Source organism: Streptomyces sp. NPDC017676, from assembly GCF_044329325.1.
Taxonomy (GTDB): domain Bacteria; phylum Actinomycetota; class Actinomycetes; order Streptomycetales; family Streptomycetaceae; genus Streptomyces.
The window spans coordinates 170,065-225,481 of sequence record NZ_JBIRJA010000013.1 but is presented as its reverse complement, the minus strand read 5'-3'; the positions used below and the strand labels follow the sequence as shown (position 1 = coordinate 225,481).

Here is a 55,417-nt window from a genome sequence, read left to right as displayed (position 1 = left end):
ACCTCTCGGGGCTATACAGGAAGCACGGCTCCATCCAGCCTACGCGCCATCGAGACGGGTACGCGTGGGGTACGCGTAGGGAACCAACCCGTACAAGTCCCCCTCCCCTGCGACCCATTCTGCAGACAATCCGCAAATCTCTTCGGCCAGGCCGTGTCCTGGGCACGTGTCAGACGGTTATGCCGGGTGGGGGAGCTCCGGGTCGGAGCCAAGGAAGCAGGAAATGCGATGCACGTAGGAAGTTTTGTGCTGGCGGCCCAGTTCCCGGGCCAGGGCCCCGGGGAGGCCCTGCACCGGGCCGTCCGCTCGGCGGAGGTCGCCGAGCAGTCCGGGCTGGACGCGGTCTGGCTCGCCGAGCACCACTTCGTGCCCTACGGCACATGCCCGTCCGCGGTCACCCTGGCCGCGCTGCTGCTCGGCCGCACCCGCCGCATCCGGGTCGGCACGGCGGTCAGCGTACTGCCCACGGCCCACCCGGTCGCCCTCGGCGAGCAGGCCGCGCTGCTGCACCTGACCAGTGGCGGGCGGTTCACGCTGGGCGTCGGGCGCGGTGGCCCCTGGGTGGACCTGGAGGTGTTCGGCGCGGGACTGGAGGCGTACGAACACGGGTTCCCGGAGTCGCTCGATCTGCTGCTGCGCTGGCTGGGCGAACCGTCCGTGGCGGCCTCCGGGGAGCGGTACTCCTTCCGCGAGGTGCCGGTCGTCCCCCGCCCGTCGGAAGCCCTGACGGACACGCCGGGCCCCGAGGTCGTCCTCGCCTGCACCTCACCGGCGAGCGTACGGCTGGCCGCGGAGCGCGGGCTGCCCATGCTGCTCGGCATGCACGTCGGCGACGAGGAGAAGGCCGAGATGGTCGCCCTGTGGCGGCGCTGCGCCCGCGCGGCGGGCCGGCCGGCCGAGGAGATCACGGGCGCCGCCCACGTCTCCGCCGGGGTCTGCCAGCTCGCCGACCGGCGCACGGACGCGGTGGAGACGCTGCTGAAGGCGATGCCCGGCTGGCTGCGGCAGGGCCTGGACGCCCATGTGACGGTGGACGGACGGGCGCGCGCGATGCGCGACCCGTACGCCTACACCGAACTGCTCTGCGGACTGCACCCGGTGGGCACCCCGCGGCTCGCCGCCGACCGGCTCGCGGCGACCTCGGAGCGCACCGGCATCTCCCGCTTCGCCCTCCTGGTGGAGGGCTCGGGCGACCTCGCGGCCACGGAGGAGAACCTGCGGCGCCTGGGCGCCGAGGTGCTGCCCCAGCTGCGCTGACCGGCCTCCCACGCGCAAGTCACCTGGGGGGCTTGCCGCCCCGGTCCTCAATGCACCTCCCCCGGCGGGTGGAGCGGCAAGCCGGCGGCTGTCCGTCTCGGCCGTACCGGAACCGCGCGTCAGCAGTCCCGGAGCTCCGGCGACTGGTTCAGCAACTGGCTGCGCACCGACGTGAAGCGGGCCAACGTCTCGTCCACCGAGGCGTCCAGCGGGAACACCGCCACGCGGTGGCAGTTCTGGAAGGCCAGCCGCACACCGAAGTGCCGCTGCAACGCGCCGCGTATCGCGTCACTCGCGAGCGCACGCAGCAGCTGACCGCGCGCCTGCTCGTCCGGCGGGGGCGTCTGGTTGTCGGCGAAGGGTCCGCCGTCCACCTTCAGCTGGGCCACCAGGGAGCTGATCATCTCCCATGCGTAGGGCAGGGAGGTCCGGACGCAGTCGACGAATGCTGCTTCGTCGACCTCGCCTCGCTCGGCCTGTTCGAGTAGGGCCGGTGAGACGTCGAGCGACATGGGTTCTCCTCTCGCACCCCCGAAGAGCAGGGGTTGCCGGACAGATAAGGGAGTTCGCGATTTCGAACACGCTCGGTACAGGGGCCGCAACCTCCCGTACCTACGGTAGGCAACGGTCGGTGACCACACCAGCAGAATGCGTATATGAACCGATCCCGTTACGCCCACAATCGGCCAGGGATGAACAAGAGTTTCAAGGGACAAATGGTGCGATCCACTGGGAGCTGGGCGGACGGATCGCGAGCACCGGCGGGCGTCGAGTAGCGTTGCCGACCATGCGTCTCGTCATTGCCCGCTGCTCGGTCGACTACGCCGGCCGGCTCACCGCCCACCTGCCCTCGGCCCCGCGACTGATCCTGGTCAAGGCGGACGGCAGCGTCTCCATCCACGCCGACGACCGGGCCTACAAGCCGCTCAACTGGATGTCGCCGCCCTGCACGCTGAAGGAGGGCACCGGCGAGGACGAGGGCGTGTGGACCGTCGTCAACAAGGCGGGCGAGAAACTGATCATCACGATGGAGGAGATCCTCCACGACTCCTCGCACGAACTGGGTGTGGACCCGGGTCTGATCAAGGACGGCGTGGAAGCGCACCTCCAGGAGCTGCTCGCCGACCGCATCGAGACGCTGGGCGACGGGTACACCCTCATCCGCCGCGAGTACATGACGGCGATCGGCCCCGTGGACATCCTGTGCCGGGACGCGGACGGCCAGACGGTGGCGGTCGAGATCAAGCGGCGGGGCGAGATCGACGGCGTGGAGCAACTGACGCGCTACCTCGACCTGTTGAACCGCGACCCGCACCTGGCCCCGGTCCGGGGCATCTTCGCCGCCCAGGAGATCAAGCCCCAGGCCCGCGTCCTCGCCACCGACCGCGGCATCAACTGCCACATCCTGGACTACGACGCCCTGCGCGGTATCGAGGACGACAAGCTCCGTCTGTTCTAGCGGCACGCTCCGCTCGTCCCGGCCGACGACCCGGGCCCCGTCTCCGGGCCCGCACCCCGTACCTCAGCCGCGCACCCCGCTCCACCGCCCTTCTTTCCTGCCGCCCGCTCCCTCTCCGCCGCCCACTGTCCCGCCCCGACGGCGCTCCGCCACCGCGGCGGGGACCGGCGGTGCCGAACCGGCCTGAGAGCGTCGGGCACCGCCGGTCACATCAGCGTGCCGGTCGCCCCCGGGGCCGTTTCCGATGCCGACGCGCTGCTCGACGTCCCACCGGCGGAGCCGTCCGTGCCGCCCGTCGTCGTGCCGCCGCCGGTGTCGCCGCCCGTGGTGCCCCCGGTGTCGCCGCCGGTCGAGCCGCCGCTCGTCGTGCCGTCCGTCGTGCCGCCGGTGCTCCCGGTGGTGTCGCCCGTCGTGCCGGTCGAGCCGCCGGTTCCGCTCCCACCCGTGGTCGTACCGCCGGTCGTCGTACCGCCCGTCCCGCCGCTCGTCGAGCCACCGGTCGTCGAGCCGCCGGTCGTCGAACCGCCCGTGGAGCCGCCGGTCGTACCGCCCGTCGTCCCACCGGTCGAGCCGCCGGTCGTGCCCCCCGTCGTACCGCCGCTCGACCCTCCCGGCTCCGGTGACTTGGACGGTGAGCCGGAAGAGGAGTGGGGGCCGGAGGGCTCGATGCTCTCCGACGGGCGGGACGGGGCGGCGGGCGGTGCCGGGTCGTCCGCCGTACCGTACGTGCCGTCGGGCCCCGGTGACGTGGGCCGGCTGCTGGCCGAACCGGTGTCGCCGGTGTCCGTCGGCCCCGTGCCCGGGCCGCCGTCGCCCATGTCCTGACCGGCGGACGGGTTGGCGTCGACCTTGCCGGCCGGGTTGCGGCCCGCGTCGTCGGGGGAGGTCATGCCGAGCGTGACGACCGTACCGAGCACGGCGGCGAGCAGCGCGCCGGAGCCGGCCGCCACCAGGTTGCGCCGGGCCAGGCGCCGGATGCCGCCCCTCGGCCGGGGCGCGGGGACCCGCTGGGTGACCGCGGTCTCGTACGGCGTCGGCGCCCGCTCCTCCTGCCGTACCTCCGCCGGCTCCTCCCCCACGGCCACCGGCGGGAGCCCGGGCGCCTCGCCCGAGCGGTCGGCGAGCAGGGCCAGGGCGCGCCGGCCCGCGACCGTGCCCCGCTTGTCGGCGAGGGCGCCGCGCAGCCCGCTCGACGCCTCCAGTTCGGCACGGGCCCGGTCGAGCTGGCCGGTGCAGAGCGCGAGTATGCCCAACTCGTGGTGGAAGTAGGCTTGTTCGGTCACCTCGCCGGACAGCCGGGAGGCTTCCGCGCCCGACCGCAGGGCCCGCTCCCAGGCGCTCCAGTGGAGCCCGGCGGCGAAGGCCGGCGCGGCCGTGCGGGCCAGCCGTACCGCGCCGCTCTCCTCGCCCTCGACGGGCGGCGTCGTGCGCGGTACGACGGCGGCGAGCGCGGCGAGGACCGCGCCGGCCTCCGCGCACACCCGCTCCGGGGTGACGGAGGGGTGGCCGGCCCACCAGGCGTAGTGCTGGGCGGCGGTGTCGGCGTGGCCGGGGGCGTCGTCGGCGTACCCGGCGGCCTCCAGCTGGGTCTGCACGCCGGCCGCGAGGCGGTAGCGGGAGCCGACCGGGGAGACCAGGCCGCAGCTCGCCAGCTCGCCGAGGGCGGCGTCCGCGTGGGTGTCGCCGACCAGCGCGGGCAGGTGCGCCTGGTGCGGTACCTCACCGCCGAGGGCGACGGCGAAGCGGAGGGTGGCGCGGGCGGAGGCGCTGAGCCGGGAGGCGAGCAGCGGGGCGGGGGCCGCGGCCTCGCCGAGGGAGGGCAGCGGGACCTCGTCCTCCAGGTCCAGGGGCGGATCGGCCGGCAGGCGCACGTCCTCGAAGACGCCGTACTCGTCGACCGCGCCGGTGCTGGCCCGCAGTTGGTCGCGCTGCCGGAGCAGGGCGCCGGCCTGAACGAACCGCAGGGGCAGCCCCTCGGACTCGAACCAGAGGTCGCCGGCCCAGTTGGCCTCCTCCTCGGTGAGCACCCGGCCGACGGCGCGTTCCAGGATCTCCACGCCGGCGGCGCGGTCGAGGCCGCCGAGGAAGACCTCCTCGACGTCGGACCCGGCGGAGGGCGCGGGCACGTCGGGGGTGGCGGCGAACAGGAACGCGCACTCGGGGGTGGCGTCGAGCAGTTCGTCCAGTGCGGCACCGCCGAACTCCAGGTCGTCCAGGACGACGACCGCGCCGATCTCCTGGACGCAGGCGAGGAGTGCATCCCGGTCGGGACGGTACCGGGGGGCGTCGTGGACGGCGTGGAACAGGTCGTGCAGGAGGTCGCCGGCCGTGCGGTGGAAGCCGCTGAGGCGGACCACACCGTCGGGGGCGAGGTCCAGGCAGTCCTCGGCGACCAGGTCGAGCAGGGCGGTGCGGCCGGAGCCGGCCGGGCCGGTGAGCCGGACCGAGCGCCCCCGGGCCAGGAGGCGGACCAGGCGCTCGCGTTCGTCCTGGCGTTCCAGCAGGGAGAGCTCCGGCTGGGCGGGGCCGGGCGGCACGGGCGGCAGGGCGGCGCGTTCCGTCCCGGCGCGCTCGGCGGCGGTGCGCTTGCGGGGCCTGCCGGGGAGCTCGGCCGGCGGGCAGGGCTCTATCTCGCTGCCGTCGACCGGATTGACGGTGAGCTGAAGGTCGCCGGTGACGAGCTGGGCCATGCGGGCGGGCACGGCCGGGCCCGCGGCGAAGTCGGAGCCGAGGGAGTCCCGGGGCGGGCGGCGGCCGTGCGCCTGGCCGTGTTCTTCGGAGCCCGGGTTGACCGGGTCGATCGGCTCGATCGGGTCCATGGGTTCAAGCCCCCCAAAAGCGTCGTGTGCCCGTGTTTGCGGCCCCTCCCGGCCTTGTCGCACACCGCGCTGTCGCTTCTGGTCCGGGCCCGCACGGTCGAGGGTTGCGAGGCGGCGGGCGACCGCACCCTAAACCTTTCCCCAGTGTCTCCGACAGGGCGGGGTGCCGTGCGGCCCGAGACGTCACGGTCTTGTGAGGATTGCGTATCTCGCTCCCCGTGCGTCACACCCGGGGCAGCGACTCCACCCCGATGCCGCCCTCGATGGCGAGGATGCGGTGCAGCCGGGTCGCCACCAGCAGACGCTGCATCTGCGGGGGCACGCCCCGCAGCACCAGACGGCGCCCGCAACGGCCGGCCCGCCGGTGGGCACCCATGATCACCCCGAGTCCGGTGGCGTCCCAGGAGTCCAGTTCGGACAGGTCGAGCACCAGATCGCCGACTCCGGTGTCGACGGCCGAGTGCAGGGCCGTACGGGCGTCCGCCGCGCTGCGGACGTCGAGGCGGCCCCCGACGACCAGCTCGGCGTGGTCGCCCCTGATGTGCATATGCGCTCCCCGTTGAGTGCGGTTGGCGTACTCGGTGACGATGCTGTGCAACGTCTGACTGTTCGGGTGGCGGTGCGGTTGCTGCTTGTAAGCGAACCGATACCGAATTCACCCCGGGGAGTGACACTCCCGGGGTGGTCGTGCGTGATCGGGTTGACTCAGTACCTGTAGAAGCCCTGCCCGCTCTTGCGGCCGATGTCACCGGCATCCACCATCCGGCGCATCAGCTCCGGCGGGGCGAACTTCTCGTCCTGGGACTCGGTGTAGATGTTGCTGGTGGCGTGCAGCAGGATGTCCACGCCGGTGAGGTCGGCGGTGGCGAGCGGGCCCATGGCGTGGCCGAAGCCCAGCTTGCAGGCGAGGTCGATGTCCTCGGCGGTGGCGACGCCGGACTCGTAGAGCTTGGTCGCCTCCACCACGAGGGCGGAGATGAGCCGGGTGGTGACGAAGCCGGCGACGTCCCGGTTGACGACGATGCAGGTCTTGCCGACGGACTCGGCGAACTCCCGCGCGGCGGCGAGGGTTTCGTCGCTGGTCTTGTAGCCGCGGACCAGCTCGACGAGCTGCATCATCGGCACCGGCGAGAAGAAGTGCACGCCGACGACCCGCTCGGGGCGCTCGGTGGCCGCCGCGATCTTGGTGATCGGGATGGCGGAGGTGTTGGAGGCGAGCACGGCGTCCTCGCGCACGAGCTTGTCGAGCGCGCGGAAGATCTCGTGCTTGACCTCCAGCTTCTCGAAGACCGCCTCCACCACGATGTCGGCCTCGGCGGCGGCGTCCAGGTCGGTGGTCGGGGTGATGCGCGCGAGGGCGGCCTCGGCGTCCTCGGCCGCCAGTTTGCCCTTGCCGACGAACTTGTCGTACGAGGCCTTGATGCCGTCGGTGCCGCGCTTCAGCGCCTCGTCGGTGACGTCACGCAGGACGACGTCCCAGCCCGCCTGCGCGGCGACCTGGGCGATGCCGGAACCCATGAGACCGGCCCCGATGACGGCGAGCTTCCGTGCCACTCCGACTCCCTATGAACGCGGTGAAAGGTCTGCCTCTCGGCGGACCATAGCGCTCCGGCGCCGCTGTGTGACCGGTAAGTAACGCGCGTCACGTCCCATTTGACGGAGATCACACCGGCAGGGGTACGGGGGCGGCGGCGGGTGAGTGGGCGTCAACCCGTACCGGTTCCGCGTGGCTCTTTCCGGCACCGCGGTCACCCGCGCGCCGATACGCTCCGTGTACGGACCGTCACACCGCGACCGCGAAGGGGGTGCCCCATGCCGATGCGCAGGGCGATCACCGGACGCAGCCAGGAGCCCCGCCGACGCTACGCGGAGGAACTCCGCCTGCTCCGCACCTCCAGGGGCCTGAGCCTGCGCGAACTGGCCAAGGCGGCCGGCTGGGACCCCTCGCTCTTCAGGAAGCTGGAGAGCGGGGAGACGCTGGGCGGGCCGGAGGTGGCGGAGACGCTGGACCAGTACTACGGGACGCCCGGACCGCTGCTGGCGATGTGGGAGATGGCGGTGGCGGACCCGACGCAGTTCAAGGAGCGGTACCGGCGGTACATGACGCTGGAGGCGGAGGCGGTGAGTCTCTGGCAGTACTCCGTGAGCGTCCTGCCCGGCCTGTTGCAGACGGACGCCTATGCACGCGAGGTGCTCGCACTCGGCGGCTACAAGGGCGCTCAACTGGACCAGCAGGTGACCGCGCGTATCGGTCGGCGGCTACTCCTGGAGGGCGAGGACGCCCCGCCGTTCCGCGCCCTGATCGCCGAGACGGCGCTGCGCACGCCGCTGCGCGACGAGGCGGCGTGGCGGGAGCAGTTGGACTATCTGCTGGAGGTGTCCGAGCGCCCCAACATCACTCTTCAGGCACTGCCGGACCGCTCGGGCCTGCACGGCCTGGTGAGCACCGACGTCATGTTCCTGCGGCTGACATCCGGCACTGCGGTGGCGTACACGGAGAACGCCCACCGTGGTGAACTGGTCGAGGAAAACGCCGCGGTTGAGCGACTGCAACGTGCGTACGACGCAATGCGCGACCAGGCACTCGGTCCCGCCGAGTCGCGGAAGTTCATCCTGCGAGTGTTGGAGGAAGTGCCGTGCGAGCCAGCGACATGACCGGCGTGACGTGGCGCAAGAGCAGCTACAGCAACCCCGACGACGGCGCCTGCCTCGAAGTCTCCGACGACCTCTCCCCCGCCGTCCCCGTCCGCGACAGCAAGGCCCCCGACGGTCCCGCCCTCCTCTTCGGGGCCGGGCCCTGGTCGTCGTTCGTCGCCGCCGTGCGGACGGGCACGCTCCGCTAGGGCTCGCCCCGGACGGCATAGCCGAGGACCTTGTCGCTCAACAGGTCCTCGATGTCGTCCAGCAGGACCAGGACCTCCCGTGACACTTCGGCCGGTTTGCGCCCGGCGAGCATCTCGCGGCCGATGGTGACGAAGACGGACTGGTGGATCCAGCAGATCTGACCGGCCATCAGGTCCGGCAGGGGATCGTCGGCGCCGGCGCCGGTCTCCTCGCGCAGGGCCGCCTCCAGGGTGTCGTGGATCTCCTGCTGGAGGCTCCACAGCCGGGAGCGCAGCGGCGGGGCCTCGTGGATGACGCGCATGAAGCGGTCGTAGCCCTCCATCAGGCCGACCCGGGGTGAGACGGCCTCGACCTCGCCGCGCAGTTCGCGCAGGACGGCGCGCGCGGCGGACTCCCCGGCGTCCCGGCCCCGGACCCAGCGCGCGAGCCGGTCGGCCACGCCGGCGGAGCGGTCGAAGAAGAGGTCTTCCTTGGCGGGGAAGTAGTTGTAGACCGTGTTGACGGAGACGTTCGCCGCCTCGGCGATCTCCGCGACGGTCACCGCCTCGAAGCCACGCTCCAGGAACAGTCCGGTGGCGACGTCCGAGATGTACTGCCGGGTCTGTCGTTTCTTCCGCTCCCTGAGCCCCTCTGCCATGCCCGCATCCTAACTTCGCTGCACCCCCTGAAAACTTGGAGTCGTTGCAAAATTTCAGGGACTCTGTTTTTCTGAGGGCATGCCAGCAGTCATCAGCACGGCGGGCCTGGCCCGCACCTTCCGGACGAAAGCCGGCCCCGTCGACGCCGTCCGCGGCATCGACCTCACCGTCCACGAGGGCGAGATCCTCGGCTTCCTCGGCCCCAACGGCGCCGGCAAGACCACGACTCTGCGGATGCTCACCACCCTGCTGAAGCCGACCGGCGGCGCGGCCACCGTGGCCGGCCACGACCTCGCGACCGATCCGGCCGGGGTGCGCCGGGTGAGCGGCTATGTCGCCCAGTCCGGCGGGGTCGATCCGCAGATCACCGTGCGGGAGGAACTGGTCACCCAGGGCCGGATGTACCGCCTGCCGAAGGCGGAGGCGGTCGCCCGCGCCGGGGAACTGGCCGCGGACCTGGGCCTCACCGGCCTCCTGGACCGGAAGACCGGCGCACTCTCCGGCGGTCAGCGGCGCCGCCTGGACATCGCGATGGCGCTCACCCACCGCCCGAAGGTGCTCTTCCTGGACGAGCCGACGACCGGCCTGGACCCCGCGAGCCGCGCCGACCTGTGGGACCTGGTCCGCCGGCTGCGCGACGCGCACGGTACGACCGTCTTCCTGACCACCCACCACCTGGACGAGGCCGACGCCCTCGCCGACCGCCTGGTGATCGTCGACCGGGGCACGGTCGCCGCCGAGGGCACCCCGGGCGCGCTCAAGCTCCGCTACGGCGGCTCGCTCGACGCCACCCTCCAGGACACCTTCCTCGCCGTCACCGGCCGCGGGCCCTCCCCGGCCGACACCGCCCCCGTCGCCGTCTAGGACCGGAATGCTTCTCCACGACACGGCCCTCGTCTACGGCCGCTATCTCCGTCAGTCCCTGCGCTCCCGCTTCGCCCTGCTCTTCGGCGTGCTGACGCCCCTGCTCTACCTGCTCTTCTTCGGCCCCCTGCTCACCGGTCTGCCCCTGGGCGGACAGGGCAGCTCCTGGCAGGTGCTGGTCCCCGGACTACTGCTCCAGCTCGGCCTGTTCGGCGCCCTGTTCGCCGGTTTCACGGTCATCATGGAGAAGGGGCAGGGAGTGGTGGAGCGGATGCGGGTGACACCGGTCAGCCGGCTCGCCCTGCTGCTCGGCCGGGTACTGCGGGACGCCACGGTGTTCGTCTTCCAGGCGGTGCTGCTGGTGCTGGCCGCGCTGGTGATGGGCCTGCGCGCGCCGCTGGCCGGCATCCTGATCGGTTTCGCCTTCGTCGCCCTGCTCACCGTCTCGCTCGCGTCGCTGTCGTACGCGCTCGGCATGAAGGTCCGCACCCCGCAGGAGTTCGGCCCGCTGATCAACATGGTGTCGATGCCGTCGATGCTGCTGTCCGGCCTGATGCTCCCGATGACCCTCGCGCCCGCCTGGCTGGACGTGCTGTCGCACTTCGTCCCGTTCCGCTATCTGGTGGACGCCGTCCGCGACGCGTACGTCGGCGAGTACACGAGCGCGCACATGCTCTACGGCGTCCTGGTGGCCGTCGGCTTCGCCGCAGCGGCCGTGACGGCGGGCACACGGGTGTTCCGGACGGCCGGGGCGTAACTACGCTGGCCGCATGGTCAACCTGACGCGCATCTACACGAGGACCGGCGACCGGGGCACCACCAGCCTCGGCGACATGAGCCGGGTGCCCAAGACGGACCTGAGGATCTCCGCCTACGCGGACGCCAACGAGGCCAACGCGGTGATCGGCACCGCCATCGCGCTGGGCGGCCTGGACGAGGAGATCGTCGCGGTCCTCACCCGCGTCCAGAACGACCTGTTCGACGTCGGCGCGGACCTGTCGACGCCCGTGGTGGAGAACCCTGAGTTCCCCCCGCTCAGGGTGGAGCAGTTCTACATCGACCGGCTGGAGGCGGACTGCGACCGCTTCAACGAGCGGCTGGAGAAGCTGCGCTCCTTCATTCTGCCGGGCGGCACCCCGGGCGCCGCCCTGCTGCACCAGGCGTGCACGGTCGTACGCCGGGCCGAGCGCTCCACCTGGGCGGCCCTGGAGGTGCACGGCGAGACGATGAACCCGCTCACCGCGACCTACCTGAACCGCCTCTCCGACCTGCTGTTCATCCTGGCCCGCAGCGCCAACCGGGAGACCGGAGACGTGCTGTGGGTACCGGGCGGGGAGCGCTAGCCCCGCTGGTCTAGTCGCCGGTCCGGCCGTCGATCTGCTCGCGCAGGATGTCGATGTGGCCGTTGTGCCGGGCCGTCTCCTCGATGAGGTGGAGCAGGATCCAGCGCAGGTCCACCGGATCGCCGTCGCCCCGCTTCACCTGTGCCCTGGTGTCCAGGTCGTGCGCGGCGACGAGTTCGTCGTGCCGGGCGGACTCCTCGGCGTACTCGGCGAGCAGCCGGGACAGGGGGACGTCGACGGCGATCCGCATCTCGCGGTCGGGGTCCTCGTCGGTCCAGGGACCCTCGTCCGGCTCCCCCAGGAAGACGACCCGGAACCAGTAGTACTCGACCCAGCGCAGATGGTTGATCAGCCCGCTCAGAGTCATCAGCGGTGAGCCGGGGAGGATCGCCTTCACGGCGTCCTCGTCGGAGAGTTCCTCGCACTTGGCGCGCGCGGTGGCGCGGACGTAGGTGAGGAAGGTGGTCAGCTGGGTGCGCTCGTCCCAGGCGGGAGGCGTGTCGGTGCGTGTCATCGCGGTGATGATGTCCCGGCGCCCGTCCCCGTGTCGACGGGATTTTCGGCGGCGCCGCCCTTCCGCTCCCGCTTGGGGAACAGCGTGTAGCTCGCCGCGATGACCACGTTGATGCCGATCACCCACAGCATGCGCTGCTGCCAAGCCCGCAGCGGACGGGTGTCCCCGCCGTCGCCGACGTACCAGACCGCGCCCTGGAGCAGGGCGAGGGCGACGGCCGAGGCCAGGATCCAGCGGGCGGCGACCTTCCACTCGTGGACGGTGCGGGCCGTGCCGTACCTGGGCGGCCGCACCGGGGGCGGGCCGCCGGCGAAGCGGTGGGCCGCGCGGGCGTCCGCCCACCTGATGGTGGAGTGGCCGAGGCCGACCGTGAAGCCGATGTAGACCGCGGCGAGGCCGTGCCGCCAGTCCGGTTCGGCGCCGTTCCGCAGGTCGACCGCGGTGACGGCGAAGAGCACGATCTCCAGGAGCGGCTCGGACAGCAGCAGGGCCAGACCGGTGCGCGGCATCCGGAACACGTACCGGAAGGCCAGTCCGGCCGCCAGCAGCACCCAGAACGCCACCTCGCAGGCGATGATCAGTCCGACGATCACGGTTCGCTCCCCTCGTCCACCCTTCCAGGCTCCCGGCCGGGGCCGCCGGTTTCGTCGTCGGCGCAGAGGAGACCGCGGTAAGCGAAAGTCGCACTCCAGGACCCTCCCCCGGACGCAGGCGACCCGCCCCCCGGCCGTGTTGGATGGGGGCATGCCCCTCGCCCTCCCCCGCCCGCACCGCGACGACCTGCGCATCGCCGTGGGCGGGCTGGTCGGCGGGGTGCTGCTGTGGGCGCTCGGCATTCATCCCCGTCTGGCGTCCGACGCGCTGGTGCTGTGGCACGCGCCCTGGGCACCGCTGGTGCCGCTGGCGGTGACCGCCGCGTGCGAGCCGCTGCGCCGCCTCCGCCCGCGCGTCGGGCTGCTGGTCGGTACGGCCGCGCTGGCCCTGGACACCGTGACCCTCGGCAGCATCGTCACCGTCGTGCTGTACACCGACCTGGTGTACGCGGCCGTCCTCTACGGCACCCCGGCCTCCGCCCGCCGCATCCCGTGGATCACCGGCATGCTGACGGTCGTCGGCGGGATCGTGCCGGCGGCGCTCTGGCGGGACCCGCAGGGGCTGCTGATCGGTGTGGGCGTCGGGGTGGTGGCGCTGGCCCCGGCCGCCACCGGCGCCCTGGTGCGCAACCACCGCGACGCCGCCGAGGCCGCCCGGCTGCGCGCCGAACAGACCGCACTGCTCGCCGAGGTGGACCGCACCCAGGCGGTCACCGCGGAACGGGCCCGGATGGCACGGGAGTTGCACGACATGGTCGCCAACCACCTGTCGGCCATCGCCATCCACTCGACGGCCGCGCTCTCCCTCGACGACCCGAAGACCTCCCAGGAGGCGCTGGCCGTCATCCGGGAGAACAGCGTGGAGGGGCTGGCCGAGATGCGCCGGCTGATCGGCATCCTGCGGGACAGCTCCGGGGACCGGGAGCCCGCCGCGTCCCCCACGCTGGACGGGCTCGGCGCGCTGGTCGACAGGGCTCGGGCGGGCGGCCTGGACGTCACGCTCGACGCCGGCCACGGCAAGGTGCCGGCGCCCGTGGAGCTCGCCGCCTACCGGATCGTGCAGGAGTCGCTGACCAACGCCCTGAAGCACGCGGCGAAGGGGCACGTCCGGGTCTCGCTGCGGCAGCGGGACGGGAGGCTGGACATCCGGGTGACCAGCCCCTACCGGCCGGGCGACGACCCGCGCGCACCCGGCTCCGGTTCCGGTCTGACCGGGATGCGGGAGCGGGCCGCGCTGCTCGGCGGCACGTTCGAGGCCGGACCGCAGGGCGCCCTGTGGGCCGTACGCGCCACGCTTCCGCTCACCGAAGGAGACCCCGCATGATCCGTGTCCTGGTCGCCGAGGACCAGTCCGCCGTCCGGGCCGGGCTCGTCCTGATCCTGCGCAGCGCGCCCGACATCGAGGTGGTCGGGGAGGCGGCGGACGGCGAGCAGGCGGTCGAGCTGACCCGGAGGCTGGGGCCGGATCTCGTGCTGATGGACGTGCAGATGCCCCGGCTGGACGGGGTGTCCGCGACCCGGCGGATCGTCGCCGAGCGGCTCGCGGACGTGCTCGTGCTGACCACCTTCGACCTCGACGAGTACGTCTTCGGGGCGCTGCGGGCGGGCGCTGCCGGGTTCCTGCTGAAGAACACCGAGGCGCGGGAACTGCTGGAGGCGGTACGGACGGTGGCACGCGGCGAGGGGATCGTCGCCCCGGCCGTGACCCGGCGGCTGATCGCCGAGTTCGCCGCGGCTCCGGCGCGGGAGACGGAGGCCGACCCGGCCGTGCTGGAGGGCCTGACCCGGCGGGAGCGGGAGGTGCTGGGCTGTATCGGCGAGGGCCTGTCGAACGCGGAGATCGCGGCCCGGCTGGACATGGCGGAGGGCACGGTGAAGACGCACGTCAGCCGATTGCTGGCCAAGCTGGAGCTGCGCAGCCGGGTGCAAGCGGCGGTTCTCGCCCGCGAGTTGGGCGTCTAGCTCGGCCTGCCCAGGAATGGTCCAGACCTATTGACGGGTGGTCCAGACCTTTCTACCCTCGCAGCACCGTGGGCATGAAGGCTCAGTCATGCCCCTGACACCCCCGATGACGAGGGAGGCGCAGCATGCGCTTCAGACACAGAGCCGCGGCAGGGTTCGCGACCCTGTTGCTCCCCCTGGCCGGCCTGGTCGGACTCGCGAGCCCCGCCCAGGCGGCGACGAACGCGACGGCCAGTTTCACCAAGACGAGCGACTGGGGCACCGGCTTCGGTGGTCAGTGGACCGTCAAGAACACCGGCACCAGCAGCATCAGTTCCTGGACCGTCGAGTGGGACTTCCCCTCCGGCACGTCCGTCACCTCCGCCTGGGACGCGGACGTCACCGGCTCCGGCACCCACTGGACCGCGAAGAACAAGTCCTACAACGGCACCCTCGCCCCGGGCGCCTCCGTCTCCTTCGGCTTCAACGGCGCGGGCTCCGGCTCCCCGTCCAACTGCAAGCTCAACGGCGACAGTTGCGACGGCACGACGGTCCCCGGCGACGCGGCCCCCTCCGCCCCCGGCACCCCGACCGCCTCCTCGGTCACCGACACCTCGGTGAAGCTCAGCTGGAGCGCGGCCACCGACGACAAGGGCGTCAAGAACTACGACGTCCTGCGCGACGGCACCAAGGTCGCCACGGTCACCACCACGTCGTACACCGACACGGGCCTGACCGCCGGCACCGACTACTCCTACACCGTGCAGGCCCGGGACACCGCCGACCAGACCGGCCCGGTCAGCGGCGCGGTCAAGGTGCACACCACCGGCGGCGGCACCACTCCCCCGCCCACCGGCGACAAGGTCAAGCTCGGCTACTTCACCGAGTGGGGCATCTACGGCCGCAACTACAACGTCAAGAACCTGGTGACGTCCGGCTCCGCGGCCAAGATCACGCACATCAACTACGCCTTCGGCAACGTCACCGGCGGCAAGTGCGCGATTGGCGACTCCTACGCCGACTACGACAAGGCCTTCACCGCCGACCAGTCGGTCAGCGGCGTCGCCGACACCTGGGACCAGCCGCTGCGCGGCAACTTCAACCAGCTCCGTCAGCTGAAGGCCAAGTACCCGAACATCAAGGTGCTGTGGTCCTTCGGCGGCTGGACCTGGTCCGGCGGGTTCGCGGACGCGGCCAAGAACCCGGCCGCCTTCGCCCAGTCCTGCTACGACCTGGTCGAGGACCCGCGCTGGGCCGACGTCTTCGACGGTATCGACATCGACTGGGAGTACCCGAACGCCTGCGGTCTGACCTGTGACACCAGCGGGGCCGCGGCCTTCAAGAACGTGATGTCCGCGCTGCGCGCCAAGTTCGGCTCGAACAACCTGGTCACCGCGGCCACCACCGCCGACGGCTCGGCCGGCGGCAAGATCGAGGCCGCGGACTACGCGGGCGCCGCCCAGTACGTCGACTGGTACAACGTGATGACGTACGACTTCTTCGGCGCGTGGGACGCCAAGGGCCCGACCGCCCCGCACTCCCCGCTCACCTCGTACGACGGCATCCCGAAGGCGGGCTTCACCACCGCCGACGCGATGGCCAAGTTCAAGGCGATCGGCGTGCCCGCGAAGAAGCTGCTCATCGGCATCGGCTTCTACGGCCGCGGCTGGACCGGCGTCACCCAGGACGCCCCGGGCGGCACGGCCACCGGCCCGGCGACCGGCACCTACGAGCAGGGCATCGAGGACTACAAGGTCCTCAAGACGTCCTGCCCGGCCACCGGCACCGTCGCCGGCACCGCCTACGCGCACTGCGGCAGCAACTGGTGGTCGTACGACACCCCCGCCACCATCGCGTCGAAGATGGCGTGGGCCAAGAACCAGGGCCTCGGCGGCGCGTTCTTCTGGGAGTTCAGCGGTGACACCGCGAACGGCGAACTGGTGAACGCGATCAGCAGCAACCTGTAAGAGCGAACGGCACCACACCCGCTCACCCTCCCCCGGGCTGCCGGGGGAGGGTGAGCGTGGCTACGCCACGTTCACCCTCTGTCCGGGCGGGGCTGCCTCAAGCCACGCGAGGAAACCGGTCAGCGCGTCTTCGCTCATGGCGAGTTCCAGGCGCGTGCCCCGGTGCGCACAGGCCAGCACCACCGCGTCGGACAGCAGCGCCAGCTCCTCCTCACCCTCGGGCAGCCGGCGGCCGGCCACCTCGATCTGGCCGCGCTCCAGGACGCGGCGGGGGCGGGGGGCGTAGGAGAAGACCCGGTACCACTCGATGCGGTCGCCGTTGTAGCGGGCGACGCCGTAGGACCAGCCCTTGCCACCCGTGTCCGGTTTCTCGGGCAGATCCCAGCGCAGCGAACAGTCGAAGGTGCCGCCGGAACGCTGGATCAGCCTGCGGCGCAGCCCGAACAGGAACAGTCCCACCACCACGAGCGCGACCACGATCCCGCACACAGTCAGAGCGAGGACCATCGGCACCGACCTCCTCGTCTCCTAGGTAGAACTGCTTCTACGACTGAGTAATGAAACGGAAAAAACACCCACATCTGCCTCAGCCGCGACCGGCACCGGATTGCTCCGGGCCGGCCGCGGCTGAGTGACGTCAACGTGGCGCGGCTGGTTCAGCGCGCCGTCGCAGCACGCAGTCGGACGTCCGCGCGGCGCTCGGCGACGGCGTCGCCCTCCGCCTTCGCACGCTCCAGTTCCCGCTCCGTGCGCTGGACATCGATCTCGTCCGACAGCTCGGCGATCTCGGCCAGCAGGGACAGCTTGTTGTCCGCGAACGAGATGAAACCGCCGTGCACCGCGGCGACGACCGTTCCACCTTCACTCGTACGGATGGTCACCGGGCCCGACTCCAGCACACCGAGCAGCGGCTGGTGACCGGGCATGACGCCGATGTCGCCGGACGTGGTGCGCGCGACGACCAGGGTGGCCTCGCCGGACCAGACCTGGCGGTCGGCGGCGACCAGCTCGACGTGCAGCTCAGCAGCCAAGGGTGGCTCCTCGGGTCACCACCCGGCAGGGGCGCCGGGTGTTGGGGTCAATTCTAGTGGGCGTGCGTGAGGGGGCGGGACGCACCCCGCCCCCTCACGACTCAGGCGAGTGCCTGACGTCAGGAGACGCCCAGCTCCTTCGCGTTCTTCTTGAGGTCCTCAAGACCACCGCACATGAAGAACGCCTGCTCGGGGAAGTGGTCGTACTCGCCGTCGCAGATCGCGTTGAACGCGGCGATCGACTCGTCGAGCGGCACGTCCGAGCCGTCCACGCCGGTGAACTGCTTGGCGACGTGGGTGTTCTGGGACAGGAAGCGCTCCACACGACGGGCACGGTGGACGACGAGCTTGTCCTCCTCGCCGAGCTCGTCGATACCGAGGATCGCGATGATGTCCTGGAGGTCCTTGTACTTCTGCAGGATCGTCTTCACGCGCATGGCCGCGTTGTAGTGGTCCTGCGAGATGTAGCGCGGGTCCAGGATCCGGGACGTGGAGTCCAGCGGGTCCACGGCCGGGTAGATGCCCTTCTCGGAGATCGGACGGGACAGAACCGTCGTCGCGTCGAGGTGGGCGAAGGTGGTGGCCGGGGCCGGGTCGGTCAGGTCGTCGGCGGGGACGTAGATCGCCTGCATCGAGGTGATCGAGTGACCGCGGGTCGAGGTGATGCGCTCCTGGAGGAGGCCCATCTCGTCGGCCAGGTTCGGCTGGTAACCCACCGCGGACGGCATACGGCCGAGCAGCGTGGAGACCTCGGAACCGGCCTGGGTGAAGCGGAAGATGTTGTCGATGAAGAACAGCACGTCCTGCTTCTGGACGTCACGGAAGTACTCGGCCATGGTCAGGCCGGCCAGCGCGACGCGCAGACGGGTGCCCGGCGGCTCGTCCATCTGACCGAAGACCAGCGCGGTCTTGTCGATGACGCCCGAGTCGGACATCTCCTCGATCAGGTCGTTGCCCTCACGGGTGCGCTCACCGACACCGGCGAACACGGAGACACCGTCGTGGTTGTTGGCGACACGGTAGATCATCTCCTGGATGAGCACCGTCTTGCCGACGCCGGCACCACCGAACAGACCGATCTTGCCGCCCTTGACGTACGGGGTCAGCAGGTCGATGACCTTGACGCCGGTCTCGAACATCTCGGTCTTCGACTCAAGCTCGTCGAAGTTCGGGGCCTTGCGGTGGATGGACCAGCGCTCGCCCTCGTACTGCTCGTCGACGTTCAGCACCTCACCGAGGGTGTTGAACACCTTGCCCTTGGTGAAGTCACCGACCGGAACGGTGATGCCGTCGCCGGTGTCGACGACCGGGGCCTGGCGGACCAGACCGTCGGTCGGCTGCATGGAGATGGTGCGGACCAGGCCGTCACCCAGGTGCTGGGCGACCTCCAGGGTCAGCGTCTTCTTCTCGCCCGCGTTGGCCGGGTCGGCGACCTCGACATGGAGGGCGTTGTAGATGTCCGGCATCGCGTCGACGGGGAACTCCACGTCGACGACCGGGCCGATGACCCGGGCGACGCGGCCCGTAGCCGTCGCGGTCTCAACAGTGGTGGTCATTTATCGGTCACTCCCCGCGGTCGCGTCGGCCAGGGCGCTGGCGCCACCGACGATCTCGCTGATTTCCTGGGTGATTTCGGCCTGGCGGGCCGCGTTGGCAAGACGGGACAGCGTGTTGATCAGCTCGCCCGCGTTGTCGGTGGCCGACTTCATCGCGCGCCGCGTGGCGGCGTGCTTCGAAGCGGCCGACTGGAGCAGCGCGTTGTAGATGCGGCTCTCCACGTAGCGCGGCAGCAGGGCGTCGAGGACGTCCTCCGCCGAGGGCTCGAAGTCGTACAGCGGGAGGATCTCGCCCTTCGGGTGAGCCTCCTCGGCGACCTCTTCGAGGCGCAGCGGCAGCAGCCGGGCGTCGAGCGCCGTCTGCGTCATCATCGAGACGAACTCGGTGAAGACGATGTGGAGTTCGTCCACGCCACCCTCGGCCGTCTCCTTCTCGATGGCCTCGATCAGCGGCGCCGCCACCTTCTTGGCGTCCGCGTACGTCGGCTCGTCGGTGAAGCCGCTCCACGACTCCGCGATCTTGCGCTCACGGAAGTTGTAGTGGGCCACACCGCGCCGGCCGACGATGTACGTGTCGACCTGCTTGCCCTCGCGCTCCAGGCGCTCGGTCAGCTGCTCCGCCGCCTTGATGGCGTTGGAGTTGAAGGCGCCGGCCAGACCGCGGTCGCTCGTGAGGAGCAGGACCGCGGCACGGGTCGGGTTCTCCGTCTCCGTGGTGAGCGGGTGCTTGGTGTTCGACCCCGTACCGACCGCCGTGACCGCGCGCGTGAGCTCCTGCGCGTACGGCGTGGAGGCCGCCACCTTGCGCTGCGCCTTGACGACGCGCGAGGCGGCGATCATCTCCATCGCCTTGGTGATCTTCTTGGTCGCGCTGACGGATCGGATGCGACGCTTGTAGACCCGGAGCTGGGCTCCCATGAGTCAGGTCCCTTCCTTACGTCACTTGGCGGCAGCGGCAGGAACGTCCTCGCCGAGCAGCTTGCCGTCGCTCGTCTCGAACTGCTTCTTGAACTCCGCCACGGCGTCGTCGATCGCCTGGATCGTGTCGTCCGACATCTTGGCGCCCTCGCGGATGGAGGTGAGCAGGCCCTGGTGCTTCCGGTGCAGGAAGTCCAGCAGCTCCTTCTCGAAGCGGCGGATGTCGGCGACCGGCACGTCGTCCATGCGGCCGTTGGTGCCGGCCCAGACGGAGACGACCTGGTCCTCGGTGGCCATCGGCTGGTACTGGTCCTGCTTCAGCAGCTCGACCATGCGCTGACCGCGCTCCAGCTGGGCCTTCGAGGCCGCGTCCAGGTCGGAACCGAAGGCGGCGAACGCCTCCAGCTCACGGAACTGGGCGAGGTCCACACGGAGGCGGCCGGAGACCTGGCGCATCGCCTTGTGCTGCGCGGAACCACCGACTCGGGAGACGGAGATACCGACGTTCAGCGCGGGACGCTGACCGGCGTTGAACAGGTCCGACTCCAGGAAGCACTGGCCGTCGGTGATGGAGATGACGTTGGTCGGGATGAACGCCGAGACGTCGTTGGCCTTGGTCTCGACGATCGGCAGACCGGTCATCGAACCGGCACCCATGTCGTCGGAGAGCTTGGCGCAGCGCTCCAGCAGCCGGGAGTGCAGGTAGAAGACGTCACCCGGGTAGGCCTCGCGGCCCGGCGGGCGGCGCAGCAGCAGCGACACGGCACGGTAGGCGTCGGCCTGCTTCGACAGGTCGTCGAAGATGATCAGGACGTGCTTGCCCTGGTACATCCAGTGCTGGCCGATGGCCGAACCGGTGTACGGCGCCAGGTACTTGAAGCCGGCCGGGTCGGACGCCGGGGCGGCGACGATGGTCGTGTACTCCAGCGCGCCGTTCTCCTCCAGCGCGCGGCGCACGCCGGCGATGGTGGAGCCCTTCTGGCCGATGGCGACGTAGATGCAGCGGACCTGCTTCTTCGGGTCGCCCGAGCGCCAGTTGTCGCGCTGGTTGATGATCGTGTCGACGGCCAGGGCGGTCTTGCCGGTCTGGCGGTCACCGATGATCAGCTGACGCTGACCACGGCCGATCGGGGTCATCGCGTCGACGGCCTTGTAGCCCGTCTCCATCGGCTCGTGCACCGACTTGCGCTGCATGACCGTGGGGGCCTGCAGCTCAAGGGCGCGGCGGCCGTCGGTCTCGATCTCGCCGAGGCCGTCGATCGGGTTGCCGAGCGGGTCGACGACACGGCCGAGGTAGCCCTCGCCGACCGCCACGGAGAGGACCTCACCGGTGCGCGTGACCGGCTGACCCTCCTCGATGCCGCTGAACTCACCGAGGACGATGGCACCGATCTCGCGCTCTTCCAGGTTCAGCGCGAGGCCGAGGGTGCCGTCCTCGAACTTCAGCAGTTCGTTGGCCATGGCCGAGGGCAGGCCCTCGACCTTCGCGATGCCGTCGCCGGCAAGGGTGACCGTACCGACCTCCTCGCGCGAGGCCGCGTCCGGCTTGTACGACTGGACGAAGTTCTCCAGCGCGTCCCGGATCTCCTCCGGCCGGATCGTGAGCTCCGCCATCTGGGTTCCCTGCTCTCCTTGTTGGGCCCGAAGTTTCACTTTGGGGGTCTGGGGGCGACCCCCAGGAATCCTCTGCACGGCCCAACCAGGGCCGTAAGTACGTACTGCTCTTCTCGAAATATCGAGTTGCTGCTAGCTCGCCATGCGGCGGGCGGCCTCGTCCAGCCGGTCCGCGATGGAGCCGTTGATGACCTCGTCACCGACCTGCACCCGGATCCCGCCGACGACCTCGGGGTCGACGTCGAGGTTGAGGTGCATCCGACGCCCGTAGAGCTTGGTCAGGGCGGCACCGAGGCGCTCGCGCTGTCCGTCGCTCAGCGGCACCGCCGAGGTGACGACGGCGACCACGCGGTTCCGGCGCTCGGCGGCCAGCTTGGACAGGGACTCCAGTCCCGTCTCCAGGCTACGTCCACGCGGCGCGGTCGCGAGGCGCGTCACCAGCCGCTCGGTGGCCGGCTTGGCCCGTCCGCCCAGGAGCCGGTGCAGCAGCTCGGTCTTGGCCGAGGTGCCGGCGGCACGGTCGGTGAGCGCGGCGCGCAGCTGGGTGTTGGAGGAGACGATCCGGCCGAACCGGAACAGCTCGTCCTCGACGTCGTCGAGGGTGCCGGTCTTCTCCGCGGCCGTGAGGTCGGCGATGTTCGCCAGCTCCTCCAGCGCGTCCACCAGGTCGCGGGGCTGCGACCAGCGGGACCGGGCCAGTCCGGACACCAGGTCGGCGGCGGTGCCGCTGACCTGGCCGCCGATCAGGCGCTGGACCAGCTGCGCCTTCGCCTCCCCGGGCTGCGCCGGGTCGGTGAGGACCCGGCGCAGGCCGGCCTCGCGGTCGAGCAGCGCGGTGACGGCCGCCAGCTCGTCCGCGAGCTTCGCGGCGTCGACGGACGTGGAGTCCGTCAGCGCGTCGAGACGCTCACGTGCGGCTGCCAGGGCCTCGCGGCTCGCTCCGTTCATCGCGCGGCCTCGGCCTTCTCCTCAAGCTCGTCGAGGAAGCGGTCGATCACACGGCTCTGGCGGGCGTGGTCCTCAAGGGACTCGCCGACGAGCTTGCCGGCCAGTTCGGTGGCGAGCTTGCCGACGTCCTGACGCAGCGCGGACGCGGCGGCCTTGCGGTCGGCCTCGATCTGGGCGTGGCCGGCGGTGACGATCTCCTCGCGCTGCCGCTGGCCCTCGGCCCGCATCTCGGCGATGAGCGCGGCACCCTGCTCCTGCGCCTCCTGGCGCAGGCGCGCGGCCTCGTGCCGGGCCTCGGCGAGCTGGGCCTTGTACTGCTCAAGGACGCTCTGGGCCTCGACCTTCATGGCGTCGGCCTCTTCGATGCCGCCTTCGATCGCCGCGCGACGCTCCTCCAGAACCTTGTTGATGTTCGGAAGCAGCTTCTTCCAGAAGAAGAAGAACACGATGGCGAAGGCGATGGTGCCGACGAGCAGCTCAGGACCAGCCGGGACGAGCGGGTTCTGCTCCGTCTCCTCGGCCGCCAGCTGTGCCAGGTTGGCGATCACATCAGTGCCTTTCGTCGATTCGTGTCAGGTAAGGGGTGATTACTTACCGAACACGAACGGCATAACGATGCCGATGAGGGCGAGCGCCTCACAGAAGGCGAAGCCCAGGATCTGGTTGGCGCGGATCAGACCCGCGGCCTCGGGCTGGCGGGCCAGGGCCTGGGTGCCGTTACCGAAGATGATGCCGACGCCGATGCCGGGGCCGATGGCCGCGAGGCCGTAGCCGATCGAGCCGACGGAGCCGTGGACACCAGCGGTGGCGGCGAGGGTCTCAAGAGCGGACATGCCGGATCTTCCTTCTCTTTACTGGACCGGTGGGGGTTGGCCACCGGACGTCTGGGGGTTGACGGGAGTGGTACGGCTCAGTGGTGCTCGGCGAGAGCGCCCTGAATGTAGGAGCAGGCCAGCAGTACGAAGACGTACGCCTGGACGGCCTGGACGAAGAGCTCGAAGCAGATCATGGCCATCGTCATCACGAAGGAGACGCCGGCGCCGACGACCAGCCAGCTGTTCAGCAGGTACCAGGAGGCGACGGTGAACATCACCAGCATCAGGTGGCCGGCGAACATGTTGGCGAAGAGTCGCACCGCGTGCGTGAACGGGCGGACCAGCAGGTTCGAGAAAAACTCGATGACCATGACCAGCGGCAGAACGGCACCGAGCGACTTGTCATAGCCCGTGACGTTCTTGAAGAAGCCGACGAAGCCGTGCTTCTTGAAGGTCAGCACGACCCAGGTGAGGTAGACGATCGCGGCGAGCACCGCCGGGAAGGCGATGACCGAGGACACCGGGAACTGGGCCAGCGGGATCACGGACCAGACGTTCATGATCCAGATGAAGAAGAACAGCGAGACCATGAGCGGGACGTACTTCTCGCCCGCGCGCTTGCCGAGCGTCTCGTACACGATGCCGCGGCGCACGAAGTCGTAACCGGCCTCGCCGACCATCTGGAGCTTGCCCGGGATGACCTTGGCCTTGCCGAAGGCGGCCCAGAAGAAGGCGACGATCAGCACGGTGGTGACGAGCGCGAGCAGCATCACCTTGTTGAACTCGAAGCCCCCGACCGTGACGAGCGGCTTGAACAGGAAGGACTGCAGGCCCGGGGCCGGGAAGCCGCACCCGTTGTCGGACATGACCCGACAACTCCAGTCAAAGGCGAGCTGGGTCTGGTCAGCACTCACCGCGGGCTCCTTCGGCGTGACGCATGGGTTCGGCAACCTCGTTGTGTCGGCGCGGCACACGGCCGCGGATCGGCACCGGACTGGTGTTACGGATGTGGGGGCGGCTGGGGGGCATCGAGCCTCGCGATCGAGCAGGCGTCAGCTCAGATGCCCGCGCCCGCGATGCCGCAGTTGGCACCGGACGATAGCAGGAGATCTCACAAGCCTTTATCCCGCCCCTACCCCTCACGGCTTCCGCCCTGTCTTCTCGGGCTTCTCACTCTTCGCGGAGTCCGGGTCGATGTAGAAGATCTTGGCCTTCATGTGCGCGCGTGCCTGCGCGGCCATCCACACGACGGTCGCGACGACGAGCGACACGGCGAACGTCTTCGCGTTGAAGAGTGAGGTGTCCTTGAAGACGGCGACGAAGATCAGGAGGAGCAGCAGCTGGGCGACGTAGAGCAGCAGCCCCATCGCCTGGAAGAGCTGCGGGAGCGTTTTTGCCGTCCACTGCAGCACGTAGAGGCCGATTCCCATGAACAGGATGGCCAGCACCGTGCCGACGACCGCGCCGAGCGCGCCCTTGCCCCCCGCGACCGCGGCGCTCACGGCGACGGCGATCACGCCGGCAGCCGCTGTGGGCACAGCGATCTGCGCAAGGTTCCGGACGTCATTGGACGGCATGGCGGCAACTCCGCTTTCACAGGGGGCAGGGTGTCGTCATGGACGAGCGTAGTCCCGGGCTGAGTGATCGAGACCTCACACCAATGGACCGTCGCACTCGGGTCCTTCGGTTCTATCCGGGGTTCTCGTGAACCGTATCACAAACTATTTGATGAGGTCTTTACCTGGTGGGTGTGCTCGCTGTCACACATGAGAGTGACAGTGCGCGTCTGTGCAAAAACCGCGCCCACTTGTCTGGTATTAGGGGCCTTTGCTCCCCCACGAGTTGGCAATGCTCTAGTCAGATTCTTACCTTGGCCGTCAACGGCGATCGAGGAATCGTGACCTGGCGCCGATCGCGGTAGCCCCGTTGACACCGGAGACACCGGCCGTGACCGGGGTCCGCTCCTCGCCGTCCGGAGCCTCCGCTTCCGTCGCGGTGGCGGCCTCCGCCGCCGCGGTGGCCTCGGGAGCCCGGCGCCGCCTCCGGTACCGCGGCGGCACGAACCGCTGGGCCCACACCGGCACGCGCGGGGTGAAGCGCGGGAGCAGCAGCAGGACCAGACCGACCGCGCTCAGGAAGACCACGCCCAGCACGATCCACATCGACGCCGAGTTGACCGAGTACGCCAGCGCCCCGAAGCCGATCAGCGCCGACCAGAAGTACATGATCAGCACGGCCCGGCTGTGCGAGTGGCCGATCTCCAGCAGACGGTGGTGCAGATGGCCGCGGTCGGCGGCGAACGGCGACTGGCCGCGCCAGGTGCGGCGCACGATCGCCAGCACCAGGTCGGCGGCCGGTACGGCGATGATCGTCAGCGGCAGCAGCAGCGGGATGTACACCGGGACCGTCTGGTGGACCGCCGCCTTCTCCGATCCCGCGTACAGGTTCAGCGCGTCCGGGTCCACCTGGCCGGTGATCGAGATCGCGCCGGCCGACAGCACCAGGCCGATGAGCATCGACCCCGAGTCGCCCATGAAGATCCGCGCCGGGTGCATGTTGTGCGGCAGGAAGCCCAGACACATGCCCATCAGGATCGCCGCGAACAGCGTGCCGGGGGCGGCGGCCTCGATGCCGTACGAGTACCAGATCCGGTAGGCGTACAGGAAGAACGCGCCCGCCGCGATGCACACCATGCCGGCTGCGAGACCGTCCAGGCCGTCCACGAAGTTCACCGCGTTGATCGTGATGACCACCAGGGCGACCGTCAGCAGCGTGCCCTGCCACTGGGTCAGGGCCACGTTGCCGACGCCCGGGATGGGCAGCCACAGGATCGTCAGACCCTGCATGACCATCACGCCCGCGGCGATCATCTGGCCGCCCAGCTTGATCAGCGCGTCGATCTCGAACTTGTCGTCCAGGACGCCGATCAGCCAGATCAGGGCCGCGCCGGAGAGCAGGGCCCGCGGCTCGTTGGACTTCGCGAACACCTCGTTGAGGTTGGTCAGGTGGTCGGCGACCAGCAGCCCCGCGCACAGCCCGAAGAACATCGCGATACCGCCGAGGCGCGGAGTGGGTTCCCGGTGCACGTCCCGGGCACGGATCTCCGGCATCGCCCCGGCCACGATCGCGAACTTCCGTACCGGTCCCGTCAGGAGGTACGTCACCGCAGCCGTGATGCAGAGCGTCAGGAGGTATTCACGCACGGGCTTCCCCACAGGTCTCGCTGGCCATCACAGCCCCACACCCTAGCGACGGACGCATATGGATGAGGACTTCCGGGTAGCGACGATGGTTGCACGAGTGGCTGTGCACCCCCGACGGCTACCCCGGTTCAGCCGGGATACGGCGGAAACTGGCCGGTGAGCGCGCGCGCCTCCTCCCGCGCCGCGACCGGCTCCGTCTCACCGCGCAGCACGCCCGCCAGCAGCGCCGCGATCCGCACCATCTCCGGCTCGCCCATGCCCTGGGTGGTCACCGCGGCCGTGCCCAGGCGCAGCCCGCGGCCGTCGCCGTGCGGCAGCGCGCAGCAGTCCAGCACCAGGCCGGCCGCCAGCAGCCGGCCGCGCGCGGTGCGGCCGTCCACGCCGAGCGGGGCGGTGTCGGCGGTGATCAGGTGGGTGTCCGTACCGCCGGTGGTGACGACCAGCCCCTCCGCCGCCAGGTGACCGGCCAGCACACGCGCGTTGGCGACCACCTGGTGGGCGTACACGGTGAACGCCGGGGTCGCCGCCTCGCCGAACGCCACGGCCTTGGCGGCGATGGTGTGCATCTGGGCGCCGCTCTGGGTGAAGGGGAAGACGGCCCGGTCCACGCGCTCGGCCAGCTCCGCGCCGCACAGGATCATCCCGCCGCGCGGACCGCGCAGCACCTTGTGGGTGGTCGCGCACACGATGTCCGCGTACGGCACCGGATTCGGCGCCGCTCCCCCGGCCACCAGGCCGATCGGATGCGCCGCGTCGGCGATCAGATAGGCCCCGACCTCGTCGGCGACCTCACGGAAGAAGGCGTAGTCGATGTGCCGGGGGTAGGCGATGGAACCGCACACGATCGCCTTGGGCCGGTGGTTGCGGGCGAGGTGGCGCACCTGGTCGTGATCGATCAGCCCGGTCTCGGCGTCGACGCCGTAGCCGACGAAGTCGAACCAGCGGCCCGAGAAGTTCGCCGGGGAGCCGTGGGTGAGGTGTCCGCCGTAGGGCAGGCCGAGGGCGAGGACGGTGTCACCGGGGCGCAGCAGGGCCGCGTAGGCGGCCAGGACGGCCGAGGAACCGGAGTGGGACTGGACGTTGGCGTGCTCGGCGCCGAACAGCGCCTTGGCCCGGTCGATGGCCGCGCGTTCGGCGACGTCGACGAGCTCGCAGCCGCCGTGGTGCCGGGCACCGGGGTAGCCCTCGGCGTACTTGTTGGCGAGCGCGGAGCCGAGGGCGGCGAGCACGGCCGGCGAGCAGAAGTTCTCGGCGGCGATCAGCTGGAGTGTGGTCGACTGCCGCTCCAGCTCGGCCAGGAGGATCTCGGCCATGGCGGGGTCCTGCCGGCGCAGGACGTCGGTCTCAAGGGAATGGGTGACCGACATGGCGGGCTCCCGGGCGGTCGGCGGTGACGTATCCCCAATGTAGGCCGCGCAGGTGCGGGTCGCCCGGTATTGCGGCCGCGCGCCCTACATCCGTGCCGGAACCCCGGTCAGCGCCGTCACCACCGGGTCCAGAGCGTCCCGTATCTCGTCGCCGATCGACCGGAAGAAGGTGAGCGGGGCGCCGTACGGGTCGTACACCTCGTCGGCCTCGGCGGTCGGGGCGAGCAGCCAGCCGCGCAGCGCCGCCGCCGCGCGCACCAGCGCCCGGGCCCGCATGACCACGCCGTCCTCCAGGGGCGGCAGGGTGGCCGGATCTATCGCCCGGACCAGGCGGGTGAACTCCTTCAGGGTGAAGGTGCGCAGGCCCGCCGAATGGCCCATGGAGATGACCTGGGCGCGGTGGTCGCGGGTGGCGGTCAGCACCAGGTCCGCCCTGATCACGTGCTCGTCCAGCAGCTCCCGGCCGACGAAACCGGAGGCGTCCGCCCCGAACTCGGCCAGCACGGTCTCCGCGTGGGACTCCATGGGCGCGCCCTCGTGGCCCCAGGTGCCGGCGCTCTCCACGATCAGCCCGCCGCCGAGTACGCCGAGCCGCTCCGCGACGAAGTGGCGGGTCAGCCGCTCGGTGATGGGCGAGCGGCACACGTTGCCGGTGCTGACGTGGAGGATGCGGAAGGTGTCGCGGGGGAACCCGAACGTCGTCGTCTCCTCCGCGCTGTAGCCCCCGCCGCCTATGCCGCGCCCCGCTTCAGGGGCCGTCAATTCGCCACCTCAAGGTCGGGTACGACCTTGCGCAGCTCCTCCGCGGAGAGCGCGCCCGCGCGCAGCAGCACCGGCACCTCGCGCGAGACGTCCACGATGGACGACGGCACGTTGCCCGGGGTGGGCCCGCCGTCGAGGTAGACGGAGACGGAGTCGCCGAGCATCTCCTGCGCGGCGTCGCAGTTCTCCGGCGCCGGGTGGCCGGTGAGGTTCGCCGAGGAGACGGCCATCGGGCCGACCTCGGTGAGCAGTTCGATGGCGACCGGGTGCAGCGGCATGCGGACGGCGACCGTGCCGCGGGTGTCGCCGAGGTCCCACTGGAGGGACGGCTGGTGCTTGGCGACGAGCGTGAGGGCGCCCGGCCAGAACGCGTCGACCAGCTCCCAGGCCAGCTCGGAGAAGTCCGTGACGAGGCCGTGCAGGGTGTTCGGGGAGCCGATGAGGACGGGGGTGGGCATGTTGCGGCCCCGGCCCTTGGCGGCGAGCAGGTCGGCGACGGCCTCCGAGGAGAACGCGTCGGCGCCGATGCCGTACACCGTGTCGGTCGGCAGGACCACCAGCTCGCCCCGGCGGACGGCGGACGCGGCCTCGCGCAGACCCGTCACACGGTCGGTCGCGTCGTTGGTGTCGTATCGCCGTGCCATGTCTAGCTGGCCTCCTCGTACACGTACTGCGGGGTTGAGAACTGGGGGGTGCTCACGGCAGCGCCTTGCGGGCGGTGGCGAACCGCGGGCGGTTGTTGAGGTCGGGGTGATCGGCCGCGTCGGCCCAGCCCCGCTCCTCGGTGAAGATCCACGGCACCTGCCCGCCCTGGGTGTCGGCGTGCTCGATCACGACGACGCCGCCCGGGCGCAGCAGCCGGTGCGCGGTGCGTTCGATGCCCCGGATGAGGTCCAGGCCGTCCTCGCCGGAGAACAACGCCATCTCCGGGTCGTAGTCACGGGCCTCCGGGGCGACGTACTCCCACTCGGTGAGCGGGATGTACGGCGGGTTGGAGATGACCAGGTCGACCTGGCCGTCCAGGTCCGGGAAGGCGGTCAGCGCGTCGCCCTGGCGCAGGTCGACGCGGGAGCCGGCCATGTTCTTGCGGGTCCACACCAGGGCGTCCTCGGACAGCTCCACGGCGTGCACGCGCGAGCGCGGGACCTCCTGGGCGAGGGCGAGCGCGATGGCGCCGGAGCCGGTGCACAGGTCGACGATGCACGGCTCGACCACGTCCATGGCACGCACGGCGTCTATGGCCCAGCCGACCACCGACTCGGTCTCCGGCCTGGGCACGAACACCCCGGGCCCGACCTGGAGCTCCAGGTACCGGAAGTAGGCCCGCCCGGTGATGTGCTGGAGCGGCTCGCGCTGCTCGCGCCGGGCGATGACCTCCCAGTACCGGGCGTCGAAGTCGGCGTCCTTCACGGAGTGCAGTTCGCCGCGCTTCACACCGTGCACGAACGCGGCCAGCTCCTCCGCGTCGGTGCGCGGCGAGGGCACGCCGGCGTCGGCCAGCCGCTGGGTGGCCTGGGCCACCTCCGCGAGCAGCAGGTTCACGCGAGTCCTCCGTGTCGTACTCGTGCTCGTGCGTGCGTACGGCTCTCAGGCGGCGGCGAGCTTCGCCGCCGAGTCGGCGTCGACACAGGCCTGGATGACGGCGTCGAGGTCGCCGTCCAGGACCTGGTCCAGGTTGTACGCCTTGAAGCCGACGCGGTGGTCCGAGATGCGGTTCTCCGGGAAGTTGTAGGTGCGGATCTTCTCGGAGCGGTCGACGGTGCGGACCTGGCTGCGGCGGGCGTCGGCGGCCTCCCTCTCCGCCTCCTCCTGCGCCATGGCGAGCAGCCTGGACCGCAGGATACGCATCGCCTGCTCCTTGTTCTGCAACTGGCTCTTCTCGTTCTGGCAGGAGGCGACGACTCCGGTCGGGATGTGCGTGATGCGCACGGCGGAGTCGGTGGTGTTGACGGACTGGCCGCCCGGGCCGGAGGACCGGTACACGTCGATGCGGAGGTCGTTGGGGTTGATCTCCACGTCGACCTCCTCGGCCTCGGGGGTCACGAGGACACCGGCGGCGGAGGTGTGGATACGGCCCTGGGACTCGGTGGCCGGGACCCGCTGCACGCGGTGCACCCCGCCCTCGTACTTCAGCCGGGCCCACACGCCCTGGCCGGGCTCGATCTGCCCGCGGGCCTTCACCGCGACCTGGACGTCCTTGTAGCCGCCCAGCTCGGACTCGGTGGCGTCGATGATCTCGGTCTTCCAGCCGATGCGCTCGGCGTACCGCAGGTACATGCGCAGCAGGTCGCCCGCGAACAGCGCCGACTCGTCACCGCCGGCGCCCGCCTTGATCTCCAGGATGACGTCCTTGTCGTCACTGGGGTCGCGCGGGACCAGCAGCAGGCGCAGCTTCTCGGTGAGCTCCTCGCGCTGCTTCTCCAGGTCCTTGACCTCGGCGGCGAAGTCGGGGTCGTCGGCGGCCAGCTCGCGCGCGGTCTCGATGTCGTCGCCGTTCTGCTTCCAGGAGCGGTACGTGGCGACGATCGGGGTGAGCTCGGCGTAGCGCTTGTTCAGCTTGCGCGCGTTCCCCTGGTCGGCGTGGACCGACGGATCGGCGAGCTTCTTCTCCAGCTCGGCGTGCTCGGCGACGAGTTCCTCGACGGCCTCGAACATCTTGGGCTCCTGTACTGCGGTGGTGGGAAGGGCGGGCGACCAAAAACGCCGGTCCCGGGCACACCCCCGCGAGGGCGTGACCGTGGACCGGCGAAATGGGGCTCGCTACTTCTTGGAGCCGGCGGCAGCCTTGCCGAAGCGGGCCTCGAAGCGGGCCACACGGCCACCGGTGTCGAGGATCTTCTGCTTGCCCGTGTAGAACGGGTGGCACTCGGAGCAGACCTCGGCCCGGATGGTGCCGGACTCGATGGTGCTGCGGGTGGTGAACGACGCGCCGCAGGTGCAGCTGACCTGCGTCTCGACGTACGCGGGGTGGATGTCGCGCTTCAAGGTGTCTCCTAGGTTTCGGGAGGGCGCCGGGTCGCTGCCGCGGGATGCGGAGGCGTGAACCGGAGCCGACGTACCAGTCTGCCAGGACTGGGGCCATCCCCCAAAACCGGGGGTGCGGTTGTTCTATTCCGGCTCGGGTGAGCGGTGGGTCCGCCCCAGGGAGGAGCCGCTCGGCCACCGTGTGCGGCCGCGGGTCGTCGTGGGTCGTCCGCGCGGTTCCCCGTGTCCCTAACCGGCGCTGACGACGCCCTTGGCCTCACCCGTTGCCGTGCCCTCCGTGGCCGACTTCGGGATCGGTCTGTCGTTCTTCAGGGCGTTCCAGACCAGTTGGGCCTTGGTCTTGGCCAGGAGGACGCGGTTGGGGTTGGCCGGGTCGTACTGGACCGGCATCGTCACCATCTTCATGTGGGACGAGCTGATGCCCTTCAGGCCGTCGGCGAAGTCGATCAGGGAGTTCACCGAGCCGAGGTCGGAGTCGGTGGTGACGGCCTTGGTGGCGGTGTCGGCGAGGTCGTACAGCTTCTTCGGGTTCGTGAGGACGCCGACGTGCTTGACCTGGTCGATCAGGGCCTTGATGAACGCCTGCTGGAGCTGGATGCGGCCCAGGTCGGAGCCGTCGCCCACGCCGTGCCGGGTGCGGACCAGGCCGAGGGCCTGCTCACCGTTCAGGGTGTGGGTGCCGGCCTTGAGTCTCAGGTGGCTCTGCTGGTCGTCGATGTCCTTGGTGGTGGTGACCCGGACCCCGCCGAGGTCGTCGATGAGCTTCTGGAAGCCCTCGAAGTCGACTTCCAGGTAGTGGTCCATGCGGATGCCGGTGATGGACTCGACGGTCTTGACCGCGCAGGCCGCGCCGCCGGTGGAGTACGCCTCGTTGAACATCACGCCGGACGCGGCGGGGTGGGTGGTGCCCTTGGTGTCGGTGCACCGGGGGCGGTCCACCAGGGTGTCCCGGGGGATGGAGACCACGCTGGCCTTCTTGTGGCCCTCGTACACGTGGATGATCATCGCCGTGTCGGAGCGGGCGCTGCCGTCGTCCGTGCCGCCGCCGAGCTTCTTGTTCTTGCCGGAGCGGGTGTCCGAGCCGAGGACCAGGATGTTCTCGGAGCCGTTGTCGACCTTCGAGGGCCGGTCGGTGCCGAGGGCCTGGTTGATGTCGACGCTGTGGAGGTTGCCGTTGAGCTTGAAGTACACGTAGGCGGCGCCGGTCCCGCCCAGCACCACCACGCCGGCCGCCGTCCAGGCGGTCGCGCGCAGGGCCTTGCGTCCCGCGCTGGGCGCCTTGCGGCGGCGGCCCTTGCCCCGGCGGCGCGAGGTCGTGCCCGGCTCGGATATGGCGGGCTGAGGCGTACTCTCGGCGGCCACTTCGCTCCTAGGTCTCGTGTGGTCGGTTACCCCCTGCGGTCAGGGTCAGGCGCGGTCGTCACCGCTCCATCGTCGCTCCGCCCGGTCAGACGGAGAAACTCGGGAAAGGGTTGCACGACGCACAGTGCCCACCGCGTACGGCGATGAGCACGCTGTGTAGTCATTCGGTGCGGGAGCACTGCGCTCACCTGCGCATTCAGGCCAGAAGGTCATCCGCCCGGAATCCGGTGCCCACCGGGGCCCCTGTGGCAAAGATCTCCCTTGCGTCCCTTTGTGCCGGAAGTCCGAACGGCAGAAGCCCGCCCCGTCACCGTGGACGGGGCGGGCTTGTGTTCTGTTGCCTGGGACGGACCGTCAGTCGCCGTTGCCGGGCGCCGGCGTCGTCTTCTGGATCTGCATCAGGAACTCGACGTTCGACTTGGTCTGCTTCATCTTGTCGAGAAGCAGCTCGATCGCCTGCTGCTGGTCCAGCGCGTGCAGGACGCGGCGGAGCTTCCAGACGATGGCCAGCTCCTCGTTGCCGAGCAGGATCTCTTCCTTGCGGGTACCGGACGCGTCCACGTCCACCGCCGGGAAGATGCGCTTGTCGGCGAGCTTCCGGTCGAGCTTCAGCTCCATGTTGCCGGTGCCCTTGAACTCCTCGAAGATCACCTCGTCCATGCGGGAGCCGGTGTCCACGAGGGCCGTGGCCAGGATGGTCAGCGAGCCGCCGTCCTCGATGTTGCGCGCCGCACCGAAGAACCGCTTCGGCGGGTAGAGCGCGGTCGAGTCGACACCACCGGACAGGATGCGGCCGGAGGCGGGCGCCGCCAGGTTGTAGGCGCGGCCCAGACGCGTGATCGAGTCGAGCAGCACGACCACGTCGTGGCCCAGCTCGACCAGGCGCTTGGCGCGCTCGATGGCCAGCTCGGCAACCGTGGTGTGGTCCTCGGCCGGACGGTCGAAGGTCGAGGAGATGACCTCGCCCTTGACCGACCGCTGCATGTCGGTGACCTCTTCCGGACGCTCATCGACGAGGACGACCATCAGGTGGCACTCGGGGTTGTTGTGCGTGATCGCGTTGGCGATCGCCTGCATGATCATGGTCTTGCCGGTCTTCGGCGGGGCCACGATCAGACCGCGCTGGCCCTTACCGATCGGCGAGACCAGGTCGATGATGCGGGTGGTGAGCACACCCGGATCGGTCTCCAGGCGGAGCCGGTCCTGCGGGTAGAGCGGGGTCAGCTTGTTGAACTCCGGGCGGCCACGGCCGTGTTCGGGCGCCATGCCGTTGACGGAGTCCAGCCGGACCAGCGCGTTGAACTTCTCGCGGCGCTCGCCCTCCTTCGGCTGGCGGACGGCACCGGTGATGTGGTCACCCTTGCGCAGGCCGTTCTTGCGGACCTGGGCGAGGGAGACGTACACGTCGTTCGGGCCGGGCAGGTAGCCGGAGGTCCGGATGAAGGCGTAGTTGTCGAGGATGTCCAGGATGCCCGCGACGGGGATCAGGACGTCGTCCTCGGCGACCTGCGGCTCGGCGATCTCGTCGCGGCCACGGCGGCCCCGGCGGTCGCGGTAGCGGCCACGACGGCCGCGACGGCCGCCCTCGAAGTCGTCGTCGTCCTGCGGACCGGTGTTGCGGTCCTGCCGGCCGCCGCCCTGATGCTGGCCCTGCTGCTGCCGGTCCTGGCGGCCGCCGCCCTGGCCCTGCTGGTCGTCGCCCTTGTTGCGGCGGTCGCGGTCCCGGCCGCGCTCGCGGCGGTCCCGGCGGCCACGGCCGTCGCCGTCGGCGTCGCCCTTGGCCTCGCCCTGCGGCTGCGACTGCTGCTGCGCGGGCGTCTCGGCCCTGGACTCGCTCCTGGCCTCGGCGGCTACGGCCTCGGCGCCGCCCGCGGCCGGGCTGCCCGTCTCTGCGGTGGCGCGGCGGCGACGGCGCTCTGCCGGGGCGTCGTCGGAGGCCGGCTGGCCGGGGATCTCGATCTGCTGCTGGGCCACGGCCTTCTCGGCGGGGACCTCGCTCTTGGCCTCGGCCTTCTTCGCCGTGCTCTCGCCGTTCTCGGCGGACTCGCCGGTGCGGGCCTTGGAGGTGGCCCGGCGCTTCGGCTTGGTCTCGGCGGCGGTGTCGGCCTTGGCGGCGGGGGCACCCCCGGCGGCCTGCGCCTCCTTGATGACCTCGATCAGCTGGCTCTTGCGCATCCGCGCGGTGCCCCTGATCCCGAGGCCCGAGGCGACCTGCTGCAGCTCGGCCAGCACCATGCCCTCAAGGCCGGTACCGCGGCGCCGCCGGGAGCCGGCACCGGTGGCAGGCGCGGAGGCGTCCGTGGCGGGCGCGGCAGCGGTCTCCTCGACACGTGCGCCCATCAGATCGGTGGTGTCGCTCACGAAGGGTCCTTCCCTGGAGCGGACGTCGGCCTGTCTGGCTCGGCGACCGGTTGTGCTGTCCGGCTACGGTCCTGTCTTCTGTGAACCGTGCCGGGGCGGTGGTCCGCCAAAGCGGCGGAAGAAATGTGCGGTGATGGCGCTTCCGCGAGCCGTGGCACCCAGTGTCACGTGGCGTGGTAGCACCGATTCCGAAGCGTGCCCGGCGGCCCGCTCAGTGCTCGCATACGACGTACTGCCCAGGTACGACGCAAGGAACACGGAGTGGCGCGGGAGGCTCCCGGAAGAATGTCTGTCCCGGACGGGGACACGAGGCACCTCGCCATGGTGGGGTCGGGTGCAGACTTGAGGTTAACACTACCGGATCCAACAAACATTCCCCCTCTCCAAATCCGGCAACCGTGTGTCAGGTCGCAAGCGGCAGCACGCTCGCTCCCTGGACGTCCAGGTCCAGCCGGTTGGCGGCCCATCCCTCACCCGCGAGGTGAGAGACCTTGTCGGCGCTCTCGGCGTCGGCCAGCGCCATGACGGTGGGCCCGGCGCCCGAGATGACGGCCGGGATGCCGTCGGCCCGCAGCCGCTCCACCAGCGCGGCGCTCTCCGGCATGGCCGGCGCGCGGTACTCCTGGTGCAGACGGTCCTCGGTGGCGGGCAGCAGCAGCTCGGGGCGCCTGGTCAGGGCCTCGACGAGCAGGGCGGCGCGGCCCGCGTTGGCGGCGGCGTCGACGTGCGGTACGGAGCGCGGGAGCAGGCCGCGCGCGGTCTCGGTCAGGACCGGCTTCCCTGGCACGAAAACCACCGGAACGATGGAACGGTGCGGCTCCATCCTGATGGCCCGGGCGGCGCCGGCCTCCATCCAGGACAGGGTGAAGCCGCCGAGCAGACAGGCGGCCACGTTGTCCGGGTGGCCCTCCATCTCGGTGGCCAGCTCCAGCAGCGCCGCGTCGTCCAGGCGGGCCTCGCCGCCTATGGTCACCGCGCGGGCCGCGACGATTCCGGCGCAGATGGCGGCGGAGGAGGAGCCGAGGCCCCGGCCGTGCGGGATGCGGTTGGCGCAGACGATCTCCAGGCCCCGGGGCTGCCCGCCCAGCAGGTCGAAGGCGGTACGCAGGGAACGGACGAGGAGGTGGCTCTCGTCCCGCGGCAGGGTCTCGCTGCCCTCTCCCGCGATGTCGATGTGCAGCCCGGAGTCGGCCACCCGGACGACGACGTCGTCGTACAGCCCCAGCGCGAGGCCCAGGGCGTCGAAGCCCGGACCGAGGTTGGCGCTGGTGGCGGGAACGCGCACCCGGACGGCGGCGGCGCGGAACGCTGGACCGGCCATCGCTCGTTGACTCTCCTTGAGCTGCGTGACTGTCGAAGACATTCGATACGTACGGGAGACCCTCAGGCCGCGCGGCCGGCGCGGCATCGCCCATGTGCGAGGGCATGTGCCACGGGCGGGGTTCACTACAGCCTATCGAAGGAAGGTTCTGTGGCGACATAGGGCGCACAGGAGGCGCACGATGCGTGTCGTAAGCCCCCTGTGCCCCCTGTCAGGGAGGTCCCGGACCGCCCCGGACCCGGAGCGCCCGGAGTCGGCACCCGGGCTCGGGCGCCGGCGCTCGGGCCGGTGCGGTGCGGTGCGGTGCGGTGCGGCTGGAGCCTAGGCGCCGGTGCTCGGGCTCGGGCGCCGGCGCGCTGGGCCCGGGCGCCTGTGCAACTGGGGCTCAGGAGCCTCGGCGCCCGGGCTCAGCTGCCTTCGCGCTCGGCTCGCGCACCCGAGCCCGCGAGCCCCGGCCCCGGTCCGGGTTCCGGCTCCGGTCAGGGATCCGGCTCCCGGCGCTCAGGCCAGACCGACTCAGACCAGACCCACTCAGGCCAGACCGACTCAGGCCAGGCCGAGGCGCTCGGCCGCGGTGGCCGCGTCGACCGGGACGGTGACCGGCTGCGGGGCGCCGGCGACGGCCCAGTCGGGGTCCTTCAGGCCGTTGCCGGTGACGGTGCACACGATGCGCTGGCCCGGGTCCACCTTGCCCTGCTCGGCGGCCTTGAGCAGACCGGCCACGGAGGCGGCGGAGGCGGGCTCCACGAAGACGCCCTCCTGCGCGGCCAACAGGCGGTAGGCGCGCAGGATCTCACGGTCCGTCACCTCGTCGATGGCACCGCCGGACTCGTCCCGCGCGGCCAGCGCGTAACTCCACGACGCGGGGTTGCCGATGCGGATGGCGGTGGCGATGGTCGACGGGTCCTTGACGACCTCGCCCCGCACGATCGGGGCACTGCCGGACGCCTGGAAACCCCACATACGGGGGGTCCTGCCGGAGATGCCGTCGGCGGCGTACTCCTTGTAACCCTTCCAGTAGGCCGTGATGTTGCCCGCGTTGCCGACCGGCAGGACGTGGATGTCGGGCGCGTCGCCGAGCATGTCCACGATCTCGAAGGCAGCCGTCTTCTGGCCCTCGATACGCACCGGGTTGACCGAATTCACCAGCGCCACGGGGTAGTTCTCGCTCAGTGCGCGCGCCAGGGTGAGGCAGTCGTCGAAGTTGCCGTCGACCTGGAGGATCTTCGCGCCGTGCACGAGGGCCTGGCCCATCTTGCCGAGGGCGATCTTCCCCTGCGGCACGAGCACGGCGGAGACCATCCCGGCCCGCACGGCGTACGCGGCGGCGGAGGCGGACGTGTTGCCCGTGGAGGCGCAGATGACGGCCTTCGCCCCCTCCTCCTTCGCCTTGCTGATGGCCATGGTCATACCGCGGTCCTTGAAGGACCCGGTGGGGTTGGCCCCCTCCACCTTCAGGTGGACCTCACAGCCCGTGCGCTCGGAGAGCACCTGCGCGGGCACGAGGGGCGTGCCGCCCTCACGGAGCGTCACGACCGGCGTGGTGTCGGATACCGGCAGCCTGTCCCGGTACTCCTCGATGATTCCGCGCCACTGGTGGGTCATTGCTGGTTACTCTCCTTCAACCCGCATGATGCTGGCGACACCCCGCACGGTGTCGAGCTTGCGCAGTGCCTCGACGGTCCCGGAGAGGGAGGCGTCGGAGGCCCGGTGGGTGACGACGACGAGGGAGGCCTCGCCGTCCTTGCCCTGCTGCCGAACCGTGTCGATCGACACGCCGTGCTCGGCGAAGACGGTGGCGACCTGGGCGAGCACGCCCGGTTTGTCGGCCACGTCGAGGCTGATGTGGTACCGGGTGACGACGTCCCCCATCGGGGAGACGGTCAGGTCGGCGTACGCCGACTCGCCCGGCCCGGTGGCGCCGTTCAGCCGGTTGCGGCAGACGGCGACCAGGTCGCCGAGCACGGCCGAGGCGGTGGGCGAACCGCCGGCGCCCGGGCCGTAGAACATCAGCTGCCCAGCGGCGTCGCTCTCCACGAAGACGGCGTTGTACGCGCCGCGCACCGAGGCGAGCGGGTGGCTGAGCGGGATCATCGCGGGGTGCACGCGCGCGGTGACGGCCGTACCGTCCGCGGACCGCTCGCAGATGGCGAGCAGCTTGATCGTGCAGCCCATCTCCTTGGCGGAGCGGAAGTCGGCGGCGGTGACCTCGGTCATGCCCTCGCGGTAGACGTCGTCGAGGCGCACGCGCGTGTGGAAGGCGATCCCGGCGAGGATGGCGGCCTTGGCGGCGGCGTCGAAGCCCTCGACGTCGGCGGTCGGGTCGGCCTCGGCGTACCCCAGCGCGGTGGCCTCGTCCAGGGCCTCCTGGTACCCGGCGCCGGTCGAGTCCATCTTGTCGAGGATGAAGTTGGTGGTGCCGTTGACGATGCCGAGCACGCGGTTGACCTTGTCACCGGCGAGTGACTCGCGCAGCGGCCGGATCAGCGGGATGGCACCGGCGACGGCGGCCTCGTAGTAGAGGTCGCGGCCGTGCGCCTCCGCGGCGGCGTGCAGCGCGGTCCCGTCCTGGGCGAGCAGGGCCTTGTTGGCGGAGACGACGGAGGCGCCGTGCTCGAAGGCGGTGGTGATCAGGGACCGGGCGGGCTCGATCCCGCCGATGACCTCGACCACGACGTCGATGTCGCCGCGTTTGACGAGGGCGGTGGCGTCGGTGGTGACGAGGGAGGGGTCGATGCCCTCACGTACCTTGGCGGGCCGCCGTACGGCGACGCCCGCGAGCTCCACGGGCGCCCCGATCCTCGCGGCGAGGTCGTCGGCGTGCGTCGTCATGATGCGCGCCACCTCTGAGCCGACCACTCCACAGCCCAGCAGCGCCACCTTCAGCGGACGCGTACGCATCATCCGACCTCGTTTCCTCTTACCGTCTACGGTTGGACCAGTCTCACTCACCGGACGGGAGTTTCTACCCTTCGTCCGGATCGTGAGACATCTATTTCATTTGTACGGGACGGCGAGACCGCAGATCTTCCGGCCCCTCCCCCGGGGCGGCCGTCCGGGTCACCCGACGTCGAGACGCAGGAGGTCCTCCTCCGTCTCCCGGCGGACGATCACCCGCGCCTCGCCGTCCCGCACGGCGACGACGGGCGGCCGCAGCACGTGGTTGTAGTTGCTGGCCATGGACCGGCAGTACGCGCCCGTGGCCGGTACGGCGATCAGGTCGCCCGGCGCCAGGTCCGAGGGCAGGAACGCGTCCTTGACCACGATGTCCCCGCTCTCGCAGTGCTTGCCGACGACCCGGGCGAGCATCGGCTCGGCGTCGGACGCGCGGGACACGAGGGCGACGCTGTACTCGGCGTCGTACAGCGCGGTCCGGATGTTGTCCGACATGCCGCCGTCGACGGAGACGTACGTGCGCAGCCCGTCGAGCGGCTTGACGGTCCCGACCTCGTACAGCGTGAAGGCGGTCGGGCCGACGATGGCGCGCCCGGGCTCGACGGAGATCCGGGGCGTGCGCAGCCGGGCGGCCTCGCACTCCCGCGTGACGATCTCGGAGAGCGCCTTGGCGATCTCGTGCGGCTCCCGGGGATCGTCGTCACTGGTGTAGGCGATCCCGAGCCCGCCCCCCAGGTCGATCTCCGGCAGCTCGACCCCGTGCTCGTCCCGGATGTCCTTCAGCAGGCCGACGACACGATGGGCGGCGACCTCGAAGCCCGACATGTCGAAGATCTGCGACCCGATGTGGGAGTGGATCCCGATCAGCTCCAGCCCGTCGAGCTGGAGGGCCCGCCGTACGGCCTCGGCGGCCTGCCCCCCGGCGAGCGGGATCCCGAACTTCTGGTCCTCGTGGGCGGTGGCGATGAACTCGTGGGTGTGCGCCTCCACTCCCACGGTGATCCGGATCTGGACGCGCTGGCGGGTGCCCAGCTCCTGGGCGATGTGGGCGACCCGCACGATCTCCTGGAAGGAGTCGAGCACGATCCGCCCGACACCGGCCTCGACGGCCCGGGTGATCTCCGCGACGGACTTGTTGTTGCCGTGGAAGGCGATGCGCTCGGCGGGCATCCCGGCGGACAGCGCGGTGGCCAGCTCGCCACCGGAACAGACGTCCAGGTTGAGACCCTCCTCGTTCAGCCACCGCACGACGGCCCGGGAGAGGAACGCCTTCCCGGCGTAGAAGACGTCGGCGTCCGGTCCGAAAGCGGTACGCCAGGCACGCGCGCGGGACCGGAAGTCGGCCTCGTCGAGGACGTAGGCGGGGGTGCCGAACTCCTCGGCGAGCCGGCTGACCGGAATCCCGCCGACGGTGACCACGCCGTCGTCGCCGCGCGTGACGGTCTGGGCCCACACCTTCTGGTCCAGGACGTTGAGGTCGGCGGGCGGCGCGGAGTAGTGCCCCTCGGGCAGGACGTCGGCGTGGCGGGGCCCGGCGGGGTGGGCGGAACGGCTCATGACGTGACTCTCAGACTCTCTGTCTCTCTCCGGGGCGCATCTGCTCGCGCGCCTCAGAGGTGTTCGGGTGCGTCGATGCCGAGCAGGGCCAGGCCGCCGGCCAGCACCGTCCCGGCAGCTTCGGCGAGGGCCAGCCGGGCGCGGTGGGCGGCCGAGGGTTTCTCCTCGCCGACGGGAAGCACGCAAGGCAGCAGAGGCAGCACGGCATCGGCGACGGTGACGAGATGCCGGGCAAGCCGGTCCGGGGCACGACGGGTGGCGGCCACGGCGAGAATGCGGGGGTGGGCGGCCAGGGGGGCCAGGAGGGGGGTGGGGGTGGCGACGGTGGGGGTGCGTTCGGCGTCGCCGGCGGTGGTGGGGACCGCGAGGGAGTCGGTGCCGGGGTTCACGGGGGTGAGGGGGGCCGGGCCGGCGTTCTCCGGAGGAAGGAGGTCGGCGTTGGCCTTCGCGCGGGTGGCGAGGGGGCCGGCTTCGGCGTGCGCGGGGGATCCCAGAGCGGGGAGGCAGGTGTCGGCGTTCGCAGGAGCGGCGAAGGGGCCGGCATCGGCGTGCGCGAGGGCTCCCAGTGCGGGGAGGCAGGTGTCGGCGTTCGCAGGGGCGGCGAAGGCGTCGGCATCGGCATCGGCCTGCGTGAGGGCTCCCAGAAAGCTGCGCCCACCGGCGCTCGCGGAGATCCCGAAGGGGTCGCCGGCAGCCTCCGTGGAAGCCCCCGGACGGCGTCCGCCACCCCGCCCACGGATGCCGAGCGGCCCGGCACCGGGAGGCGCGCCGAGTCCGACCGGGCCGGGCTCGGCGCGGAAGCCGAGGCGGGCGGCGTTGCGGCTGAGGGCACGGATGCGGGCGTGGGCGTACCGCACGCGGAACAGCGGATTGCTCTCCCGCTGGATCAGGTGATCGGCGGTGATCCGGGGCCGGTCGTGCGGGGCGGGGTGGAGGAGGGCCCACCGGGCGGCGTCGGGCCCGAGCGGGGCGGGGTCCTCCGGCGCGGGCACGGGCCGCAGATTGACGGGCTCGCCGTGCTCGACGGTGGCGCGCCCGCCCTGGGTGGCCACGAGGCGTACGACGGCGTCGGCGACGACCTCGGCGCGCACCTCGTACGGCACGCGCAGCTCGACGACCTGCCCGGCGAGGGCGTCCCCGTAGCCGTACCGGGTGCCCTTCTCCCGGATCTCCCGGACCAGCCCGGCGACGGGATCGACCTGCTCGTCGAGGCAGATGTTGAGGAACCCGCGCCCGGTGACGACGACGTCCCGGACGCCCTCGGCCTCGGCGAGCCGGGCGCGCAGGATCTCGGCGACCCGCAGCCCCGGCAGCCCGGCCGGCCGCGCGAGCTGGAGCGCGATGGTGGTGGCGAAGTCCCCGCATCCCCCGGGCCCCGGCTCGGTCACCACGGCCCGCTCGGGCACGGTCACACTCAGCTCCCCGTCATCGACAGCACGACGCACCGCGTGCAACACGGTGCGGGAGAGCTCGACGGGGGTCACGGGACAAGCGTAGGGGAGGAGGGGGGTGGGTACGCGAGGCGGTTGTCTCTAGCCGACCGCCCCTGCCCGGTCGACCCGCAGCCGTTCGCCCTGCCGGGTTGCCCCCGCCCGGTCGGCCCGCAGCCGGTCGCCCCTGGCCGGTTGTCCTCCCTACCCCCCGGCCCGGCCTACCCTCCGAAGGACATCCCACCCGGCACACCGTCGGAGAGACCGCCGTCCCGCGAGCCGGGACCGTCGAGCACCGCGGAGGGGAGTTCGGGAGCGGGACCGGCTCCATGGGCAGGAGAGCCCCCATCACAATCGAACTCTCCCTCACCACCCCCGCCCTGTTCTCCGCCACCGGGACCTCCCTCACCGGGGCTTCCCTCACTGGGACCTCCCCCGCTGGGATCTCCCCCGGAGCCCCCAGACCTCCCGGGCCTCCCAGGCCCCCCAGATCCCACAAGGCCCCCAGGCCCCCCAGACCCGATCCGCCGCTGCATGAGCTGCTTCACGAGCCGTACCAGCTCGGCGGGCTCGAAGGGCTTGGCGAGGAAGGCGTCAACGCCGACATCGAGGCCGGTCTCGACCTCGTACTGCGAACACGCGCTGATGATGGCGAGGGGCAGATGGTGCGTACGGGGATCGGCCCGGAGGCGGGCGGCGGTGCGGAGCCCGTCGAGCCGGGGCATGACGACGTCGAGCGTCACGACGTCGGGCCGCACTTCGTGCACCACGTCCAGACACTCGGCACCATCGGCCGCGGTCACGACCTCTAGCCCTTCCAGTTCGAGGTTGACCCTGATCAGCTGCCGGATGACCTTGTTGTCGTCCACAACAAGCACCCGACCCGAAGCGCCTGGCACAAGTCGAGAGTAGGTCCGGACCGGCCACCGCGTCCGGGTTTTCCCCACTTCCACCCCGTACAGGGGACCCGCCGACCCCGACCCGGGGAAACGGGTTCCTGATCACCCCGCCGGACCTGCTAATGTTCTACCCGTCGCCGCAAGCGAAAGCCCAGCGCCCGACACGCCCCCGTAGCTCAGGGGATAGAGCAACGGCCTCCGGAGCCGTGTGCGCAGGTTCGAATCCTGCCGGGGGCACCTTGGATTAGGTGCCCAAAGACCCCGTCACCAGCGGAAACGCTGAGGCCGGGGTCTTCGCGTATGTGCAGGCGTGTGCGGCTCGGAGCGGCCGTATGCCGGGGTCTGTGGACGAGGCGTGGACGGGATCTTGGAGCATTGCCGCAGGTGAAGTCCAGGAAACGGCGAAGCCCGCACCGACACCAGGCGCCCCCGCCCGGCACGGAATCGTCACGCAGCAGGGGCGGCCGACGGCCAAACCAGGAGTGCTGCCGACACCTCACCGCGGCCACCAACTCAGGCCTGAGCCCACGCCTGACGATGACGAGCAACGCTATACACCTGCTCCACCTGGTCGGCCGTGAGAACGCCTGAGAGCGGAGCAAGTGCCGATACCTGGCGCTCCTGGTACACCCGGACGTCGAGCTGTGTGGCGACCACTTTCAACTCGGTGACGCCGACGAAGACGAGCACCGGCTCCACCGGTACCGGGAAGTCGCAATAGCGCTCAAGCACTCGGGCGACCCGCTTGGCCTCTGCCCGGCTCTTGCGTGCGTAGGGCGCCGGTTTCCCGTGATCGACTTTCACCGAATCGTCCCCGACCCATACGGCCCGCTTGTAGTGGTGCTTCGTATTGATGGTGAACACTCCACCAGGCCCGATCAGTAAGTGATCGATATCCACCTTGTTGGCCAAGGGGATGGAGTGCAGGACGCGCCAGCCGTGGCGCCCCAAGCGGTTGAGCTCGGCTCCCACTCGGCGCTCCCCCGCCAGTCCCTTTCGCCAGGGGTCCCATTCCGAGGGCCGCCGCAGAAGCCGTGAGACGACTCGCCCCATTAGCCCCGGGCCGGATTCATCGAGCAGATCACGTATGGACTTCCCGGGAGGGTTGATGGCCAGGTCGTCGGTCGGCGTCAAAGGCGGCAGCATCGGACGCACCTGAGCCTCCGGGGCCCTGTCTGGTGAGACAGGCTCGGTGAGGTTCTGTAAGTGCTTCGTGAGCACGGCGATCACGTCGTCGCGGCACTCAGCCCGCAAGACCGTGATGTCCCCCGTCATGACGTCCACCCAACCGACCGCGGTCCCATCAGGCAGGTTGGCGTACAGACGATCACGCCCGTACCGCTTCCAGCGCGTGACGTGCAGTTCCACAAGGCCCCCCTGTGCTCCCGCGTTGACGTTGCAGATATGCCAGCAGCAAGCGAGACGAGGCCACAAGACCGCAGGGTACGCAGCTCGACTCAACTCGCCCTTTCCGAACGACGCATCGGCGCAGGTAGGGTCAAAACGCGGGAGGCCCCAGGCAGCATGCCTGAGGCCTCAGCGGGGGTGCAGGTTGTCTCACTCGTACTCGCGGAGCAGGTCCTCGATGCGCCGGTTGGCGACGTCCTGCCGTCCGTCGAGGCACTTCGCGTACCGGGTCAGCAGGACCTCAACGCTATTGCCGGCGCGCTCGGCAACCTCGGTGGGATCCACCCCCGCATTGAGCCACGTCGACAGCGCCGAGTGCCGAAGATCGTACGGCCTACTCGCGAGCGGCGAGGCAGCGACAGCCGGCGGAAGCGCCAGGAGCCGAGCCTCTTGCCACACGCGGTAGTAGGTCGAGGACGGGACGACCGAACCCTTCTCACTGAAGAAGAGCCGCCCGTCCTCCGCCGTGCCGAACGTGGCCAGGTGCTCGCGCAACACGGCGACGAGCTGGGGCGGGATGGGCACACGCCGAACGTCCTCAGTCGGTCGATTCTTGAGCCCGCGGTCGTCGTGGGTCTCCCCCGAGTCCGTCCACTGCTTGCCGACCGAAGGGCGGGTCCGGTGGAGCAGCGCCGATCCCCAGCCGTGCTCAGGGAGGACAAGGTCAGTCTCGGCCAGGCCAACCGCCTCAGCGGGCCGGAGGCCACCGAAGTACATCGCCGCGAACAGCCCGACGAGACGCCGGCCGCGAGCACGCCGGTAGCCGCCCACGTAGGACACCGCCGCCAGGAGGTTGCGGGCCTGTTCCGGGTTGGCGACAACGCGCGGATCGACCTGGTTCGAGACCTTGGGCTTCTGCCAGCGAACCGCCGTGATCGGATTCTCTCGGAGCTCACCCAGGTCGACCGCGTAGTTCGCAGCGTTGACGAGGGTCCGCCGCTTCCGCCGCACGGTCTCGGCAGCTGCCGCGGTGCCGTCGAGCTTGAGCTTCAGCCCGTCGAGCACCGCGCGGGCCGTTGCTGGTTCAGCGAGGTCCGCGAGTGGCCGGGAAGCCTTCGCCACCCAATGCAGAACGTTCCGGACGTCGTCCGGGACTTCCCGGTCGTCGGGCCCTGGCAACACGAAGGCCCAGTTGCGTAAGGCTTTACGGATCTCCTCGTCGGACGGTCGCCCTGCGCGCTCCGCCAGCAGTTCCATGGTCACGCTGGTCAGAGATTCGTTGATGCCGTCTCGCGTATTGGGTGCAGCGTGCGGCCACTTCATTGCGAGATATCTGAGGGCGAAGTCGTACCAGGACAATGGCGACTTCTTCTCTTCCATTGAAGCCGGAAGACCAGTTTCCGTGTCGAACTCTTCGCCGCCCCGCATGGCACTCATAAGCTTCGCTCGGTAGTGATCAGCGAGCGCCTTGGTGCGGAACGAGTCAGAGAAGACGTTGCCCGCGACGGACCAACGGACGCCGTAAGAGGGCGTCTTGGTGTCCCGCTTGCGTACACCCCAGACCTTGACGTCGAGAGACTTCACGCCGCCTCCTCCAGCTGCCGTAGCCACGAGGTGAAATCACTGCGCCAGACCCGAAGCTCACCGTTGGGGAGCTTGAATGCGGCCGGCCCCTGTCCCAGCTCGCGCCAGCGGTAGAACGTCCGGCGAGAAACGCCGCCCAGTTCGTCCAAGAGTTGGCGAACGGTCATCAGCTCGTCGCGGCGGGCGTCCATGTCGGCTCTCCTTCCGTTCCAGGGGCGGGTTCGAGGGATGCAGTCAGCCAGGCTTCGGCGCGGGAGAGGCCGGTACCGGCGAAGATCCAGTGGGCGAGGACTAGCGTCGTTTCGCCGTCCTGCGGGACGGCCGGAGCCGTCTGCGCGCGGCGCCATTCGGCGCGGGCGTCGCGGAGGGCTCCGAGGGTGGTGGAGTAGCGGCGGGACTTGGTGGAGAAGTGGCCGCGGAAGCCGAGCATGTGGGCCCAGGCGCGGAGCCGGAGGTCTGCCAGCTCTGGGCGTGCGCCGAGGGTCCAGGCGGTGCGGATCATGCGTCGGGCGTGTTCGGTGATCCGGGCTTGGGCCAGTTCGGCGAGGAACTTGATCGGCCAGTCGAGGGTGCCGGTCGCGGTTTCGGCTCCCTTGGTGGCGTACTTGGCGATGTATGCCGCGACGGCTCGTTCGGTCAGCTCCTGGCCGTCGTCGAAGTCGGCGGAGCGGATAGGGCGGACGTCGAGCTGGCGGCCGAAGACGAACGCGTGCGACCGGCCGTCGATCTCCGGTCCGTCGACGCGTGCGGCAGCGGCAGCGGCGCGGATGGCGTCGGTCAGCAGCTCGGTGGTGGCCCAGGCCGGTGGAGGCGTGTCGCCGCCTTCCGGGCCGTCGAGGCGGATGACGGCGTGGAAGTGGACGGCGCCGCGCTTCTGGTACTCGGCGACCTTGGCGAACGAGATCCGGGCGTGATCGCGGAAGTCGCGTTGCGTGAGGCCGACGCGCTTGGCGACCTCACGGCGGAGGTAGATCGAGAAGCGCCGCCAGAGGGCTCCGGCGTGCGCGTTCCAGAGCACGGCCGCTTCGTAGTCGTAGGTGTCCGGGTCGAGGGGCGAGCCCAGGGCAGGATCCGCTTCCTCGTGCCGGATGCCGCAGCGGCAGTCACCTCCGCCGGAGGGGCGATTGTGGACCGGCCCGAAGCCAGGGGCGGTGAAGGTGGCGAAGACACGTGGGTGTGTGCCGACCTGTTCCGGTGTGCCCTTGCCGCCCCGGAGACCTGCGGTGATCAGGTGGAAGGTGTCGCGGCGGTAGGTCTCGGCGCAGGCGGCGCAGCGGGTGGCGCGGCGGTTGTTGCAGCGGACGAGGAGCTGGCCGGCGGGCAGGACGCTGGAGTCGAGGTGGTGCAGGAGGCTGCCGATCTCGCCGGTCGTGGTGTCGACCTGGTACTCGGTGCGGTGGCCGTCGAGGCGTACGGGGTTGGTGCAGCCGCCCAGGCCGGAGAGTTGGCGTGCCAGCTCGGGCATGGTGCCGAGTGAGGCCAGCATGGAGAGTTCCGCCAGGGGCGGCGGAGTCTGCCGGGTGATGATGGGACTTCCTTTCGGCTGTTTCGGCGGTCGGGAGGGACGGCCCCGGGGCGACGGGATGCTTGGCGGCTTGTTGTCGCCCCGGTGGCCGGTCAGCGCTTGTGCACGTTGCTGACGAGGGAGCGCAGAACCACGGCGGCGATGGCCACGGAGACGGCCGAGATGGCGACCGCGGCCAGGAGCGCGGTGAGCACGATGCCGACGACGACCACGGCGGCCACGGCTCCGGCGCCGATACCCACGTACGGGGCGACCGGACGGCCGGCGGAGGGAGCCGGAGCCTGGATCTGCTGAGACGTGACGGTCATGGTCGGCAGGGTCGGGACGTCGGGGAGCTCGGGGCGCAGCATGGGGGACCTCCTTGTCACTTGTGGGTGCCGTTGACGACGTCGACCCCGGAGCGGGTGCCGGACTCGATGGCGGGGGCGAGGAAGGTGTGGGAGAGCCAGAAACCGAACAGGGCGATCACGACGGCGACCCAGAGGCGGACACCGAGGAACTTGATCGCGGCCCACGCGATGACGCCCAGGACGAAGACGAGCGGGAGCGAGACGGTCACAGGGGTCTCCTCAGCGGACGGCGCAGCGGTGGGTACGGGCGGCCAGTTCGGCGGCGGCACGGCTGTCGTAGTCGGTCGAGAAGCCGCAGCGCGGAGCCGTACAGGCGGCGGTGTGCTTCTCGCGGCCCCGGCCGTCGTAGTACGTGCCGACCTGAACGGGGCCGATGCGGATCACGTTGCGGAAGCGGCGTTTGGCGGCCATCAGCGGGCCTCCTTGTTGTCGCTGGTGAAGTCGGTGACGTGCTCGGCGAGCCAGCGCAAGATCTCGTCGCCCTCGTAGCTATCGGCGGTGAGGATCACCGGCTCGGCGATCAGTACGGCTTCGGTGAGGCGGTTCTGGCGGGTCAGCTCGGCGGCGCGTTTCAGCACGCGGAGCGTGGACGGGCGCATGAAGGGTGGTTCCTCCGTGGTCATGTGAGCTGTGCGGCGATGGCTTCAGCGAGTGGCAGCGGGACGCCTAGCCGGGCGCGAAGGGTCGGGGTGTCGATGGCGGATCCGGTCCGCGAGCGGTGCTCATCGGCGACCTTGCGAGCCAGGGCGACGAGGGCGGGCGGGACAGGGGCCGTCGAGGTCGGAGCCGGTTCGGTTTCCTTGGCGGGCAGTGCAGGGACTGAGGCGGCCGTGTGGGGCGTGGTGGCTTCCTGAAGCGGCTCTTCGCCTGGTTCATTGGAGCCGTGGACGAGCAGGGTTCCGCCGAGGAAGGCGACGGCCGGCCACCCGGCGACGAGGATGCGGAGCCAAGCCGGTACGTCGCCCAGGTCGAGGAGCCCGGCCGTGGCGACGTTGGCACCGAGCGACGCGGTCAGTGCGACGACGAACCAGCACCAGGCCGCCGCTCTCGTTCCGCCGGAACGGAGCCGCCGCCAGGCAGCGACCAGGAGCAGGTCCACGCTGATCGGGTAGGCCCACGCCTTCCAACCGGCCTGTCCGGCAGCGGCAGCCAGGTCGTGGAGGTGGGCGAAGGACAGGGCACCGGCGATGACCGCTTGGACCAAGACAGCGTCCACACGCACGGCAGGGCGGGCCATCTCTCTCCCTTCTTCGGGCATGGCGGGGGTAGGGACGTGGCGCGGGACGGCCGCGCCGGCCGTGAGATGGGTTCGGTTACTCGGTGACCGGCTTGGCGGTGGCGACTGGCCCCGAGGGCCCTGCGGGCGCAGGCGGGACGTACGGCCGGAAGGGCTTGAGCGCTGCTACGTCGGGGGTGATGTGCGCAGTTCTCCGACAAGCGGCCGCAGCATCGGCCAGGGACAGGTACGGAGTGCGGATGCGGGACCAGCCGCCGGAGGTGTCACCGGCCACGGCCAGGCCGGGGCTTTGTGCAGCAATGGCGCAGGCGGTGAGGGCTGCCTCAGGGGCGATGTCGCCCAACGCCATCTTGGCGGACGCTTCGTCGTTGACTCGGTGGCAGACACGTCCGGTGAGCTGTGCGCGGAGCATGGTCGCGCCCTTGCCCAGTTCAGCACCGAAGCGCTGCCCGCACACCTCCAAGTAGATCCCGGCAGCTCGGCCGAGCTGGGCGAGGCGGATGAGCTGGGTGACCATCTCGTCCCGCCGTTCCTCCTCCTTCCGCGTGGCGACGAGGAAGAGTTCGGCCACCTCGTCGATGAACAGGACGATGGGAGCGGGGCGCTCGCTCTCGGGCAGGCCCCAGATGTCCGAGGTGATCAGCTCATCCGGCGTGCCGGGCGTGATGCCCTGTCGGATCTTGATCAGGTCGTAGCGGTCCTCCATTTCCTTCACGAGCACGGGCAGCAGCTCGGCCGCCTGCTCCGGATCGGTTGCCAGGGCGGAAAGCCGGGCGGCGAACGGCGACAGCTCGACCCCGCGCTTGCAGTCGATGCCGACCAGGACCACGGGCTGAGCCGCCAGCTCGGTGAGCAGGTTCCGCAGGTACATGGACTTGCCGGACAGCGTGGCGCCGAGGACGAGTTCGTGCGGTACGGCGCGGTAGTCGCGTAAGAACGCGGTCGCGTCCTCTCGCAGGGCCACCGGCACCCGCAGCAGCCCGCCATCGACCCGACGGGGCATGCGGACCTTCCGCAGGACGTCGAAGCCGACGAGCCGCAGTTCGACGACACCGGGCTTGATCTCCCGGACGTACACGGCGTGCACGCCCCGGGCGTGCCGGAGCCGTTCGGCCGAAGCCGCCACATCCGCCGGCTCCTGCCCCGGTGCTAGCCGCAGCCGAACTCGCAGGCCCGTTGAGGTGGGCCGGATAAGGCCCCGGCGGGGCGGCACGGGCCGGACCTCACGGCGAGTCGTCGCTTTGACGGCCAGCGCCCACCATCGGGACGGCTCGACAGTCAGGCCGCAGGCGTCCATGGTCGAGGAGTACGAGGCCAGCAGCCGGGCCACCGAGACCGGGAGGCCGACTGTGGACCAGTACGCGGCCGGATGGGCGTGCCGGGCGTAGGCCGCGCCGCCTATCGCAGCGAGCGACCCACTCACCTCGGCAACCGTCATCAGGTCCGTCACGCGGATCAGCCCGCCTGAGCCATCGGGAAGGCGCCCGGCGTCACCGCGGTGGCCCGGTAGGCGATGCCGTGCCGCTGCTGGCCGTTGAACACGCTTTCCCAGGGACGGGCGACGAGGCCCGGCAGCGAGACCGGAGCGCCGACGGTCAGACCGTCCGTCACCCCGCTTTCGGGCACGGTGACCTGGATCAGCGACGACTCGCCCTCGTCGATGTAAACGACGCCGATGGTCATCAGCGCCTCACCGGTCACGGCGTCCTTGGCGATCTCACCGATCTGTCGGTCGCGCACCTTGGGGGCCGGGGCTTCGGTCAGCAGGATCGTGGCGGCCGAAGCGTCAATGCGGATCACACGCACAGAAGATTTCTCCTTCGAAGTCAGTCAACCGTCACCTGACAAGTTGACTTAGCAAGTTCGAAGCCAGGGATGCCAAGTTGACTTGTCAAGTGGAAACGTGGCCTCGCGACTCCGGGCCTGGATCAGCTCAGGCGGTAGGTGTCTTCGAGCTCCTGCCGGTCGGCAGGCAGCAGCACGTCAGAGACCTGCAACGCCTGCCCCGCGGCATCACACGCGACTACCAGGACGCTGAGAACAGGAACGCCGTCGGGGATGCCGAGAAGGCCGGCTTCACCCGCTTCTGGCAGCCGTGCCGAGACCCGTTCCGTCACATGGTCGAAGCGGACCTTCTTCCGCGACTCCAGATGATCACGCAGGCTTCCACCCAGGGCCTCACTGCTCGCCAGCTCCGTGCCGTCGACCAGGGCCGCGGGAAAGTAGGACGAGACGAGCTCGACAGCTTCGCCTTCCTCTTCGACGAGGAACCGACGCATGAGCACCTTGGCGCGCTTCGGCAGACCGAGCACGGAAGCGACACGGGCGGGAACAGGCACTTCGCCGACCTCCACGAGACGACCGGGAGTCCGCGACTCGTCGCGCTCCAACGTCTCACGGCCCCTGCGGTCCTTCTGCTCCGCGGCGGCCGGCCGCCCACGCACGATCGTGCCGAAGCCCTGGCGAGACTCCAGCCAGCCATCCCGCTTCAACAGCTCCAGCGCCCGCACGACGGTCGGGCGGGACATCCCGAAGGACTGCACCAGCTGATTTTCGCTGGGAACGCGGGTGCCGGGCGGATACGTACCGTCCTCGATGCGCCGCTGGATGGTCTGCGCGAGGCGTACGTACTTCGGTGCCTCCACCTCATACGCCATGAACGCCGCCCATCGAGATTGGCCAAGTCAACTGGTCAACCAGACTAGCGGGGCATTGCCATGCAATGTAATAGGGGGCGCTCCGGTCAGAGCCAGGCATCGGCCATCACGAAGGACACGACCGTGCCGCCGAAGGCGCTGGGCCCTGAGTGCCACGAGTCGGCGATGGAATCGACCAGCAGCAGGCCGCGCCCGTGCGCTTCCTCGGCGTCCGGCCGGCGCAGCCGCACGTTCGCAGGAAAGCCCGGGTTGTGGACCTCCACCCGAAGCGAGGCCCCGTCACGGAACCACTCCACCCGGACGAGCCACGGCTCATCGGACCGGCCGTAGAGGATGGCGTTGGTCACCAGTTCCGAGATCATCAGCACACAGTCGTCGACCGAGCAGGCCGGGCTGTAGGGCGCGATGAACTTCTTGAACCAGCGTCGAGCCCGGGGCACCGATTCAGGGGTCGGGTGCAGCGTCATCGCCCCGAGCCGGGGCGACTCCGGAGACGGGTTGCGGTCGAGCAAGTAGGCCATCCGTGCTCACTCCTTGCCGGTGCCGTCACAGTCGAGGCACCGTCGCTTCGATGTGGCACGGGCACGGTCGTTGACGGTGGAGAGCGCCAGCGTGGTGCGCGAGCTGACGCGCTTCCATCCGCGCCCCCGGCAACCCCGGCAAACTAAGCGCGCGTCCTGTTGCGGCCGCTGACTCGTCACGCCCGTGCCCCCTTCCGTAAGTGGCCTTGGCCACTTACTGGATAGTGGCATTAGCCACTTGCGAGGTGCAAGCGGTTCGACGCAATCAGACGAACCGTCAGGTGAGTGGGTAGCCCTGTTCGAAGGCCCAACGGTGAGGCGGGTACGTCGCCTCGGCGAACTCCAGCGGTCGGTCCTGGAGGTCGAAGACCACGTGATGAACCACCAGCACGGCCGAACCTCCCTCCAGCTGGAGGTCAGCCGCCTCCTCATCGGTCGCCGAGCGAGCGCACATGCGGTCTTCCGCGTAGCTTCCTTGACGTCCCGTCATGTTCTCGACGTACATCAGGGTGCCTTCTTGAATCCGCTCCGGGTCCATGAGCTTGGGTGCCTTCTGACCGACATCCGGCGCGAACCAGGAGGTGGACAGGGTGATGGGCCCGTCTTGGTTGTTGGTGACACGCCGCCGATGCACGGCCCGCCGGTCCTTCGTCAGCCCCAGCGCCTCGGCGACGTGGTCCGGCGCCTCCATCCAGCCGGCCGACGTGATGACCGCGTACTCACCAGGGGTGTAGATCTTCCCCGTCTGGCGAGCGCGCCCGTACAACTCCCGCGCACGGCGATTGACTTCCAGGCTCCGGACGTAGGTACCCGATCCCTGCCGCTTCTCGACCAGGCCCTGATGACTCAGCGCCTCCAACGAGCGGGCAGCCGTCGGCCTGGATACCTTCCAATCCGCCGCAAGTTGACGTTCCGAGGGGACCTCGTCCCCCGGTCGCAAGTCTCCCCGAAGAATCTGATCACGGATGAAGTGCGCGATCTGAAGATACTTCGGCTGAGCCTCCTCGATCTGAGGCATGTGCCCTCCTCGCTCAAGTGGCTATGGCCTCTAGCCACTATAGGGTGAGTGGCCAGTATTCGAACCCGTACGCTGGGCAGCATGACGCGGTTGATCGTCGCAGCAGGAGGAGGTGGCGACGCAGTCGCCGCCGCAATGCTTCACGCCGCCCTGTACGGCGACGCGGACCAGGCGGTGATCCTCACGTACGCGTGGGACCGCCTGCTCATCGACCCGGTACCGGGCCCACGAGGAGCCCGCGACTTCACCGGCCTCCAGCCGATCACCGCGGCCGTCTCGGCAGTGCCGGCCGATGCCCGTCCGATCGCACCAGCCGGTTCCACATTGCCGAGGCTCGCCGCGGAACTTCCGCATACCTTCGCACTCCTCGACCCACACCGAGGGGCCGAAGGCGTAACGCGTCAGCTGGAAGAACTGGTCAGTCACTTCGAGCCGGAGTCCATCGACCTCCTGGACGTAGGCTGTGACATCCTCGCGCGGGGCGACGAGCCGACGCTGAAGAGCCCTCTCGCCGATGCCCTCACCCTGGCTGCCGCCTGTCAGGTGAACGCGTCGGTCCGCCTGCTGGTCGCCGGTCCCGGCCTGGACGGCGAACTCTCCCCGGACGACCTACGTCCGATGCTCGGTTCTGTCGTCCACACCCTCACCACGGACGACGTGCAGCGGATCAGCACGGTCCTGGAGTGGCACCCCTCCGAGGCAACCGCGATGCTCGCCGCAACGGCCCGAGGCGTCCGGGGCACCTGCGAGGTCCGCGATGCCGGCCTCCCTGTGGCTCTCACCGACGAGAGCCCGCGGGTCCACGAGGTCGACCTGGACGAAGCGGTGAGCCGCAACAGCCTGGCCCGGGCCATCATGACGACGGCCGCCTTGGACGAGGTCGAGGCGCACAGCCGTGAGATCTGCGGTTTCTCCGAGATCGACTACGAGCGCAACAAGGCCGCGTGGCTGAAGGACCAGTCACCGGTGAAGCTGGACGCCGAAGCCGTGTTGCCGCAGCTGGACCAGTTCGAGGCGGACGCACGCAGCCGCGGAGTCACGCACACGACGTTCCGCCGCATCACCGAGGCTTTGAATCTCAACGGCTCGCAGCGCAGCACCCTGCGCCAGCTGCTCATCGACAGCCGCCCGGAGCAGTACGACGCGCCCTTGTGGCGCATCACTAGGACTGCCTGAGTAACAACTTTCTCTACTGGTTCAAGGCGGCTCGCTCCGCTCACCGCGCGCGGCCCGGCCCCCGGCCGGGCCTGCGCTCCTGTCTACGCCCCGCTCCAGCCCGGCCGGCGCCCGAGCCGCGCTCACAGCAATGAGCCACCTAACGCCAGAGACGAGGCACGCCATGGCTGGGGCGGTCGGCTCCACGGCTTTACGGAGCCACTTTGGCGCGAGCCTCGAAGATCATGGCCCCAACGTCGTGCTTTACCGGGCAGGTCCACAGACCGCCCGACGCGCCGCAAGCTTACGGGGCCATGATCACTCGCGCCAAAGCAGCGCCACCCCAAAGCCGCTCCACCGACCTCCGATCTTCGTCGCACTGGCCTCGTATCCTTAGCCGACGACGAAGGATGACAATCTGATGGACGAGTAATAATCCCTCGTAATGGCCCCAAGTAACCGTGGAAACCCTGATGAGGAGGAATGTGAAGCAGGGCGCGCAGGACCCCGTGGGCACCACCGGAGGCGGAACCACCGAAACCCCGGCTCCGTGGCCGGGGCCCGGAGACAGTGCGGCATGGGTACCACCGCAGCCACGGTCCGCAGACGCAGGCCAGGAGGCAGCCACTCTGGAGGTTTGCAAGGCCCGCGGTGCGCACACGCGCGACGAGGGCCCCCTACCGGGGCTCCGTCCCGCTGTGCAGCGCTCCTCCGTACGCGGCCAGGTCCTCGACGCCCTGCGCAACGCGCTGATGACCGG

57 protein-coding genes, 1 tRNA gene and 1 pseudogene (1 of these 59 cut by a window edge) are annotated in these 55,417 nt (G+C 70.3%); 13 read left to right on the top strand and 46 right to left on the bottom strand.

What is annotated here, in order from left to right:
• The first annotated feature begins 228 nt into the window (after positions 1 to 228).
• Complete coding sequence (locus ACH4LD_RS27975; RefSeq protein ID WP_398056024.1) at positions 229 to 1,257, top strand: LLM class flavin-dependent oxidoreductase; 1,029 nt, start codon at positions 229 to 231, stop codon at positions 1,255 to 1,257.
• Positions 1,258 to 1,376: 119 nt separating this feature from the next.
• Here the strand turns inward: ACH4LD_RS27975 and ACH4LD_RS27970 are convergent, their stop codons facing one another.
• Positions 1,377 to 1,769, bottom strand: coding sequence for an SCO5389 family protein (locus tag ACH4LD_RS27970; RefSeq protein ID WP_030656147.1), 393 nt, complete (start codon positions 1,767 to 1,769; stop codon positions 1,377 to 1,379).
• Between the two features lie 275 nt (positions 1,770 to 2,044).
• Here ACH4LD_RS27970 and nucS point away from each other — a divergent pair, with 275 nt between their 5' ends.
• On the top strand, positions 2,045 to 2,716 hold the full coding sequence (gene nucS, locus ACH4LD_RS27965; RefSeq protein WP_103812615.1) for an endonuclease NucS: 672 nt from the start codon (positions 2,045 to 2,047) through the stop codon (positions 2,714 to 2,716).
• Positions 2,717 to 2,922: 206 nt separating this feature from the next.
• Here the strand turns inward: nucS and ACH4LD_RS27960 are convergent, their stop codons facing one another.
• The 3 genes from ACH4LD_RS27960 to ACH4LD_RS27950 form a co-directional block, all read right to left on the bottom strand.
• Positions 2,923 to 5,535 (bottom strand): ATP-binding protein, encoded by a 2,613-nt coding sequence (locus ACH4LD_RS27960; protein ID WP_398056025.1) that lies wholly within the window; start codon positions 5,533 to 5,535, stop codon positions 2,923 to 2,925.
• Positions 5,536 to 5,758: 223 nt separating this feature from the next.
• Entirely contained in the window at positions 5,759 to 6,082 is a 324-nt protein-coding gene (locus tag ACH4LD_RS27955; RefSeq protein WP_014675024.1) for an STAS domain-containing protein, read from the bottom strand.
• A 158-nt stretch (positions 6,083 to 6,240) separates the two neighbouring features.
• A complete protein-coding gene (locus tag ACH4LD_RS27950) occupies positions 6,241 to 7,089 on the bottom strand; it encodes a 3-hydroxyacyl-CoA dehydrogenase family protein (protein ID WP_398056026.1) in 849 nt (282 codons plus the stop codon).
• 258 nt (positions 7,090 to 7,347) lie between these two features.
• Between ACH4LD_RS27950 and ACH4LD_RS27945 the strand changes: the two genes are divergently transcribed.
• Positions 7,348 to 8,190, top strand: a complete 843-nt coding sequence (locus ACH4LD_RS27945; protein ID WP_398056027.1) for a helix-turn-helix domain-containing protein — start codon at positions 7,348 to 7,350, stop codon at positions 8,188 to 8,190.
• Positions 8,172 to 8,378, top strand: a complete 207-nt coding sequence (locus tag ACH4LD_RS27940) for a DUF397 domain-containing protein (RefSeq protein WP_398056029.1) — start codon at positions 8,172 to 8,174, stop codon at positions 8,376 to 8,378. Before ACH4LD_RS27945 ends, ACH4LD_RS27940 begins: the two co-directional genes overlap by 19 nt.
• On the opposite strand, the gene ACH4LD_RS27935 is transcribed toward ACH4LD_RS27940, so the two are convergent.
• Positions 8,375 to 9,016: a TetR/AcrR family transcriptional regulator gene (locus ACH4LD_RS27935; protein ID WP_398056030.1), complete on the bottom strand. Its 642-nt coding sequence runs from the start codon at positions 9,014 to 9,016 to the stop codon at positions 8,375 to 8,377. The two genes, ACH4LD_RS27940 and ACH4LD_RS27935, sit on opposite strands and share 4 nt — an antisense overlap.
• A gap of 79 nt (positions 9,017 to 9,095) precedes the next feature.
• On the opposite strand from ACH4LD_RS27935, the gene ACH4LD_RS27930 reads away from it, so the two are divergent.
• The 3 genes from ACH4LD_RS27930 to ACH4LD_RS27920 are packed head-to-tail and all read left to right on the top strand — an operon-like array spanning position 9,096 to position 11,224.
• Positions 9,096 to 9,881 (top strand): ABC transporter ATP-binding protein, encoded by a 786-nt coding sequence (locus ACH4LD_RS27930; RefSeq protein ID WP_398056031.1) that lies wholly within the window; start codon positions 9,096 to 9,098, stop codon positions 9,879 to 9,881.
• Between the two features lie 7 nt (positions 9,882 to 9,888).
• Positions 9,889 to 10,638, top strand: coding sequence for an ABC transporter permease (locus tag ACH4LD_RS27925; RefSeq protein ID WP_132788667.1), 750 nt, complete (start codon positions 9,889 to 9,891; stop codon positions 10,636 to 10,638).
• 13 nt (positions 10,639 to 10,651) lie between these two features.
• Positions 10,652 to 11,224 carry a cob(I)yrinic acid a,c-diamide adenosyltransferase gene (locus ACH4LD_RS27920; RefSeq protein WP_398056032.1) on the top strand — a complete coding sequence of 191 codons (573 nt, stop codon included), beginning with the start codon at positions 10,652 to 10,654 and terminating at the stop codon, positions 11,222 to 11,224.
• Between the two features lie 10 nt (positions 11,225 to 11,234).
• Here the strand turns inward: ACH4LD_RS27920 and ACH4LD_RS27915 are convergent, their stop codons facing one another.
• Both ACH4LD_RS27915 and ACH4LD_RS27910 read right to left on the bottom strand, forming a co-directional pair.
• On the bottom strand, positions 11,235 to 11,738 hold the full coding sequence (locus tag ACH4LD_RS27915; RefSeq protein WP_398056034.1) for a DinB family protein: 504 nt from the start codon (positions 11,736 to 11,738) through the stop codon (positions 11,235 to 11,237).
• A complete protein-coding gene (locus ACH4LD_RS27910) occupies positions 11,735 to 12,331 on the bottom strand; it encodes a hypothetical protein (RefSeq protein ID WP_398056035.1) in 597 nt (198 codons plus the stop codon). Before ACH4LD_RS27910 ends, ACH4LD_RS27915 begins: the two co-directional genes overlap by 4 nt.
• Positions 12,332 to 12,482: 151 nt before the next feature.
• Here ACH4LD_RS27910 and ACH4LD_RS27905 point away from each other — a divergent pair, with 151 nt between their 5' ends.
• From ACH4LD_RS27905 to ACH4LD_RS27895, 3 genes are all read left to right on the top strand, one after another.
• Entirely contained in the window at positions 12,483 to 13,655 is a 1,173-nt protein-coding gene (locus ACH4LD_RS27905) for a sensor histidine kinase (RefSeq protein WP_398056037.1), read from the top strand.
• Positions 13,652 to 14,293, top strand: coding sequence for a response regulator (locus ACH4LD_RS27900; RefSeq protein ID WP_398056038.1), 642 nt, complete (start codon positions 13,652 to 13,654; stop codon positions 14,291 to 14,293). Before ACH4LD_RS27905 ends, ACH4LD_RS27900 begins: the two co-directional genes overlap by 4 nt.
• 125 nt (positions 14,294 to 14,418) lie before the next feature.
• Positions 14,419 to 16,239: a glycosyl hydrolase family 18 protein gene (locus ACH4LD_RS27895; protein WP_398056039.1), complete on the top strand. Its 1,821-nt coding sequence runs from the start codon at positions 14,419 to 14,421 to the stop codon at positions 16,237 to 16,239.
• 60 nt (positions 16,240 to 16,299) lie between these two features.
• Here the strand turns inward: ACH4LD_RS27895 and ACH4LD_RS27890 are convergent, their stop codons facing one another.
• The 25 genes and pseudogenes from ACH4LD_RS27890 to ACH4LD_RS27770 form a co-directional block, all read right to left on the bottom strand.
• Positions 16,300 to 16,746: a DUF2550 domain-containing protein gene (locus ACH4LD_RS27890; protein ID WP_356118421.1), complete on the bottom strand. Its 447-nt coding sequence runs from the start codon at positions 16,744 to 16,746 to the stop codon at positions 16,300 to 16,302.
• A gap of 149 nt (positions 16,747 to 16,895) precedes the next feature.
• Complete coding sequence (locus tag ACH4LD_RS27885; RefSeq protein ID WP_014675015.1) at positions 16,896 to 17,270, bottom strand: F0F1 ATP synthase subunit epsilon; 375 nt, start codon at positions 17,268 to 17,270, stop codon at positions 16,896 to 16,898.
• 119 nt (positions 17,271 to 17,389) lie between these two features.
• On the bottom strand, positions 17,390 to 18,826 hold the full coding sequence (gene atpD, locus ACH4LD_RS27880; RefSeq protein WP_014675014.1) for a F0F1 ATP synthase subunit beta: 1,437 nt from the start codon (positions 18,824 to 18,826) through the stop codon (positions 17,390 to 17,392).
• Complete coding sequence (locus ACH4LD_RS27875) at positions 18,827 to 19,744, bottom strand: F0F1 ATP synthase subunit gamma (RefSeq protein ID WP_014675013.1); 918 nt, start codon at positions 19,742 to 19,744, stop codon at positions 18,827 to 18,829.
• Positions 19,745 to 19,765: 21 nt separating this feature from the next.
• Positions 19,766 to 21,358 carry a F0F1 ATP synthase subunit alpha gene (gene atpA, locus ACH4LD_RS27870; protein WP_103812605.1) on the bottom strand — a complete coding sequence of 531 codons (1,593 nt, stop codon included), beginning with the start codon at positions 21,356 to 21,358 and terminating at the stop codon, positions 19,766 to 19,768.
• Positions 21,359 to 21,490: 132 nt separating this feature from the next.
• Positions 21,491 to 22,306 (bottom strand): F0F1 ATP synthase subunit delta, encoded by an 816-nt coding sequence (locus ACH4LD_RS27865; protein WP_132788660.1) that lies wholly within the window; start codon positions 22,304 to 22,306, stop codon positions 21,491 to 21,493.
• Positions 22,303 to 22,854 carry a F0F1 ATP synthase subunit B gene (locus ACH4LD_RS27860; protein ID WP_398056040.1) on the bottom strand — a complete coding sequence of 184 codons (552 nt, stop codon included), beginning with the start codon at positions 22,852 to 22,854 and terminating at the stop codon, positions 22,303 to 22,305. Before ACH4LD_RS27860 ends, ACH4LD_RS27865 begins: the two co-directional genes overlap by 4 nt.
• 39 nt (positions 22,855 to 22,893) lie before the next feature.
• Positions 22,894 to 23,139 (bottom strand): ATP synthase F0 subunit C, encoded by a 246-nt coding sequence (atpE, locus tag ACH4LD_RS27855; RefSeq protein ID WP_059130009.1) that lies wholly within the window; start codon positions 23,137 to 23,139, stop codon positions 22,894 to 22,896.
• 77 nt (positions 23,140 to 23,216) lie between these two features.
• Entirely contained in the window at positions 23,217 to 23,987 is a 771-nt protein-coding gene (gene atpB, locus ACH4LD_RS27850; protein WP_171152797.1) for a F0F1 ATP synthase subunit A, read from the bottom strand.
• Positions 23,988 to 24,260: 273 nt separating this feature from the next.
• The gene (locus ACH4LD_RS27845; protein ID WP_014675007.1) at positions 24,261 to 24,698 is read right to left on the bottom strand and encodes a hypothetical protein; all 438 of its coding nucleotides are present in this window, start codon (positions 24,696 to 24,698) and stop codon (positions 24,261 to 24,263) included.
• Between the two features lie 300 nt (positions 24,699 to 24,998).
• Entirely contained in the window at positions 24,999 to 26,324 is a 1,326-nt protein-coding gene (locus ACH4LD_RS27840) for an MraY family glycosyltransferase (RefSeq protein WP_132788659.1), read from the bottom strand.
• Between the two features lie 128 nt (positions 26,325 to 26,452).
• Positions 26,453 to 27,691, bottom strand: a complete 1,239-nt coding sequence (gene glyA, locus ACH4LD_RS27835) for a serine hydroxymethyltransferase (protein WP_398056041.1) — start codon at positions 27,689 to 27,691, stop codon at positions 26,453 to 26,455.
• An 84-nt stretch (positions 27,692 to 27,775) separates the two neighbouring features.
• A complete protein-coding gene (locus tag ACH4LD_RS27830) occupies positions 27,776 to 28,453 on the bottom strand; it encodes a protein-tyrosine-phosphatase (protein WP_103812599.1) in 678 nt (225 codons plus the stop codon).
• Positions 28,450 to 29,097, bottom strand: a complete 648-nt coding sequence (locus ACH4LD_RS27825; RefSeq protein WP_132788657.1) for an L-threonylcarbamoyladenylate synthase — start codon at positions 29,095 to 29,097, stop codon at positions 28,450 to 28,452. Before ACH4LD_RS27825 ends, ACH4LD_RS27830 begins: the two co-directional genes overlap by 4 nt.
• Before the next feature lie 52 nt (positions 29,098 to 29,149).
• On the bottom strand, positions 29,150 to 29,995 hold the full coding sequence (gene prmC, locus ACH4LD_RS27820) for a peptide chain release factor N(5)-glutamine methyltransferase (protein WP_030656095.1): 846 nt from the start codon (positions 29,993 to 29,995) through the stop codon (positions 29,150 to 29,152).
• Between the two features lie 45 nt (positions 29,996 to 30,040).
• Positions 30,041 to 31,108, bottom strand: a complete 1,068-nt coding sequence (gene prfA / locus ACH4LD_RS27815; protein WP_398056042.1) for a peptide chain release factor 1 — start codon at positions 31,106 to 31,108, stop codon at positions 30,041 to 30,043.
• Between the two features lie 105 nt (positions 31,109 to 31,213).
• Positions 31,214 to 31,438, bottom strand: coding sequence for a 50S ribosomal protein L31 (gene rpmE / locus ACH4LD_RS27810; protein ID WP_014675000.1), 225 nt, complete (start codon positions 31,436 to 31,438; stop codon positions 31,214 to 31,216).
• A 228-nt stretch (positions 31,439 to 31,666) separates the two neighbouring features.
• Entirely contained in the window at positions 31,667 to 32,800 is a 1,134-nt protein-coding gene (locus ACH4LD_RS27805) for an LCP family protein (protein WP_398056043.1), read from the bottom strand.
• A 354-nt stretch (positions 32,801 to 33,154) separates the two neighbouring features.
• On the bottom strand, positions 33,155 to 35,161 hold the full coding sequence (rho, locus tag ACH4LD_RS27800) for a transcription termination factor Rho (RefSeq protein ID WP_398056044.1): 2,007 nt from the start codon (positions 35,159 to 35,161) through the stop codon (positions 33,155 to 33,157).
• 403 nt (positions 35,162 to 35,564) lie between these two features.
• Positions 35,565 to 36,482 carry a homoserine kinase gene (thrB, locus tag ACH4LD_RS27795; RefSeq protein WP_398056046.1) on the bottom strand — a complete coding sequence of 306 codons (918 nt, stop codon included), beginning with the start codon at positions 36,480 to 36,482 and terminating at the stop codon, positions 35,565 to 35,567.
• A 546-nt stretch (positions 36,483 to 37,028) separates the two neighbouring features.
• On the bottom strand, positions 37,029 to 38,087 hold the full coding sequence (gene thrC, locus ACH4LD_RS27790; protein ID WP_103812593.1) for a threonine synthase: 1,059 nt from the start codon (positions 38,085 to 38,087) through the stop codon (positions 37,029 to 37,031).
• A gap of 6 nt (positions 38,088 to 38,093) precedes the next feature.
• Positions 38,094 to 39,383, bottom strand: a complete 1,290-nt coding sequence (locus tag ACH4LD_RS27785; protein ID WP_103812673.1) for a homoserine dehydrogenase — start codon at positions 39,381 to 39,383, stop codon at positions 38,094 to 38,096.
• Between the two features lie 159 nt (positions 39,384 to 39,542).
• Entirely contained in the window at positions 39,543 to 40,934 is a 1,392-nt protein-coding gene (lysA, locus tag ACH4LD_RS27780; RefSeq protein ID WP_132788651.1) for a diaminopimelate decarboxylase, read from the bottom strand.
• Positions 40,935 to 40,987: 53 nt separating this feature from the next.
• The gene (nrtL, locus tag ACH4LD_RS27775; RefSeq protein WP_398056047.1) at positions 40,988 to 42,418 is read right to left on the bottom strand and encodes an ArgS-related anticodon-binding protein NrtL; all 1,431 of its coding nucleotides are present in this window, start codon (positions 42,416 to 42,418) and stop codon (positions 40,988 to 40,990) included.
• 374 nt (positions 42,419 to 42,792) lie between these two features.
• A pseudogene (locus ACH4LD_RS27770) lies at positions 42,793 to 43,263 on the bottom strand (response regulator); the annotation flags it as partial.
• Positions 43,264 to 43,428: 165 nt separating this feature from the next.
• On the opposite strand from ACH4LD_RS27770, the gene ACH4LD_RS27765 reads away from it, so the two are divergent.
• A tRNA-Arg gene (locus tag ACH4LD_RS27765) sits at positions 43,429 to 43,500 on the top strand.
• Between the two features lie 276 nt (positions 43,501 to 43,776).
• Here ACH4LD_RS27765 and ACH4LD_RS27760 read toward each other — a convergent pair.
• The 14 genes from ACH4LD_RS27760 to ACH4LD_RS27695 form a co-directional block, all read right to left on the bottom strand.
• Entirely contained in the window at positions 43,777 to 44,631 is an 855-nt protein-coding gene (locus tag ACH4LD_RS27760) for a nuclease-related domain-containing protein (RefSeq protein WP_398056049.1), read from the bottom strand.
• Positions 44,632 to 44,820: 189 nt separating this feature from the next.
• Positions 44,821 to 46,194 carry a tyrosine-type recombinase/integrase gene (locus tag ACH4LD_RS27755; RefSeq protein ID WP_398056051.1) on the bottom strand — a complete coding sequence of 458 codons (1,374 nt, stop codon included), beginning with the start codon at positions 46,192 to 46,194 and terminating at the stop codon, positions 44,821 to 44,823.
• Positions 46,191 to 46,385 carry a helix-turn-helix transcriptional regulator gene (locus ACH4LD_RS27750; protein WP_398056052.1) on the bottom strand — a complete coding sequence of 65 codons (195 nt, stop codon included), beginning with the start codon at positions 46,383 to 46,385 and terminating at the stop codon, positions 46,191 to 46,193. Before ACH4LD_RS27750 ends, ACH4LD_RS27755 begins: the two co-directional genes overlap by 4 nt.
• Entirely contained in the window at positions 46,361 to 47,680 is a 1,320-nt protein-coding gene (locus ACH4LD_RS27745) for a replication initiator (RefSeq protein WP_398056053.1), read from the bottom strand. Before ACH4LD_RS27745 ends, ACH4LD_RS27750 begins: the two co-directional genes overlap by 25 nt.
• 131 nt (positions 47,681 to 47,811) lie before the next feature.
• On the bottom strand, positions 47,812 to 48,069 hold the full coding sequence (locus ACH4LD_RS27740; RefSeq protein WP_398056055.1) for a SpdD protein: 258 nt from the start codon (positions 48,067 to 48,069) through the stop codon (positions 47,812 to 47,814).
• A gap of 14 nt (positions 48,070 to 48,083) precedes the next feature.
• Positions 48,084 to 48,278: a hypothetical protein gene (locus tag ACH4LD_RS27735; protein ID WP_053708303.1), complete on the bottom strand. Its 195-nt coding sequence runs from the start codon at positions 48,276 to 48,278 to the stop codon at positions 48,084 to 48,086.
• A gap of 10 nt (positions 48,279 to 48,288) precedes the next feature.
• Complete coding sequence (locus ACH4LD_RS27730) at positions 48,289 to 48,480, bottom strand: mobile element transfer protein (protein ID WP_398056057.1); 192 nt, start codon at positions 48,478 to 48,480, stop codon at positions 48,289 to 48,291.
• Positions 48,480 to 48,668, bottom strand: coding sequence for a hypothetical protein (locus ACH4LD_RS27725; RefSeq protein ID WP_398056058.1), 189 nt, complete (start codon positions 48,666 to 48,668; stop codon positions 48,480 to 48,482). The genes ACH4LD_RS27730 and ACH4LD_RS27725 overlap by 1 nt, the downstream gene beginning before the upstream one ends.
• 20 nt (positions 48,669 to 48,688) lie before the next feature.
• The gene (locus ACH4LD_RS27720) at positions 48,689 to 49,306 is read right to left on the bottom strand and encodes a DUF2637 domain-containing protein (protein ID WP_398056059.1); all 618 of its coding nucleotides are present in this window, start codon (positions 49,304 to 49,306) and stop codon (positions 48,689 to 48,691) included.
• Between the two features lie 76 nt (positions 49,307 to 49,382).
• Positions 49,383 to 50,756, bottom strand: a complete 1,374-nt coding sequence (locus ACH4LD_RS27715) for an FtsK/SpoIIIE domain-containing protein (RefSeq protein WP_398056061.1) — start codon at positions 50,754 to 50,756, stop codon at positions 49,383 to 49,385.
• Between the two features lie 5 nt (positions 50,757 to 50,761).
• Positions 50,762 to 51,112: a hypothetical protein gene (locus ACH4LD_RS27710; protein WP_398056063.1), complete on the bottom strand. Its 351-nt coding sequence runs from the start codon at positions 51,110 to 51,112 to the stop codon at positions 50,762 to 50,764.
• A gap of 122 nt (positions 51,113 to 51,234) precedes the next feature.
• Positions 51,235 to 51,963, bottom strand: coding sequence for a GntR family transcriptional regulator (locus ACH4LD_RS27705; RefSeq protein ID WP_398056064.1), 729 nt, complete (start codon positions 51,961 to 51,963; stop codon positions 51,235 to 51,237).
• An 86-nt stretch (positions 51,964 to 52,049) separates the two neighbouring features.
• Entirely contained in the window at positions 52,050 to 52,484 is a 435-nt protein-coding gene (locus ACH4LD_RS27700; protein WP_398056065.1) for an ATP-binding protein, read from the bottom strand.
• 277 nt (positions 52,485 to 52,761) lie between these two features.
• Positions 52,762 to 53,502 carry a GntR family transcriptional regulator gene (locus ACH4LD_RS27695; RefSeq protein ID WP_358688556.1) on the bottom strand — a complete coding sequence of 247 codons (741 nt, stop codon included), beginning with the start codon at positions 53,500 to 53,502 and terminating at the stop codon, positions 52,762 to 52,764.
• 135 nt (positions 53,503 to 53,637) lie between these two features.
• Between ACH4LD_RS27695 and ACH4LD_RS27690 the strand changes: the two genes are divergently transcribed.
• Together ACH4LD_RS27690 and ACH4LD_RS27685 are read left to right on the top strand one after the other, a co-directional pair.
• Positions 53,638 to 54,678: a DUF1152 domain-containing protein gene (locus ACH4LD_RS27690; protein ID WP_398056184.1), complete on the top strand. Its 1,041-nt coding sequence runs from the start codon at positions 53,638 to 53,640 to the stop codon at positions 54,676 to 54,678.
• A gap of 464 nt (positions 54,679 to 55,142) precedes the next feature.
• Positions 55,143 to 55,417: the 5' end (the start) of a GntR family transcriptional regulator gene (locus ACH4LD_RS27685; RefSeq protein WP_398056066.1), read on the top strand. It continues 559 nt past the right edge of the window; the window shows 275 of its 834 coding nt (coding positions 1-275); it begins with the start codon at positions 55,143 to 55,145; its stop codon lies beyond the right edge, outside the window.

Coding starts and splice junctions, on each gene's coding strand:
- ACH4LD_RS27975 (WP_398056024.1), top strand. CDS start 229: ATGCACGTAGGAAGTTTTGTGCTGGCGGCCCAGTTCCCGGGCCAGGGC.
- ACH4LD_RS27970 (WP_030656147.1), bottom strand. CDS start 1,769: ATGTCGCTCGACGTCTCACCGGCCCTACTCGAACAGGCCGAGCGAGGC.
- nucS (WP_103812615.1), top strand. CDS start 2,045: ATGCGTCTCGTCATTGCCCGCTGCTCGGTCGACTACGCCGGCCGGCTC.
- ACH4LD_RS27960 (WP_398056025.1), bottom strand. CDS start 5,535: ATGGACCCGATCGAGCCGATCGACCCGGTCAACCCGGGCTCCGAAGAA.
- ACH4LD_RS27955 (WP_014675024.1), bottom strand. CDS start 6,082: ATGCACATCAGGGGCGACCACGCCGAGCTGGTCGTCGGGGGCCGCCTC.
- ACH4LD_RS27945 (WP_398056027.1), top strand. CDS start 7,348: ATGCCGATGCGCAGGGCGATCACCGGACGCAGCCAGGAGCCCCGCCGA.
- ACH4LD_RS27935 (WP_398056030.1), bottom strand. CDS start 9,016: ATGGCAGAGGGGCTCAGGGAGCGGAAGAAACGACAGACCCGGCAGTAC.
- ACH4LD_RS27930 (WP_398056031.1), top strand. CDS start 9,096: ATGCCAGCAGTCATCAGCACGGCGGGCCTGGCCCGCACCTTCCGGACG.
- ACH4LD_RS27925 (WP_132788667.1), top strand. CDS start 9,889: ATGCTTCTCCACGACACGGCCCTCGTCTACGGCCGCTATCTCCGTCAG.
- ACH4LD_RS27920 (WP_398056032.1), top strand. CDS start 10,652: ATGGTCAACCTGACGCGCATCTACACGAGGACCGGCGACCGGGGCACC.
- ACH4LD_RS27915 (WP_398056034.1), bottom strand. CDS start 11,738: ATGACACGCACCGACACGCCTCCCGCCTGGGACGAGCGCACCCAGCTG.
- ACH4LD_RS27905 (WP_398056037.1), top strand. CDS start 12,483: ATGCCCCTCGCCCTCCCCCGCCCGCACCGCGACGACCTGCGCATCGCC.
- ACH4LD_RS27900 (WP_398056038.1), top strand. CDS start 13,652: ATGATCCGTGTCCTGGTCGCCGAGGACCAGTCCGCCGTCCGGGCCGGG.
- ACH4LD_RS27895 (WP_398056039.1), top strand. CDS start 14,419: ATGCGCTTCAGACACAGAGCCGCGGCAGGGTTCGCGACCCTGTTGCTC.
- ACH4LD_RS27890 (WP_356118421.1), bottom strand. CDS start 16,746: ATGGTCCTCGCTCTGACTGTGTGCGGGATCGTGGTCGCGCTCGTGGTG.
- atpD (WP_014675014.1), bottom strand. CDS start 18,826: ATGACCACCACTGTTGAGACCGCGACGGCTACGGGCCGCGTCGCCCGG.
- ACH4LD_RS27875 (WP_014675013.1), bottom strand. CDS start 19,744: ATGGGAGCCCAGCTCCGGGTCTACAAGCGTCGCATCCGATCCGTCAGC.
- atpA (WP_103812605.1), bottom strand. CDS start 21,358: ATGGCGGAGCTCACGATCCGGCCGGAGGAGATCCGGGACGCGCTGGAG.
- ACH4LD_RS27865 (WP_132788660.1), bottom strand. CDS start 22,306: ATGAACGGAGCGAGCCGCGAGGCCCTGGCAGCCGCACGTGAGCGTCTC.
- atpE (WP_059130009.1), bottom strand. CDS start 23,139: ATGTCCGCTCTTGAGACCCTCGCCGCCACCGCTGGTGTCCACGGCTCC.
- atpB (WP_171152797.1), bottom strand. CDS start 23,987: ATGTCCGACAACGGGTGCGGCTTCCCGGCCCCGGGCCTGCAGTCCTTC.
- ACH4LD_RS27845 (WP_014675007.1), bottom strand. CDS start 24,698: ATGCCGTCCAATGACGTCCGGAACCTTGCGCAGATCGCTGTGCCCACA.
- glyA (WP_398056041.1), bottom strand. CDS start 27,691: ATGTCGGTCACCCATTCCCTTGAGACCGACGTCCTGCGCCGGCAGGAC.
- ACH4LD_RS27825 (WP_132788657.1), bottom strand. CDS start 29,097: ATGGCACGGCGATACGACACCAACGACGCGACCGACCGTGTGACGGGT.
- prfA (WP_398056042.1), bottom strand. CDS start 31,108: ATGTTCGAGGCCGTCGAGGAACTCGTCGCCGAGCACGCCGAGCTGGAG.
- thrB (WP_398056046.1), bottom strand. CDS start 36,482: ATGGCCGGTCCAGCGTTCCGCGCCGCCGCCGTCCGGGTGCGCGTTCCC.
- thrC (WP_103812593.1), bottom strand. CDS start 38,087: ATGACCCACCAGTGGCGCGGAATCATCGAGGAGTACCGGGACAGGCTG.
- ACH4LD_RS27785 (WP_103812673.1), bottom strand. CDS start 39,383: ATGCGTACGCGTCCGCTGAAGGTGGCGCTGCTGGGCTGTGGAGTGGTC.
- lysA (WP_132788651.1), bottom strand. CDS start 40,934: ATGAGCCGTTCCGCCCACCCCGCCGGGCCCCGCCACGCCGACGTCCTG.
- ACH4LD_RS27750 (WP_398056052.1), bottom strand. CDS start 46,385: ATGGACGCCCGCCGCGACGAGCTGATGACCGTTCGCCAACTCTTGGAC.
- ACH4LD_RS27745 (WP_398056053.1), bottom strand. CDS start 47,680: ATGCTGGCCTCACTCGGCACCATGCCCGAGCTGGCACGCCAACTCTCC.
- ACH4LD_RS27740 (WP_398056055.1), bottom strand. CDS start 48,069: ATGCTGCGCCCCGAGCTCCCCGACGTCCCGACCCTGCCGACCATGACC.
- ACH4LD_RS27730 (WP_398056057.1), bottom strand. CDS start 48,480: ATGGCCGCCAAACGCCGCTTCCGCAACGTGATCCGCATCGGCCCCGTT.
- ACH4LD_RS27725 (WP_398056058.1), bottom strand. CDS start 48,668: ATGCGCCCGTCCACGCTCCGCGTGCTGAAACGCGCCGCCGAGCTGACC.
- ACH4LD_RS27720 (WP_398056059.1), bottom strand. CDS start 49,306: ATGGCCCGCCCTGCCGTGCGTGTGGACGCTGTCTTGGTCCAAGCGGTC.
- ACH4LD_RS27705 (WP_398056064.1), bottom strand. CDS start 51,963: ATGGCGTATGAGGTGGAGGCACCGAAGTACGTACGCCTCGCGCAGACC.
- ACH4LD_RS27700 (WP_398056065.1), bottom strand. CDS start 52,484: ATGGCCTACTTGCTCGACCGCAACCCGTCTCCGGAGTCGCCCCGGCTC.
- ACH4LD_RS27695 (WP_358688556.1), bottom strand. CDS start 53,502: ATGCCTCAGATCGAGGAGGCTCAGCCGAAGTATCTTCAGATCGCGCAC.
- ACH4LD_RS27690 (WP_398056184.1), top strand. CDS start 53,638: ATGCTTCACGCCGCCCTGTACGGCGACGCGGACCAGGCGGTGATCCTC.